The sequence below is a fragment of the Nocardioides sp. Soil805 genome, assembly GCF_001429625.1.
In the GTDB taxonomy this organism is placed as follows: domain Bacteria; phylum Actinomycetota; class Actinomycetes; order Propionibacteriales; family Nocardioidaceae; genus Nocardioides.
Genome location: NZ_LMSU01000005.1, coordinates 55,918 through 111,586 on the forward strand (window position 1 = coordinate 55,918; position 55,669 = coordinate 111,586).

At 72.7% G+C, this 55,669-nt stretch carries 55 protein-coding genes, 1 tRNA gene and 1 pseudogene (2 of these 57 running past the window's edge); 22 read left to right on the plus strand and 35 right to left on the minus strand.

What is annotated here, in order from left to right; translation table 11 throughout:
* Both dnaJ and hrcA read right to left on the minus strand, forming a co-directional pair.
* Positions 1–791 carry the 5' portion of a molecular chaperone DnaJ gene (gene dnaJ, locus ASG94_RS18965; protein ID WP_056928053.1) on the minus strand. The gene continues 388 nt to the left of window position 1, outside the view, so 791 of the gene's 1,179 nt are visible here — the first part of the coding sequence; the start codon lies at positions 789–791; the stop codon falls past the left edge of the window.
* Positions 788–1,816: a heat-inducible transcriptional repressor HrcA gene (gene hrcA / locus ASG94_RS18970; protein WP_056928054.1), complete on the minus strand. Its 1,029-nt coding sequence runs from the start codon at positions 1,814–1,816 to the stop codon at positions 788–790. Before hrcA ends, dnaJ begins: the two co-directional genes overlap by 4 nt.
* 99 nt (positions 1,817–1,915) lie before the next feature.
* Between hrcA and ASG94_RS18975 the strand changes: the two genes are divergently transcribed.
* The 3 genes from ASG94_RS18975 (at position 1,916) to ASG94_RS18985 (ending at position 4,131) form a co-directional block, all read left to right on the plus strand.
* Complete coding sequence (locus tag ASG94_RS18975) at positions 1,916–2,797, plus strand: MBL fold metallo-hydrolase (protein ID WP_056928055.1); 882 nt, start codon at positions 1,916–1,918, stop codon at positions 2,795–2,797.
* Between the two features lie 48 nt (positions 2,798–2,845).
* Complete coding sequence (locus tag ASG94_RS18980; protein ID WP_056928056.1) at positions 2,846–3,202, plus strand: hypothetical protein; 357 nt, start codon at positions 2,846–2,848, stop codon at positions 3,200–3,202.
* Between the two features lie 68 nt (positions 3,203–3,270).
* Positions 3,271–4,131: a DUF3097 domain-containing protein gene (locus ASG94_RS18985; RefSeq protein ID WP_056928057.1), complete on the plus strand. Its 861-nt coding sequence runs from the start codon at positions 3,271–3,273 to the stop codon at positions 4,129–4,131.
* Between the two features lie 88 nt (positions 4,132–4,219).
* On the opposite strand, the gene hemW is transcribed toward ASG94_RS18985, so the two are convergent.
* The 5 genes and pseudogenes from hemW to ASG94_RS19015 form a co-directional block, all read right to left on the minus strand.
* Positions 4,220–5,437 carry a radical SAM family heme chaperone HemW gene (gene hemW, locus ASG94_RS18990; RefSeq protein ID WP_056928058.1) on the minus strand — a complete coding sequence of 406 codons (1,218 nt, stop codon included), beginning with the start codon at positions 5,435–5,437 and terminating at the stop codon, positions 4,220–4,222.
* Positions 5,438–5,555: 118 nt separating this feature from the next.
* A complete protein-coding gene (locus tag ASG94_RS18995; RefSeq protein WP_056928059.1) occupies positions 5,556–7,376 on the minus strand; it encodes an AMP-dependent synthetase/ligase in 1,821 nt (606 codons plus the stop codon).
* Between the two features lie 127 nt (positions 7,377–7,503).
* Positions 7,504–7,989: a hypothetical protein gene (locus ASG94_RS22480; protein ID WP_056928060.1), complete on the minus strand. Its 486-nt coding sequence runs from the start codon at positions 7,987–7,989 to the stop codon at positions 7,504–7,506.
* Positions 7,990–8,272: 283 nt separating this feature from the next.
* Positions 8,273–8,707 (minus strand): annotated as a pseudogene (locus ASG94_RS22685) (NAD(P)/FAD-dependent oxidoreductase); the annotation flags it as partial.
* A 108-nt stretch (positions 8,708–8,815) separates the two neighbouring features.
* Positions 8,816–9,745 carry an aminoglycoside phosphotransferase family protein gene (locus ASG94_RS19015; protein ID WP_056928063.1) on the minus strand — a complete coding sequence of 310 codons (930 nt, stop codon included), beginning with the start codon at positions 9,743–9,745 and terminating at the stop codon, positions 8,816–8,818.
* Positions 9,746–9,769: 24 nt separating this feature from the next.
* Here ASG94_RS19015 and argS point away from each other — a divergent pair, with 24 nt between their 5' ends.
* Positions 9,770–11,494, plus strand: coding sequence for an arginine--tRNA ligase (gene argS, locus ASG94_RS19020; RefSeq protein WP_056928064.1), 1,725 nt, complete (start codon positions 9,770–9,772; stop codon positions 11,492–11,494).
* A 4-nt stretch (positions 11,495–11,498) separates the two neighbouring features.
* On the opposite strand, the gene ASG94_RS19025 is transcribed toward argS, so the two are convergent.
* Positions 11,499–12,176, minus strand: coding sequence for a GntR family transcriptional regulator (locus tag ASG94_RS19025; RefSeq protein WP_056928065.1), 678 nt, complete (start codon positions 12,174–12,176; stop codon positions 11,499–11,501).
* A gap of 152 nt (positions 12,177–12,328) precedes the next feature.
* Between ASG94_RS19025 and ASG94_RS19030 the strand changes: the two genes are divergently transcribed.
* Genes ASG94_RS19030 through ASG94_RS19050 form a run of 5 tightly spaced genes read left to right on the plus strand, consistent with a single transcriptional unit; the run spans position 12,329 to position 19,099 of the window.
* A complete protein-coding gene (locus ASG94_RS19030; protein ID WP_056928066.1) occupies positions 12,329–13,534 on the plus strand; it encodes a CaiB/BaiF CoA transferase family protein in 1,206 nt (401 codons plus the stop codon).
* Between the two features lie 43 nt (positions 13,535–13,577).
* Positions 13,578–15,656: a hydantoinase/oxoprolinase family protein gene (locus ASG94_RS19035; protein WP_056928067.1), complete on the plus strand. Its 2,079-nt coding sequence runs from the start codon at positions 13,578–13,580 to the stop codon at positions 15,654–15,656.
* A 3-nt stretch (positions 15,657–15,659) separates the two neighbouring features.
* Entirely contained in the window at positions 15,660–17,531 is a 1,872-nt protein-coding gene (locus tag ASG94_RS19040) for a hydantoinase B/oxoprolinase family protein (RefSeq protein ID WP_056928068.1), read from the plus strand.
* A 6-nt stretch (positions 17,532–17,537) separates the two neighbouring features.
* Positions 17,538–18,185, plus strand: coding sequence for an isochorismatase family protein (locus tag ASG94_RS19045; protein WP_200958198.1), 648 nt, complete (start codon positions 17,538–17,540; stop codon positions 18,183–18,185).
* Positions 18,182–19,099, plus strand: coding sequence for a hydroxymethylglutaryl-CoA lyase (locus ASG94_RS19050; RefSeq protein ID WP_200958199.1), 918 nt, complete (start codon positions 18,182–18,184; stop codon positions 19,097–19,099). The genes ASG94_RS19045 and ASG94_RS19050 overlap by 4 nt, the downstream gene beginning before the upstream one ends.
* On the opposite strand, the gene ASG94_RS19055 is transcribed toward ASG94_RS19050, so the two are convergent.
* On the minus strand, positions 19,096–19,509 hold the full coding sequence (locus ASG94_RS19055; RefSeq protein ID WP_056928069.1) for a MerR family transcriptional regulator: 414 nt from the start codon (positions 19,507–19,509) through the stop codon (positions 19,096–19,098). The two genes, ASG94_RS19050 and ASG94_RS19055, sit on opposite strands and share 4 nt — an antisense overlap.
* A 54-nt stretch (positions 19,510–19,563) precedes the next feature.
* On the opposite strand from ASG94_RS19055, the gene ASG94_RS19060 reads away from it, so the two are divergent.
* Positions 19,564–20,397 (plus strand): NAD(P)/FAD-dependent oxidoreductase, encoded by an 834-nt coding sequence (locus ASG94_RS19060; protein ID WP_056928070.1) that lies wholly within the window; start codon positions 19,564–19,566, stop codon positions 20,395–20,397.
* Positions 20,398–20,430: 33 nt separating this feature from the next.
* Here the strand turns inward: ASG94_RS19060 and ASG94_RS19065 are convergent, their stop codons facing one another.
* Together ASG94_RS19065 and ASG94_RS19070 are read right to left on the minus strand one after the other, a co-directional pair.
* Positions 20,431–20,829 (minus strand): PGPGW domain-containing protein, encoded by a 399-nt coding sequence (locus ASG94_RS19065; RefSeq protein WP_056928071.1) that lies wholly within the window; start codon positions 20,827–20,829, stop codon positions 20,431–20,433.
* Between the two features lie 115 nt (positions 20,830–20,944).
* On the minus strand, positions 20,945–21,778 hold the full coding sequence (locus tag ASG94_RS19070; protein ID WP_056928072.1) for a helix-turn-helix domain-containing protein: 834 nt from the start codon (positions 21,776–21,778) through the stop codon (positions 20,945–20,947).
* Between the two features lie 51 nt (positions 21,779–21,829).
* Between ASG94_RS19070 and ASG94_RS19075 the strand changes: the two genes are divergently transcribed.
* Positions 21,830–22,402, plus strand: a complete 573-nt coding sequence (locus ASG94_RS19075; protein ID WP_056928073.1) for a TIGR03086 family metal-binding protein — start codon at positions 21,830–21,832, stop codon at positions 22,400–22,402.
* Positions 22,403–22,412: 10 nt separating this feature from the next.
* Here ASG94_RS19075 and ASG94_RS19080 read toward each other — a convergent pair whose 3' ends face one another.
* On the minus strand, positions 22,413–22,643 hold the full coding sequence (locus ASG94_RS19080) for a hypothetical protein (RefSeq protein ID WP_156411713.1): 231 nt from the start codon (positions 22,641–22,643) through the stop codon (positions 22,413–22,415).
* 42 nt (positions 22,644–22,685) lie between these two features.
* Between ASG94_RS19080 and ASG94_RS19085 the strand changes: the two genes are divergently transcribed.
* Complete coding sequence (locus tag ASG94_RS19085) at positions 22,686–23,771, plus strand: DNA glycosylase AlkZ-like family protein (RefSeq protein WP_056928075.1); 1,086 nt, start codon at positions 22,686–22,688, stop codon at positions 23,769–23,771.
* Here ASG94_RS19085 and ASG94_RS19090 read toward each other — a convergent pair whose 3' ends face one another.
* From ASG94_RS19090 to ASG94_RS19100, 3 genes are read right to left on the minus strand one after another with little or no spacing between them, the layout of a single operon-like run.
* Positions 23,772–24,299: a HutD/Ves family protein gene (locus tag ASG94_RS19090; RefSeq protein WP_056928076.1), complete on the minus strand. Its 528-nt coding sequence runs from the start codon at positions 24,297–24,299 to the stop codon at positions 23,772–23,774.
* Entirely contained in the window at positions 24,299–26,206 is a 1,908-nt protein-coding gene (gene lepA / locus ASG94_RS19095) for a translation elongation factor 4 (protein WP_056928077.1), read from the minus strand. The genes ASG94_RS19090 and lepA overlap by 1 nt, the downstream gene beginning before the upstream one ends.
* A 58-nt stretch (positions 26,207–26,264) precedes the next feature.
* Positions 26,265–26,798 carry a GNAT family N-acetyltransferase gene (locus ASG94_RS19100; protein ID WP_056928173.1) on the minus strand — a complete coding sequence of 178 codons (534 nt, stop codon included), beginning with the start codon at positions 26,796–26,798 and terminating at the stop codon, positions 26,265–26,267.
* A gap of 40 nt (positions 26,799–26,838) precedes the next feature.
* Here ASG94_RS19100 and ASG94_RS19105 point away from each other — a divergent pair, with 40 nt between their 5' ends.
* The 4 genes from ASG94_RS19105 to rpsT all read left to right on the plus strand — a co-directional run bounded on the left by ASG94_RS19105 (position 26,839) and on the right by rpsT (position 29,673).
* Positions 26,839–27,291 carry an SHOCT domain-containing protein gene (locus ASG94_RS19105; protein ID WP_156411714.1) on the plus strand — a complete coding sequence of 151 codons (453 nt, stop codon included), beginning with the start codon at positions 26,839–26,841 and terminating at the stop codon, positions 27,289–27,291.
* A gap of 18 nt (positions 27,292–27,309) precedes the next feature.
* Complete coding sequence (locus tag ASG94_RS19110) at positions 27,310–28,248, plus strand: phosphotransferase (RefSeq protein ID WP_056928079.1); 939 nt, start codon at positions 27,310–27,312, stop codon at positions 28,246–28,248.
* Positions 28,245–29,228, plus strand: coding sequence for a hypothetical protein (locus ASG94_RS19115; protein WP_056928080.1), 984 nt, complete (start codon positions 28,245–28,247; stop codon positions 29,226–29,228). Before ASG94_RS19110 ends, ASG94_RS19115 begins: the two co-directional genes overlap by 4 nt.
* A 184-nt stretch (positions 29,229–29,412) precedes the next feature.
* Entirely contained in the window at positions 29,413–29,673 is a 261-nt protein-coding gene (rpsT, locus tag ASG94_RS19120; RefSeq protein WP_056928081.1) for a 30S ribosomal protein S20, read from the plus strand.
* Between the two features lie 120 nt (positions 29,674–29,793).
* On the opposite strand, the gene holA is transcribed toward rpsT, so the two are convergent.
* The 6 genes from holA to ASG94_RS19150 all read right to left on the minus strand — a co-directional run bounded on the left by holA (position 29,794) and on the right by ASG94_RS19150 (position 38,287).
* Positions 29,794–30,780, minus strand: coding sequence for a DNA polymerase III subunit delta (holA, locus tag ASG94_RS19125; RefSeq protein WP_056928082.1), 987 nt, complete (start codon positions 30,778–30,780; stop codon positions 29,794–29,796).
* Positions 30,781–30,792: 12 nt separating this feature from the next.
* The gene (locus ASG94_RS19130) at positions 30,793–33,063 is read right to left on the minus strand and encodes a ComEC/Rec2 family competence protein (RefSeq protein ID WP_235537332.1); all 2,271 of its coding nucleotides are present in this window, start codon (positions 33,061–33,063) and stop codon (positions 30,793–30,795) included.
* A gap of 8 nt (positions 33,064–33,071) precedes the next feature.
* A complete protein-coding gene (locus ASG94_RS19135; RefSeq protein WP_056928084.1) occupies positions 33,072–33,989 on the minus strand; it encodes a ComEA family DNA-binding protein in 918 nt (305 codons plus the stop codon).
* Positions 33,990–34,092: 103 nt separating this feature from the next.
* Positions 34,093–34,944 carry a DegV family protein gene (locus ASG94_RS19140; protein ID WP_056928085.1) on the minus strand — a complete coding sequence of 284 codons (852 nt, stop codon included), beginning with the start codon at positions 34,942–34,944 and terminating at the stop codon, positions 34,093–34,095.
* Between the two features lie 202 nt (positions 34,945–35,146).
* Positions 35,147–37,639 (minus strand): leucine--tRNA ligase, encoded by a 2,493-nt coding sequence (leuS, locus tag ASG94_RS19145; protein WP_082624366.1) that lies wholly within the window; start codon positions 37,637–37,639, stop codon positions 35,147–35,149.
* A gap of 213 nt (positions 37,640–37,852) precedes the next feature.
* Positions 37,853–38,287 carry a DUF4870 domain-containing protein gene (locus tag ASG94_RS19150; RefSeq protein ID WP_056928174.1) on the minus strand — a complete coding sequence of 145 codons (435 nt, stop codon included), beginning with the start codon at positions 38,285–38,287 and terminating at the stop codon, positions 37,853–37,855.
* 182 nt (positions 38,288–38,469) lie between these two features.
* Here ASG94_RS19150 and ASG94_RS19155 point away from each other — a divergent pair, with 182 nt between their 5' ends.
* Genes ASG94_RS19155 through ASG94_RS19165 form a run of 3 tightly spaced genes read left to right on the plus strand, consistent with a single transcriptional unit; the run spans position 38,470 to position 41,013 of the window.
* On the plus strand, positions 38,470–39,000 hold the full coding sequence (locus ASG94_RS19155) for an ArsR/SmtB family transcription factor (RefSeq protein WP_200958201.1): 531 nt from the start codon (positions 38,470–38,472) through the stop codon (positions 38,998–39,000).
* Complete coding sequence (locus ASG94_RS19160) at positions 38,997–40,241, plus strand: MFS transporter (RefSeq protein WP_056928088.1); 1,245 nt, start codon at positions 38,997–38,999, stop codon at positions 40,239–40,241. The genes ASG94_RS19155 and ASG94_RS19160 overlap by 4 nt, the downstream gene beginning before the upstream one ends.
* Before the next feature lie 10 nt (positions 40,242–40,251).
* Positions 40,252–41,013 carry an SDR family NAD(P)-dependent oxidoreductase gene (locus ASG94_RS19165; RefSeq protein ID WP_056928089.1) on the plus strand — a complete coding sequence of 254 codons (762 nt, stop codon included), beginning with the start codon at positions 40,252–40,254 and terminating at the stop codon, positions 41,011–41,013.
* Positions 41,014–41,067: 54 nt separating this feature from the next.
* Here the strand turns inward: ASG94_RS19165 and ASG94_RS19170 are convergent, their stop codons facing one another.
* From ASG94_RS19170 to ASG94_RS19200, 8 genes are all read right to left on the minus strand, one after another.
* Positions 41,068–42,438 (minus strand): DUF6226 family protein, encoded by a 1,371-nt coding sequence (locus ASG94_RS19170; protein ID WP_056928090.1) that lies wholly within the window; start codon positions 42,436–42,438, stop codon positions 41,068–41,070.
* A 9-nt stretch (positions 42,439–42,447) separates the two neighbouring features.
* Complete coding sequence (locus ASG94_RS19175; RefSeq protein ID WP_200958202.1) at positions 42,448–43,299, minus strand: MIP/aquaporin family protein; 852 nt, start codon at positions 43,297–43,299, stop codon at positions 42,448–42,450.
* A 122-nt stretch (positions 43,300–43,421) separates the two neighbouring features.
* Positions 43,422–43,494: transfer RNA gene (locus tag ASG94_RS19180), tRNA-Ala, on the minus strand.
* Positions 43,495–43,542: 48 nt separating this feature from the next.
* Complete coding sequence (locus ASG94_RS19185) at positions 43,543–44,199, minus strand: histidine phosphatase family protein (RefSeq protein ID WP_056928092.1); 657 nt, start codon at positions 44,197–44,199, stop codon at positions 43,543–43,545.
* Positions 44,196–44,636 (minus strand): ribosome silencing factor, encoded by a 441-nt coding sequence (gene rsfS, locus ASG94_RS19190; RefSeq protein ID WP_056928093.1) that lies wholly within the window; start codon positions 44,634–44,636, stop codon positions 44,196–44,198. Before rsfS ends, ASG94_RS19185 begins: the two co-directional genes overlap by 4 nt.
* Positions 44,633–45,259, minus strand: coding sequence for a nicotinate-nucleotide adenylyltransferase (nadD, locus tag ASG94_RS19195; RefSeq protein ID WP_056928094.1), 627 nt, complete (start codon positions 45,257–45,259; stop codon positions 44,633–44,635). The genes rsfS and nadD overlap by 4 nt, the downstream gene beginning before the upstream one ends.
* A complete protein-coding gene (locus ASG94_RS22250) occupies positions 45,259–45,408 on the minus strand; it encodes a hypothetical protein (protein WP_200958203.1) in 150 nt (49 codons plus the stop codon). Before ASG94_RS22250 ends, nadD begins: the two co-directional genes overlap by 1 nt.
* A 64-nt stretch (positions 45,409–45,472) precedes the next feature.
* Entirely contained in the window at positions 45,473–46,753 is a 1,281-nt protein-coding gene (locus tag ASG94_RS19200; RefSeq protein ID WP_056928095.1) for a glutamate-5-semialdehyde dehydrogenase, read from the minus strand.
* A gap of 75 nt (positions 46,754–46,828) precedes the next feature.
* On the opposite strand from ASG94_RS19200, the gene ASG94_RS19205 reads away from it, so the two are divergent.
* The gene (locus ASG94_RS19205) at positions 46,829–48,391 is read left to right on the plus strand and encodes a hypothetical protein (protein WP_156411715.1); all 1,563 of its coding nucleotides are present in this window, start codon (positions 46,829–46,831) and stop codon (positions 48,389–48,391) included.
* On the opposite strand, the gene ASG94_RS19210 is transcribed toward ASG94_RS19205, so the two are convergent.
* The 5 genes from ASG94_RS19210 to ASG94_RS19230 form a co-directional block, all read right to left on the minus strand.
* Positions 48,385–49,137, minus strand: a complete 753-nt coding sequence (locus tag ASG94_RS19210; RefSeq protein WP_056928097.1) for a dienelactone hydrolase family protein — start codon at positions 49,135–49,137, stop codon at positions 48,385–48,387. The two genes, ASG94_RS19205 and ASG94_RS19210, sit on opposite strands and share 7 nt — an antisense overlap.
* A 98-nt stretch (positions 49,138–49,235) precedes the next feature.
* Positions 49,236–50,189 (minus strand): electron transfer flavoprotein subunit alpha/FixB family protein, encoded by a 954-nt coding sequence (locus ASG94_RS19215; RefSeq protein WP_056928098.1) that lies wholly within the window; start codon positions 50,187–50,189, stop codon positions 49,236–49,238.
* Positions 50,190–50,216: 27 nt separating this feature from the next.
* Positions 50,217–51,020 (minus strand): electron transfer flavoprotein subunit beta/FixA family protein, encoded by an 804-nt coding sequence (locus ASG94_RS19220; RefSeq protein ID WP_056928099.1) that lies wholly within the window; start codon positions 51,018–51,020, stop codon positions 50,217–50,219.
* Positions 51,021–51,181: 161 nt separating this feature from the next.
* On the minus strand, positions 51,182–51,538 hold the full coding sequence (locus ASG94_RS19225) for a hypothetical protein (protein WP_235537333.1): 357 nt from the start codon (positions 51,536–51,538) through the stop codon (positions 51,182–51,184).
* 44 nt (positions 51,539–51,582) lie between these two features.
* A complete protein-coding gene (locus ASG94_RS19230) occupies positions 51,583–52,374 on the minus strand; it encodes an enoyl-CoA hydratase/isomerase family protein (RefSeq protein WP_056928100.1) in 792 nt (263 codons plus the stop codon).
* A gap of 71 nt (positions 52,375–52,445) precedes the next feature.
* On the opposite strand from ASG94_RS19230, the gene glgX reads away from it, so the two are divergent.
* Positions 52,446–54,608 (plus strand): glycogen debranching protein GlgX, encoded by a 2,163-nt coding sequence (gene glgX / locus ASG94_RS19235; protein ID WP_056928176.1) that lies wholly within the window; start codon positions 52,446–52,448, stop codon positions 54,606–54,608.
* A gap of 5 nt (positions 54,609–54,613) precedes the next feature.
* The gene (locus ASG94_RS19240; RefSeq protein ID WP_056928101.1) at positions 54,614–55,312 is read left to right on the plus strand and encodes an ion channel; all 699 of its coding nucleotides are present in this window, start codon (positions 54,614–54,616) and stop codon (positions 55,310–55,312) included.
* 21 nt (positions 55,313–55,333) lie between these two features.
* Here ASG94_RS19240 and ASG94_RS19245 read toward each other — a convergent pair whose 3' ends face one another.
* Positions 55,334–55,669 carry the 3' portion of a helix-turn-helix transcriptional regulator gene (locus ASG94_RS19245; RefSeq protein WP_056928102.1) on the minus strand. 570 nt of this gene lie beyond the right edge of the window, so 336 of the gene's 906 nt are visible here — the last part of the coding sequence; its start codon lies off the right edge, out of view; it ends in the stop codon at positions 55,334–55,336.

Sequence of the window (55,669 nt, forward strand, 5' to 3'; positions counted from 1 at the left end):
CGGGTGAACGTCGGGTGCGCGTCGACGTGGATCTCGACGTAGAGGTCACCGGGCGGACCGCCACCGGGACCGACCTCGCCCTGCTCGCTGAGCTGCACGCGGGTGCCGTGGTCGACGCCGGCGGGGATCTTGACCGTCAGGTTGCGGCGCGAGCGCACGCGGCCGTCGCCGGAGCACTCGCGGCAGGGGTCGGGGATGATCTGGCCGAAGCCACGGCACGCGGCGCACGGGCGCAGCGTGCGGATCTCGCCGAGGAACGAGCGCTGCACCTGGGCCACCTCGCCGGCGCCGCGGCACGTCTCGCAGGTCACCGGCTTGGTGCCGGGCGAGGCACCGTCGCCGTGGCACGTCGTGCACACGACCGCGGTGTCGACCTTGAGGTCCTTGGTGGTGCCGAAGGCGGCCTCGGCGAGCTCGACGTCGAGCCGGATCAGGGCGTCCTGGCCACGGCGTACCCGCTGGCGCGGTCCGCGCCCCTGGCCCCCGCCGCCACCGGGGGCGTTGCCCCCGAAGAAGGCGTCCATGATGTCGGTGAACGAGAAGCCCTGGCCCTGCCCGAAGCCGGCCGCGCCGCCGCCGAACGGGTCGCCGCCGCGGTCGTACGCCGCGCGCTTCTGGGGGTCGGAGAGGACCTCGTAGGCGCGGGAGACCTCCTTGAACTTCTCCTGCGTCGCCGGGTCCGGGTTGACGTCCGGGTGGAGCTGGCGGGCGAGGCCTCGGTAGGCCTTCTTGATGGTGGCATCGTCCGCGTCGCGGGAGACGCCGAGCAGCTCGTAGAGATCCTGGGTCACTGGTGTCCTTCGTCGAGGATCCGGGAGACGTACCGCGCGACGGCGCGCACGGCAGCCATGGATCCGGGGTAGTCCATGCGGGTGGGGCCCACCACGCCGAGCGTGGCGAAGGCCTGGTCTGCGGGGCCGTAGCCGGTGGCCACGACGCTGGTCGAGGAGAGCTCCGAGTAGGGCCCCTCGTGGCCGATGCGCACCGTCACGGCATCGCCGGAGGTGGCCTCACCGAGGAGCTTGAGCAGCACGACGTGCTCCTCCAGCGCCTCGAGCAGCGGGCGGACCGCGGTGTCGAAGTTGTCGCCGAAGCGGGCCAGGTTGGCCGCTCCGCCGACGGCGACGCGCGCGTCGTTGCGGTGGTCGGACATCGCCTCGGCCAAGGCGGTGACGACCTCGCGGGTGATCACGGCCGTCTCGGGGACGACCTCGTCGGGCAGACGTCCGAGCGCAACCGTGGCGTCGGCGATCCGCTCCCCAGCCGCCGCCTGGTTGACCCGGGTGCGCAGGTCGGCGAGCTGCTCGTCGGCGATCTCCGCACCGAGGTCGACGAGGCGCTGCTCGACCCGCCCGGTGCTGAGGATGAGGATCACCATCACACGGGTGGGCGTCAGCGAGACGAGCTCGACGTGACGCACCGTGCTGCGCGACAGGGTGGGGTACTGCACGATCGCGACCTGGCGGGTGAGCTGGCTCAGCAGCCGCACCGAGCGGCGTACGACGTCGTCGAGGTCGACCGCCCCGTCGAGCAGGGTGGTGATCGCCCTCCGCTCGGCCGCGCTCATCGGCTTGACGCCCGTCAGCCGGTCGACGAAGAGCCGGTAGCCCTTGTCGGTCGGCACCCGCCCGGCGCTGGTGTGCGGCTGGTGGATGAAGCCCTCGTCCTCGAGGGCCGCCATGTCGTTGCGCACCGTCGCCGGCGAGACGCCGAGGCTGTGTCGCTCGACCAGCGCCTTGGAGCCCACCGGCTCCTCGGTGGCGACGTAGTCCTCGACGATCGCGCGGAGGACGGCGAGCCTGCGGTCCTCGACCATCACGTCCTCCTCTCCTCGTCGGGTCAGTGCGCCACGCGGCATCAGCGACGTGTCTGGCACTCGCTGAGCGTGAGTGCCAAGCCTACTAGGGTCGATCCCATGACTGACACCAGCGAGCCGTCCCTCGTCGAGGTCGCCCCCCGCGTCTGGGTGGTGCACCACCCGTGGATGCACGTCAACATCACCCTCGTGGGTGGCTCCGACGGCCTCGTGATGGTCGACACGCACGGCTCGGCGCAGGCTGCCCGCGAGGTCGCCGACGTCGTACGACGCCTCGGTGCCGGGCCGCTGACGGCCCTGGTCAACACCCACGACCACTGGGACCACTGGTTCGGCAACGACGTGATGGTCACCACGCTCGGCGACTCGGTCACCGCAATCGGCGACGTCCCGATCCACGCGACGGAGTTCGCCGTGGAGCAGATGGCGCGCGCCGGCGACCGGCCCGACCCCAAGCGCGTCGGGGCCAACCCGCGGGCCGAGGAGATCCTCGACACCACCCTCCGCCCGGCCACCCGTGGCTTCTCCTCCGCGATCGCCCTCGACCTCGGTGACCGGGCCGTCGAGCTGATCCACCCCGGACGCGGCCACACCGCGGGCGACCTGGTGGTGCGGGTGCCCGACGCGGACGTGATGGTCGCGGGCGACCTCGTCGAGGAGTCCGACAAGCCGTTCATTGGCGACGACTCGTTCCCGCTGGAGTGGCCGCTGACCCTCGACCTGGTGCTCGGCCTGACCACGGCGGACACCGTCGTGGTCCCCGGGCACGGGCAGCTCGTCGACCGGGACTTCGTCCAGGAGCAGCGCAGCGAGCTCGGGATCATCGCCGAGACGATCCGCGACCTGGCCGGGCGCGGCGTACCCGTCGGCCAGGCCCTCGAGCAGGGCGAGTGGCCCTGGGACGAGAAGCTCCTCACCTCGGCCGTGCGGCTCGGCTACGAGCACCTGCCGCGCAGCCAGAAGCGACTGCCGCTCATCTGAGTCCCTAGGGGGGTGTACGCAGCGGCGTCGCTCGCGTAGGAACGTCGCATGACCGAATCCAGCGATCTCCCCCAGGCCAGCGCGACCACCAGCGAGGCCGACGCCGACCACGAGGGCGGCACCACGGGCCCCGACGACCAGCAGCTCGCAGGCGTGTCCGACGACCAGCTCCCCGAGGACCTCCAGCCCGGCGAGGACAACCCGCTCGCCGAGCCCCTCGACCCCGACGACGAGTCGACCAAGGACGCCGACGAGCTCGGCATGGACGACACGCAGGACGACACCACCGGCACCTACGAGTCCTCGGGCGAGACCCCCAGCACCGAGGACGACAAGGCCACCGAGGACACCGACCCGGAGTCCGTCAGCGGCGACGGAGCCCAGGGCGCGGGCATCAGCGGCTAGACCCGGTCCAGAGGTCGCCGGCGGCGTGGCACCCCCACGCCGCCGCGCGATCGACCTAGCGTTGTCCGGTGCCTTCCCCCGCAGACCGCTACGGCTCCGACGTCCTCGCCACCGACTGGCGTGCCCCCAAGAACGGCCGCGCCACCGAGACCCCGGCCGACCTCGGCCAGGTCGTCGAGGAGGTCACCACCGACTGGTGCGGCGAGATCGTCGCCGTCGACCGGGACCTCGGCACCCTGACGCTGGAGGACCGCCGCGGCAAGCGGCGTACCTTCCCCCTCGGCCCCGGCTTCCTGCTCGAGGGCCGCCCCGTCGTGCTGGTCCCACCCGCCCGGGCCGGCGGTCCGGCGAAGCCGACCCGTACGGCGAGCGGGTCGGTCGCGGTCCACGGCGCCAAGGCGCGGGTCGCCCGCGCGAGCCGGATCTTCGTCGAGGGCCGCCACGACGCGGAGCTCGTCGAGAAGGTCTGGGGTGACGACCTGCGCATCGAGGGCGTTGTCGTGGAGTTCCTCGGCGGCGTCGACGACCTCGCCGACCACCTGCGCGACTTCAAGCCGGGGCCGCAGCGCCGCGTCGGGGTGCTCGTCGACCACCTGGTCCGCGGGTCCAAGGAGAGCCGCATCGCCGCCAACATCGCCAAGTCCGAGGTCGGCAAGCACGTGCTGATCGTCGGCCACCCCTTCATCGACGTGTGGCAGGCGGTCAAGCCGCAACGCCTCGGCTTCGAGCGCTGGCCCGACGTGCCCCGCTCCATCGACTGGAAGACCGGCACCTGCCAGCAGCTCGGCTGGCCGCACCGCAACCAGACCGACATCGCGATGGCCTGGAAGCACATCCTCGGCGGGGTCCGCGGCTTCGAGGACCTCGACCCCGCACTGCTCGGCCGGGTCGAGGAGCTCATCGACTTCGTGACCGCGCCGGGCTCCTGACCGGCCCCGTCTTCGGGTAGTCCGTGACGAAGGGCCCCCGGAACGGCCGGACCGAGGGTCCGATCGTCACGGACTACGCCGGAGAGGGTCAGGCGGTCAGGGCGCGGACCACGGCGTCGGCGAGCAGCCGCCCGCGGCGGGTGAGCACGAGCCGCTCGGTGTGCAGCTCGACCAGGCCCTCCTCCACCAGCCGGGCGACCTCGGCCCGTCCGGCCCGGCCCAGGGCGAGCACCGGCAGCCCCTCGCGGAGCCGGATCTCGAGCAGGATCCGCTCGAAGCGGCGGTCGGCCTCGGTGAGCACCTCCCGGCCGTGGGCCGGGCTGTGGCCGGCGGCCAGCCGGTCGGCGTACGCTGCGGGGTGCTTGACGTTCCACCACCGAACGCCGCCGACGTGGGAGTGGGCGCCGGGACCGGCTCCCCACCAGTGGCCGCCGGTCCAGTAGAGCATGTTGTGGCGGCACCGGCTCTGCGGCCGGCGGGCCCAGTTGGAGACCTCGTACCACTCGAGCCCGGCGGCGGTGAGCCGCTCGTCGGCGAGGAGGTACTTGTCGGCGGCGTCGTCCTCGTCGGGCATCGGGAGCTCGCCGCGCCGGACGCGGCGGGCCAGCGCGGTGCCCTCCTCCACGATGAGCGAGTAGGCCGACACGTGGTCGGGCTCGCAGGCCAGCGCGGCGTCCAGGCTGGTCTCCCAGTCGGCCAGGGACTCCCCCGGCGTGCCGTAGATCAGGTCGAGGCTGACCTCGTCGAAGCCCGCGGTCCGGGCCCACTGCACGGCGGCGGGCACCCGCATCGGGTCGTGGGTGCGGTCCAGGACCGCGAGCACGTGGTCGACGGCGGACTGCATGCCGAAGCTGATCCGGTTGAAGCCGGCCGAGCGCAGCTCCTCCAGGTCCCACGCCGCGACGCTGTCGGGGTTGGCCTCGGTGGTGATCTCCACGTCGTCGGCGAGGCCGAACTCCGCGGCCGCGCTGGCGATGACGGCGCCGAGGTCGGCGGGCCGCAGCAGCGTCGGCGTACCCCCGCCGAAGAAGATCGTCTCGATCTTGACGTCGCGGTGGCCGAGCACCCGGCGGGCGAGGCGGATCTCGTCGATCACGGCTCCGGCGTACGTCGAGCGGGAGGCGCCGGGGGCGTCGCCCAGCTCCTCGGCGGTGTAGGTGTTGAAGTCGCAGTAGCCGCAGCGCACGGTGCAGAAGGGCACGTGGACGTAGAGCCCGAAGGGCCGCTGGCCGAACTCGGCCCAGGCATCGTCGGGGATCGAGCCGTCCAGCGGCGCGGGGGCACCGACGGGCTGCGCAGGGGACACGCCGTCATCTTGTCACCACCGCGGCCGCGGCGTCCGGCGGGACCTCGTGGGGCGCCGGACGCAGGACGGGTGCCGGTGGTCTCCCACCGGCACCCGTCCGTCTCGCGCTCGTCGCCCGTCAGGCGTACATGCGCTCGATCGTGTCCTTGTAGTTGCCCTCCACGACGTTGCGCTTGACCTTCATCGAGGGGGTGAGCTCACCGGACTCGACGGTGAGGTCGTGGTCGAGGAGCTCCCACTTCTTGATCGTCTCCCAGCGGTTGAGGCGGGTGTTGAGCTCGTCGACGTAGCCGCCGACCATCTGCTTGACCTTCTCGCTGCGGACGATGTCGGTGTAGGAGGCACCCTCCATGTCGTTCTCGGCCGCCCAGCCCGCCATGGCGTCGGGGTCGAGCGTGACCAGGGCGACGACGTAGTTGCGCTCGTCACCGAAGACCATGAACTGGCTGGCGTAGGGGCAGATGGCCTTGAACTTCGACTCGATCGCCGGCGGGGCGATGTACTTGCCACCGGAGGTCTTGAAGAGCTCCTTGATGCGCCCGGTGATGGTGAGGTAGCCGTCGGCGTCCAGCGAGCCCTTGTCGCCGGTGTGCAGCCACCCGTCGGCGTCGAGCGCCTTCGCCGTCTCCTCGGGCAGGTTGTGGTAGCCCTCCATGACGTGCGGGCCGCGCAGCAGCACCTCGTCGCCGTCGCCGATCCGGACCTCGGCGCCGGGCAGCGCCCGACCCACGGTGCCGATGCGGTTGTCGTCCGGGTGGTTGACCGTGGCTCCTGCGGAGTTCTCCGTCATCCCGTAGCCCTCGAGGATCACGATGCCCGCGGCGTTGAACCACTCGGCGATCTCCCGGTTGAGCGCGGCCGCGCCCGAGATGAAGAAGCGCACCCGTCCACCGAAGCGCTCGCGGACCTTGCTGAAGACCAGCTTGTCGAACAGGCCGTGCTGGAGCTTGAGGGGCAGCGGGACCGACTTGCCCTCGCGCTTGAGCTGCTCGACCTTGAGGCCGACCTCGAAGGCCTTGTGGAAGATCTTCTCCTTGGCGCCACCCTCGGCCGCCTGCATGGTCTGGATGCGGCCGTAGGCCTTCTCGAAGATGCGCGGCGCGGCGCCCATGAAGGTCGGCTTCACCGTCGCGCAGTTGTCGACGATCTTGTCGACGCGACCGTCGACCGCGGACGCGAAGCCGCAGGCAAGCTGGGCCGACAGCAGCACCTTGCCGAACGAGTGGGCCATCGGCAGCCACAGGAACTGCAGGTCGCTCTCGTCGAGGATGTTCTGCACCTGGATCGCCGCGCCCTCGAAGACCCACGCCCGGTGGCGCAGCCGCACGCCCTTGGGACGCCCGGTCGTGCCGGAGGTGTAGATCAGGGTCGCGAGCTGGTCGGGCCCGATCGCCGCGGCCTTCTCGGCGATGACGCCGGGGTGCTCGGCGAGGTAGCTGGCGCCCAGGGCGGCCAGGTCGTCGAGGGAGATGACCCAGTCGCCGTCGGTCGCGCCGTCGAAGGTGATCACCTTGGCCAGGTGCGGCAGCTCGTTCTTGCGCTCGCGCAGCTTGGCGACCTGCTCGTCGTCCTCGGCGAACACGAAGCGGGACTCGGAGTCGCTGAGGATGTACGCCGTGTCCTCGGCGTTGGTGCTCGGGTAGACCGTGGTCGTGGCGCCCGCGGCGCACATCACGGCCAGGTCGGCGAGGATCCACTCGTACCGCGTGCTCGAGGCGATGCCCACCCGCTGCTCGGACTCGAGCCCGAGCGAGAGCAGGCCGGCAGCGAGTGCCTCGACCCGGTCCCCGGCCTGCTTCCAGGTGATGGACTCCCACGCGTCGCCCTTCGGGTAGCGGAAGGCCTCGCTGGAGGGTGACTTCTCGACACGGTCGAGGAACAGGACCGCCACGTTGGGCTTGAGGTTGTCGACGAACGTCTCGTCGTACTGGATGGGCATGGGACTCCCTGGCTCATTCGGGTGCGGGCTGACGCTGCTTGGGGAGTAACCTAGATCACGTGGTTACGCGGCGGTAGCAAACTCGCGGACTGGTCGCTCCCACCCCTACGGGTCGGGCCGGAGCGGCTCACGGCAGCTGGGTGTAGCCGTTGCGCATCTTCCACAGGAAGTACTTCTCGAAGCCCAGCTTCATCAGGTGGGCCTGCGGTCCCGGGATGAGCATCCCGTGCTTGCGCGGCGGCAGCATCTTGTCCGCGAGGATGACGACGCCGTTGTTGCCCGCGTCCATCACGCACACCGCCGGGATGTCGCCGAACTCCTTGTGCTCCTTGGGCTCCTCCCCCCGGACCTGCGCGGCGATGTTCTTCGCCGCCACGTGGGCCTGCGTCTCGGTCGGGTAGCCGGTCTTGGGGATCCCCACCGGGGTGGGCGTCTGCCACGGCACCTCGACGGCCGCGGCGACGCCGACGGCGTACACGTCGTCGTACTCCTCGGACTGGTAGGTGTCGCGGACCCGGACGTAGCCCTTGGCGTCGACGAGGTCCGGGCTGCCGGTGAGGAACTCCTGGCCGAGGAACGGCGGCACCACCATGCCGAACGAGAAGGGGAGCACCTCGCCGTCGCCGAGGACCAGCGCCCCGTCGTCGATGTGGTCGATCGGCGTCGCCAGCCGGGTCTGGATGCCCTCCTTTCTTCAAGAACATGCCGAGCAGCGCCTCCCCGTGCGGGAGCCCGCCGATCCCGAAGTGGCCCAGGAACGGCTCGGCACTGACGTAGGTGAGCGTGACGTCCTTGTGCGGCCCGGCCTTGCGCAGCTGGTGCGAGGTGTTGAAGAGGAACTCGTACGCCGCGCCGAAGCAGCCGGCGCCCTGGGTGGCGGCGACGACCACGTCGCCCGGGTTGTCGAGGAACTTCTGCCACGCCAGCGCGGTCCGCTCGGCCTCGGCGAGGGTGGTGATCGTGTGTGCGTTCTCGGTGAACCCCGGTACGACGTCGTCCTGGTTGCGGTAGCCGGTGGCGATGACGAGGTGGTCGTAGCCGAGGACCTGGCCGTCGTCGAGGGTGACGAGGCGGGTCAGCGCGTCGATGCCGGTCGCGGCGGCCTGCACGAACTCGACGCCGTGCTCCTCCAGGGTCGGCACCACGTCGAAGGTGATGTCCTCGCGGTGCCGCTTGCCGAACGGCAGCCAGATGAGGCTCGGCGTGAACAGGAACGACCGGTCGGGGCTGACCACGGTGACGTCGACGTCGCCGTGCAGCTCGTGCCGGACCGCCAACGCGGCCGTGAGACCGGCGAAGTTGGTGCCGAGGACGAGGACCTTTGCGCGCATGCTGTACCTCCGGGTGGGACGACCTGCTTCCTTGCTACCCGCCCGGCGGGGCCGGGAGCAGGGCAGATGTGCCCCGCAGCGCGCGCCGAGGGTCCCGGCTGCCGACCGCTAGCCCTGGACGGCCTTCGCGACGGCGATGCACCGGGTGATCCACTCCCGCTCCTCGGGGTCGAGGTCGCGGCCGGCGCGCTCGGCGTCCTGCACGGACCAGTGGGCGTTGAGCACCATCCGCAGCACGACCCAGTCTCGGGCCCGGTCCTCGTCGAGCCCGGCCGCGTCCACCACGGCGTGGAAACGACGGCGCACGCCGTCGCGCACCGACTGCCCGCCGAGCGACAGCTCGTCCCAGCGGTTCCACAGCAGCGGCGCCGGCTCGTAGTGGGGGTCGCCGTCCATCGGCTTGGGGTCGATCGCCAGCCACGGCTCGCGGTCCGCGGCGAGCACGTTGGCGTAGTGGAGGTCGCCGTGGACCAGGGTGCCGGTGCTCGCCTCGTCGCCCACCAGGTCACGGGCGAGGGACAGCGCCTGCTCGACGAGGCGGCGCGGGACGGGTGCGTTGCGTGGCATCGTGGCGAGTGCGGCGGCCCACCGCTCGACGTACGACGTGAGCGGGCGCAGCTGCGGGAGGGCGGGGACGTGGAGCCGCGGGTAGAGGCCGGCCACCACCTCGCACGCCTCGACGTCCCACAGCGCGCCGAGGTCCTCGGTGTGCAGGCGCTCGAGGAGCAGCGCACGCCGGTGCGGGTCGGCGCGCAGCAGCTCGACCGCGCCGTCGCCGTGCCAGCGTTGCAGCGCGACGCCCTCGTGCAGGGACTCGTCGTCGCCGTCGAAGGCCACCTTGAGCACCGCGGGTCGTCCCCCGGCCGTGCGGACCGGCTGGGCGAGCGAGGCGTAGCCGTGCATCGGCGGCCCGTCGAGCGCGAGCTGCCACTCCTCGACGACGTCGGCGGCGAGCCGGGGCAGGCGGTCCAGCCAGGTCGTCCAGTCGGGCCCGAGCCGCCGCTGCGCGTCCAGACCGGGAGGAATGTGGAGCGGCATGCCCGCAACCCTAGGGTTGGGCGCATGGCCGACCCCCGTGACGTCCTCTCCCCCGCCCTCTCCGCCGCGATCGCGCGCGCCCTGGGGCCGGACTTCGAGGGGACCGACCCGGTGCTGCGTCCCAGCCAGTACGCCGACGTGCAGGCCAACGCCGCGCTCGCGCTGGCCAAGCGGGTCGGCGCCAACCCGCGCGAGGTCGCCACCCGCGTGGTCGCGGAGCTGGGCGACCTGCCGGCCGCCGTGGAGATCAGCGGCCCGGGGTTCCTCAACCTCACCTACGACGACGCGTGGGTCACCTCCCTGCTCGGTGACCTCGCCGCGGACCCGCGGCTCGGGGTGCCGGTCCAGGAGACGCAGGTCGTGCCGATCGACTACAGCGCCCCCAACGTCGCCAAGGAGATGCACGTCGGCCACCTGCGCACCACGGTGGTCGGCGACGCGCTGGCCCGCACGCTGGAGCACCTCGGCCACCGGGTCGTGCGGCAGAACCACATCGGCGACTGGGGCACCCCGTTCGGCATGCTCATCGAGCACCTGCTGGCCGTCGGCGAGAACTCCGAGGAGGCGCTGCTCCTGGAGAGCGACCCCAACGCGTTCTACCAGGCGGCGCGGGCGCAGTTCGACGGCGACGAGGCGTTCGCGACGCGCGCCCGGGCCCGGGTGGTGGCCCTGCAGGCCGGCGACGAGGAGACCCTGCGGCTGTGGACCGAGCTGGTCGGGCTGTCGCGCCACTACTTCAACCGGATCTACAGCACCCTCGGCGTGACCCTCACCGACGACGACCTGGCGGGCGAGTCGACGTACAACGACGACCTGGCCGGGATCTGCGACGAGCTCGAGGCCAAGGGCCTGGCGACGATCAGCGACGGCGCACTGTGCGTCTTCCTCGACGGCTACACCGGGCGCGAGGGCAAGCCGCAGCCGCTCATCATCCGCAAGTCCGACGGCGGCTACGGCTACGCGACGACCGACCTCGCGACCATCCGGCACCGGGTCGAGCGACTCGGTGCGGACCGCTGCCTCTACGTCATCGGGGCGCCGCAGGCGCTGCACCTGGAGATGGTGTGGAAGACCGCCCGCCTGGCCGGCTGGCTGCCCGACCACGTCGAGGTCGTGCACGTGAAGATCGGCAACGTGCTGGGCGAGGACCGCAAGATCCTCCGGACGCGCTCCGGGGCGCCGCTGCGGCTGATGGCGCTGCTCGAGGAGGCGCAGGCCAACGCCCGCCGCGAGGTGGACGCGAGCCGCCCCGAGCTGCCCGAGGAGACGCGCGCGGCCATCGCGCCCGTGGTCGGGATCGGTGCCGTGAAGTACGCCGACCTGTCGGTCGCCCACGACTCGGAGTACGTCTTCGACCTCGACCGGATGCTCGCCTTCGTCGGCAACACCGGCCCCTACCTCCAGTACGCCACCGCACGGATCCACTCGATCTTCCGCTCCGCGGGCGAGCCGCCGTCGTACGACGCCCCGATCACCCTCGGCGAGCCGGCGGAGCGCGCGCTCGCCCTGCGGCTGCTGTCCTTCGGCACCGTGGTCGCCGAGGTGGGCGACAGCCTGGAGCCGCACCGGCTCTGCACCTACCTCTTCGACCTGGCGCAGGACTTCTCGGGGTTCTACGAGCACTGCCCGGTGCTCAAGGCGGCCACCCCCGAGCTGCGCGCGTCGCGCCTCTCGCTGGCCGCACTGACGCTGGCCGTGCTGTCGCGGGGACTCGACCTGCTCGGGATCGAGACGCCTCCCCAGATGTGACGCGTCAGGAGCCCGGCGGGCTGTCGCCGTGCTCCTCCCGCAGGCTGACCCACGCCGCACGCACGTGCGAGCGCATCACCGACTCGGCCCACTGGGCATCGCCCGCACGGAGCGCGTCCACGATCTCGTGGTGGTGGGCCAGGCTGCGCTGCATCGCCTCGCGTGAGTAGTGGGAGAAGGTCCGCCACACCAGCGGCACCTCGACCACGGACGACACCAGGCCGACGAGGCGGCCGTTGCCCGACGCCTCGAGGACCGCGCGGTGGAAGCGGTTGTTGAGCTCGGTGATGGCGTCGAGGTCGGGAGGATCGCGCCGTGCCTCGGCGTCCATCCGGTCCGCGAGCTCGTCGAGCAGGACGAGGTCGGCGAGGCCGGTGGCCGCGGCGAGACCGCACCCCCAGGGCTCGAGCTGCGAGCGCAGGCTGAAGATCTCGTCGAGGTCGTCGACCCCCCAGTCCTCGACCTGGACGCCGCGGTTGGGCTCGTGCCGGACGAGGCCCTCCGCCGCCAGCCGGCGCAGGGCCTCGCGCACCGGCGTACGGCTGACCCCGATGACCGCCGCGAGGTCGCCCTCGCGCAGCCACTCACCGCCCGCCCGCTCGCCACTCAGGATCTGTCGGCGGATGGTCAGGTAGGTGACCTCGGCGGCCTTGCCGACGTCGGAGCCCGCGTCCTGGGTCATGGTCGCGAAGATAGCAGCGCCGGCATCCCCAGATTGTATGCAATTGATGGGACACCCATTGACGATCGTCCGCTCGTCTGGCTAGCGTCCGTGGAACACCCGGTGACCTGGCTCACATCAGAGGGCCGGTCTGCATACGAAAGGGCGTTCCGTTGTCGACGACCCCTCCCCTGCCCCTGGACGACCTGCGCGTCGTCGAGCTGGGCCAGCTCCTGGCCGGACCGTTCTGCGGCCAGCTCCTCGGGGACTTCGGGGCCCAGGTCATCAAGGTCGAGGACCCCGTCCACGGCGACCCGATGCGCCAGTGGGGCCGCGAGAAGCCCTACGGCCAGTCGCTGTGGTGGCCGGTGGTCGCCCGCAACAAGCAGTCGGTCACCGCCGACCTGCGCACCGAGCGCGGCCAGGACCTCGTCCGCCGCCTGGTCGCCGACGCCGACGTCCTCATCGAGAACTTCCGTCCCGGCACCCTCGAGCGGTGGGGCCTGGCCCCCGAGACGCTGTGGGAGACCAACCCCGGCCTCGTCGTCACCCGGGTCACCGGCTTCGGCCAGACCGGGCCGTACGCCGCCCGCGCCGGCTACGGCTCGATCGGCGAGGCGATGGGTGGCATCCGCTACGTGACCGGCGACCCGGACCGGCCCCCGGCCCGCGCCGGGGTCTCCCTCGGCGACTCGCTCGCGGCGACCTTCGCGTGCCTCGGCACGCTGGTGGCCCTCCACCAGCGCGGGCGCACCGGTCGCGGGCAGGTCGTCGACTCCGCGATCTACGAGGCCGTCCTGTCCCTCATGGAGTCGCTGGTGCCCGAGTGGCAGGTGGCGGGCTACCAGCGCGAGCGCACCGGCACCACCCTGCCCAACGTCTCGCCGAGCAACGTCTACCCCACCGCCGACGGCGAGATGGTCCTGATCGCGGCCAACCAGGACACCGTGTTCCGACGGCTGGCCGAAGTCATGGGGCAACCCGGGCTCGCCACCCACGAGCACTACGCGACCCACGGCGCCCGCGGGAAGTACATGGAGGAGCTCGACGGGCTCATCGCCGGGTGGAGCACGACGGTGGGGGCCGACGAGCTCCTGGAGCGCCTGCACGCCGGCGGCGTCCCCGCGGGTCGCATCTTCCGCGCCAAGGACATGCTGGCCGACGAGCACTTCGCCGCCCGCGAGGCCATCGTCCGCCTCGCCCACCCGGACCTGGGCGAGTTCGCGATGCACAACGTCGCCCCCAAGCTCTCGGAGAGCCCCGGATCGGTCCGGCACGTCGGACCGGCGCTGGGCGAGCACAACGACGCCGTCTACCGCGGCCTGCTGGGGCTGGGTGACGACGAGCTGTCGTCCCTGCGCGCCGACGGCGTCATCTGACCACAGCACCGCGACCACAGCACCGACCACGAGGAGAGCACCCATGACCTACCGGCTCGGAGTCGACGTGGGCGGCACGTTCACCGACATCCTGCTCATCGACGAGGACACCGGCGCGACGTACCGCGCCAAGACCTCCTCCACGCCCGAGGACCAGTCCGTGGGGGTGCTCCGCGGCATCGACCAGGCCTGCACGGCCGCCGGCATCGAGCGGACCGCGGTCGGCGACGTCTTCCACGGGACCACCGTGGCGACCAACGCGATCCTCGAGGGCAAGGGCGCCCGGGTCGGGCTGGTCACGACCCACGGCTTCCGCCAGGTGCTGCAGATCGCCCGGTCGTTCGTCCCCGGCGGCCTGGCGGGCTGGATCATCTGGCCCAAGCCGGAGCCGCTCGCAGCACTCGAGGACACCGTCGAGGTCCGCGGCCGGATCGGCAGCGACGGCGCCGTGGTCGCCGAGCTGGACGAGGACGACGTCCGCGCGCAGCTGCGCGCGCTGGCCGGACGCGGCATCGAGGCCCTGAGCATCAGCCTCATCAACTCCTACGCCAACCCCGCGCACGAGCAGCGGGTCGGCGAGATCGCCGCGGAGGAGCTGCCCGGGCTCGCGGTGTCGCTGTCCTCCTCGGTGCTGCCCGAGCTGCGGGAGTACGAGCGGACCATCACCACCGTCGCCAACGCCGCGGTGCAGCCGCAGGTGAAGCGCTACGTCGCGAACCTCGAGGGCCAGCTGCGCGACTCCGGGGTCACCGGCTCCCTTTCCATCCTGCGCAGCGACGGCGGCCTGGTCTCCGCCGCCGTGGCCTCCGACAACCCCGTCAACCTGCTGCTGTCCGGTCCGGCCGGCGGGGTCACCGGGGCGGCCTGGGTGGCCGCGCAGACCGGCCACCGGGACTTCCTCACCTTCGACATGGGCGGCACGTCGACCGACGTGGCGCTCGTCGAGGACCTCACCCCCCGCATCGGTCGCGAGACCACCGTCGGCGACCTCAAGGTCCGCGCGACCTCGGTCGACGTCCGCACGGTGGGCGCCGGCGGGGGGTCGATCGCGCACGTCCCGCCGCTCACGCAGGCGCTGCGGGTCGGACCGCAGTCGGCGGGCGCCGCCCCCGGCCCCGCGGCGTACGCCGCCGGCGGGACGGAGCCGACGGTGACCGACGCCAACGTGGTGCTCGGCCACCTGCCGAGCGCGCTGGCCGGCGGCGAGGTCACCCTGGACCCCGACGCGGCCCGCGCCGCGGTGAAGTCCATCGCCGACGCCACCGGGCTGGACTCGGTCGAGGCGGCCGCTGCCGGGATCATCGACATCGTCAACGAGAACATGTTCGGCGCCCTGCGGCTGGTCTCGGTGCAGCAGGGCTTCGACCCCCGCGACTTCGCCCTCGTGGCCTTCGGCGGCGCCGGTCCGCTGCACGCCAACGCGCTGGGGAGGCTGACCGGCTCCTGGCCGGTGATCATCCCGCCGTCGCCCGGCGTGCTCTGCGCGTACGGCGACGCGACGACCAGCCTGCGCGACGAGGCGGTGCGCACGCTCGTACGACGCTTCTCCGAGCTGACCGACGACGGGCTGCGCGCCATCCTGGACGACCTGGCGGCGTCGGCGCGCGGGACGCTCACCGCGGAGGGGGTGCCCGAGGACGACCTCGTGGTGACCTACTCGGCCGACCTGCGCTACCACGGCCAGGGCTTCGAGATCCCCGTGACGCTCGACATCGACGCCTTCGACGGCCAGGGCGGTGGGCTCGCCGCGCTCGGCAAGGCCTTCGACACCGACCACGACCGGTTGTTCTCCTTCGTCCTCGATGCCGAGCACGAGCTGGTGACGCTGCGCGCCACCGCCGACGCCCCCCGCCCGGAGGTGGGAGCCGTCGAGCTCGAGCAGGGCGGCCCCGACCCGGCGGCCGCCCGCCTCCAGACGCACCAGATCTGGTCCGACGGCGGTCTCGTCGACGCGGACGTCTACGACCGGTCCCTGCTGCGGGCGGGCAACGTGGTCGTCGGGCCGGCCGTGATCACCGAGATGGACTCGACGACCCTCGTGCTGCGCGACCACGCCGCCACCGTCCATCCCAGCGGCAGCCTCCTCATCCGACCCGTCGACCAGCAGAGCCAGGAGGGCTGAGCCATGGCACGCCTGATCGAGACCAACACCACCCCCCTGCAGCGCGTGGAGGTCGACCTCGTCACCCTCGACCTCGTCGAAAACGCGCTGCGCAACGCCCGGTTCGAGATGGACGAGGTGCTCTTCCGCACCGCGCTCTCGCCGGGCATCCGCGAGCAGCACGACGAGTTCCCGCTCATCGCCAACCGCGACGGGAAGATGATGGTGGGGCAGTTCGGGCTGTCCATCCCCGACTTCCTCGACAACTTCGACGGCACCATCGAGGAGGGCGACGTCCTGCTGACGTCCGACCCCTACTCGTGCGGAGCGGCGATCAGCCACGCCAACGACTGGCTGGTCGTGATGCCGATCTTCTTCGAGGGCCGCATCGTCGGCTGGTCCTCGATGTTCGGCCACATGTCGGACGTCGGCGGCAAGTCGCCGGCGTCGATGCCGACCGACGCGCGCACCATCTTCGAGGAGGGCGTCGTCATCCCGCCCTTCCGGCTCTACAAGGCGGGGGTCCTCGACGACGACGCACTGCGGATCATCCTCAACCAGGTCCGCAAGCCCGACTGGAACCGTGCGGACCTCAACGGGATCGTGGCGGCGTGCCGCACCGCGGCCCGCCGGGTGCAGGAGCTGTGCGCCCGCTTCGGCGTCGACACCTACGACTCCGCCCTCGAGGCGCTGCTCGACCGCAACTACCGGGCCATGAAGACCCTGCTCGCGATGGTGTTCGAGGAGGGGAAGACCCTGTCGTTCACCGACTACATCTGCGACGACGGCCTCGGCTACGGCCCCTACGAGCTCAAGCTGAGCCTCACCCGCACCGGCGACAAGGTGCTGCTCGACTTCACCGGGAGCAGCCCACAGGCGCAGGGGCCGATCAACTACTACATCAACGAGAACCTGGTCCGGATGTTCTTCGGGATCTACATGATCACCGTGGCGGACCCGCAGATCCTGTGGAACGACGGCTTCTACCCGCTCGTCGACGTGGAGATCCCCGACGACTCGTTCTGGAAGCCGCAGTACCCCGCCGCGCTGAACGCCCGCAACCACGGCATCGGCCGGGTCTTCGACCTCTTCGGCGGCCTGCTCGGCCAGACCAACCCCGACCTGCTCAACGCCGCCGGCTTCTCCTCCTCGCCGCACTTCATGTTCTCCGGCACCTACGGAGAGGGCGACCGCAAGGGCGAGTGGTTCCAGCTGTACTCGATCGGCTTCGGCGGCATCCCGGGCCGGCCCATCGGGGACGGTCCGGACGGCCACTCGCTGTGGCCCTCCTTCGTCAACATCCCCTGCGAGTACCTCGAGTCCTACTACCCGTTGCGCATCGAGCGCTGGGAGACGGTGGCCGACACCGGTGGCGCGGGGGTGCACCGCGGCGGCAACGGCGTCGACGTGGCCTACCGCTTCCTGGAGGCCGGCACGATCGCCATCCACGACGACCGCTGGCTCACCTACCCGTGGGGGGTCAACGGCGGCGAGCCCGGCGCTCGCGGACGCAAGTGGCTCGAGCGGGCCGACGGCACGACGGAGGTCCTGGGCAGCAAGGTGCACGACGTACCGGTGGCGCGGGGCGACCTGCTGCACTTCGTGACGTGGGGTGGCGGCGGCTGGGGCGACCCGCTCGCCCGGGACCCCGAGCTGGTCGGCCTCGAGGTCCGGCGCGGGCTGGTGAGCGCCGAGGGCGCCCGACGGTACGGCGTGGTCTGCGACGACACGGGCACCGTCGACACCGGCGCCACCGAGTCGCTCCGCACCGAGCTGGGTGAGGGGCGCCCGCAGCCGCTGCCGACCTTCGACATGGGACCGCCGCTCGAGACGATCCTCGAGCGCTGCCTCGAGGAGACCGGCCTGCCCGCCCCGCAACCACCGATCCCCCGGTGACCCGTCGTGGCTGACGACCTCTCCCTGTCCCGGCCGGACGAGCCCTTCGGGGGCTCGCTCCGCCCGGGGACCACGCCCGTGGTCCTGGCCGTCGACATGATGCGCGCCTACTTCGACCCCTCCAGCGCGCTGTGCCTGCCCGACGACGCCTGCCTGCGGTCCGCCTCCCGGGTGCTCGCACGGGCCCGTGAGCACGGTGTCCCCGTGGTGCACACCCGCGTCCGCTACGGGGCCGAGGGGGTGGACGGAGGCGTGTTCTTCCGCAAGGTGCCCGCCCTGCAGGAGCTCGTCGGGGACGGGCCGATGGGCGAGCTGATGTCCCCGGTGGCCCCGGTCGGCGACGAGCTGGTGGTCGTCAAGCAGTACGCCAGCGCGTTCTTCGGCACCTCGCTCGCCTCCACCCTGCACGCCCGCGGCGTGGACACGGTCGTCGTGGTGGGGGTGAGCACCAGCGGCTGCATCCGGGCCAGCGCCGTCGACGCGATCCAGCACGGCTTCGTGCCCCTGGTGGTGGCGGACGCCGTCGGGGACCGGGAGCCCGGCCCCCACGAGTCGAACCTCCATGACCTGCGCACCAAGTACGCCGAGGTGGTCGACGAGGCGACGGCGCTCGACTACCTCGCCGACCCGCGCGGACCGTGGGGCCCCCGGTGACGGCGCCGATGACGGCACCGGCCGCGGTGTCCATCCTCGAGGTCGCGCCGCGGGACGGCCTGCAGAACGAGCAGACGATCCTCTCCACCGACGACAAGGTCGAGCTGGTCGCGCGCGCGGTGCGGGCCGGGGCCCGTCGCATCGAGGTGACCAGCTTCGTCAACCCGGCGCGCGTCCCCCAGATGGCCGACGCCGACGAGGTGATGGCCGCCCTCCCCCGCCCGGAGGGGGTCAGCTACGCCGGCCTCGTGATGAACGACCGCGGCCTCGACCGGGCCCTGGCCGCCGGGGTCGACGAGGTCGACGTCGTCGTCGTGGCGACCGACACCTTCTGCCTGCGCAACCAGGGCGTGCCCACCGCCGAGGCGTGCCTGCGGGCCGCCGCGCTGGTCGGTCGGGCCCGCGAGGCCGGGGTCCTCACCACCGTGACGATCGGGGCCGCCTTCGGCTGCCCCTTCGAGGGCGAGGTGGCCGAGGAGCGGCTCCGCGAGGTGCTGCTCCGCGTCGTGGACGCCGGCCCCGACGAGCTGGCGCTGGCCGACACGATCGGGGTCGCCGTGCCGAGCGAGGTCACGACCCGGCTCGGCCACGCCGCCGCGGTGGCAGGTCCCGACGTACCCCTGCGCCTGCACCTGCACGACACCCGGCACACCGGCGTCGCGAACGCCGTGGCGGCGCACGCGGCCGGGGTCCGGACCCTCGACGCGAGCATCGGCGGCACGGGTGGGTGCCCCTTCGCCCCCAACGCGACCGGCAACGTGGCCACCGAGGACCTCGTCTACCTCTTCGACCGGATGGGCGTCAGCACCGGGGTCGACCTGGCCACCACGACCGCGACCACGCGCTGGCTGGAGGAGCGGCTGGGCAAGCGCCTGCCCGGCGCCCTCCTGCGGGCCGGCGGCTTCCCGGGCTAGCCCTCGTCGAAGGCCGCCATCAGGTCGGCGAGGTGCGACTGGAAGCGCGGGCAGGCACTGATGTCGTGCGCCTGGCAGCGGTAGGCGTGCTCGGTCATCGCCCGCGAGATCCGCATCTGCTCCATCCGGCGGTCGAGGTCGTCGAGGTGGGCCTGGAGCACGGCGTGCCGCTCGGGTGCCCCCGCGTCGAGCAGCACCGCGATCTGGTCGAGGGTCATCCCGGCGTCCTTGTTGCGCTGGATCGTGGCGACCCGGGCGATGTCGTCGCGGACGTAGCGACGCCGACCCGCGGTGTCGCGTGCGGGCTCCAGCAGCCCCACCGACTCCCAGTGCCGCAGCACGTTGGTGGGGAGTCCGAAGCGCTCGGCGACCTCCCCGACGGACCAGGTGCGACCACGGCTTGACTTCATGCCGACATGAAGTCACAGGCTGGTCCCACCTGACAAGCCCACGTGGAGGAAGACATGTACGACGCGCTCGTGATCGGCGGTGGCCCGGCGGGCCTCCAGGCCGCCCTGACCCTCGGCCGGATGCACCGGCCCACCCTGCTGCTCGACTCCGGGGCCTACCGCAACGGCCCGGTCGACGCCATGCACAACATCGTCACCAACGACGGCCGGGACCCCGCGGAGTTCCGCTCGATCGTCCGCGGCGAGCTCGCGGCGTACGACGACGTCGAGGTCCGCGACCTCGCCGCGACCGCCGTCGGTCGCCTCGGTGACGGCACGTTCGAGGCCACCCTGGCCGACGGGTCGGTCGTCGCGTCGCGCACCGTGGTGCTGGCCACCGGGCTGCGCGACGTGGTGCCGGACGTGCCCGGCTTCGCCGAGCAGTGGGGCCGGACGATCCACTCGTGCCCGTTCTGCCACGGCCACGAGCTCAGCGGACGGCGGGTCGCCATCCAGGACTCCCCCGCCGCAGGGCACCACGTCGTGATGCTCACCCCGATCGCCGGCTCGGTCGAGGTGGTCGCGCCGGTCACCGGCGTCGAGACGACCGCGGAGGGACTGCGCGTGACGTCCGGCTCGGACTCGGTCGTCGTGGACGGGCTCTTCGCGCACCTGGCTTGGGAGCAGGCGGCGCCCTTCGCCGCCCAGCTCGGGCTGGAGATGCGCGAGAGCGGCTGCATCGCCGTCAACCTGTTCGGCCAGACCAGCGTGCCCGGCGTGTACGCCGCCGGCGACCTCGCGCACGTCGCGGACCTGCCGATGCCGATGCCCTCGGTGCTGGCCGCGGCGTACGCCGGGCAGCTGGCCGGGTCGTCGGTGCTGCGCGACCTGGTGATGCCGGTCGGCTGAGCCGCGCAGACGGCTCGTCGGGGTCTGCGGGCGTCAGACGAGCGCCGTGCCGACGTACGTCGTGAACGCCGCGGTGATCCCGGTCGTCGCGACGAGGAGGCCGACCGCCATCGCCGCTCCGAGGGCGCGACGAGCCGTCGAGGAGTCCTTCGGGACCACTGCTCGCCGTCCCCTGTCGAGCACGCGACCGCAGGAGCCCAGGACGCGCCGGGCCCAGTCGTACTCCAGGGCCAGGAGGCCCCCACCGAGCGCCATCACCACCAGGCCCGGCCCCGGGAGCACCAGCATGGCCACCCCCGCCACGACCAGGAGCGGGCCGAGGACGCTCACCCCGATCTTGACCACGACGGCACGGACGGGCCCCCGGTGCGCCCAGGCCTCGACGCGGGTGAGGACCTCGAGGGCTCGAGGGGTGAGCGGTGTGCTGTGCATGGGTTCTCCCTGCTGGTGCCGGCCTCCAGTGTGGGTGCTCCGGCTGAGGGCACCCTGAGGACGGATCCGGCCCCGGCCCCGTGCCGGGCGGTGTCGTCACCGCGCCGCCGACGCCTCAGGGCCTCGGCTGGTCGCCCAGGTACTCCCCCGGCGTCATGCCGGTGACGGTCCGGAAGTCGTGGGTGAAGTGCGCCTGGTCGGCGTACCCGAGCCGCGCCGCCATGTCGGCGAGGGACACCTCGCCCCGCTTGAGGCCCTCGACGGCGTCGTGCAGGCGCCGTCGTTGGATGAGCCACTTGGGACTCATCCCGACCCGCTGCTCGACCAGGCGCTGCAGGCTCCGTTCGGAGAGACCGACGTGCTCGGCGAGCTCGGCCACGCGGGTGACCTCGGGGTGGTCGCGCAGCCAGGCCACGACCTCGTTGATGAGCAGGCCCGGCTCGTCGACCGGGACGTACGCCGCCAGCTGCCGCTCCACCGCGGCGATCGCGGCCGCGTGGGCGGCCGGGTCGCGGGGGTCGGCGGCCATCGCCGTCCTGATCTCCTCGACCAGGACGTCCGCGTCGAGCGACGCGACCTCCGCCAGGTCCAGGTGGGTGTCGGTGACCGTGGCGACCGACCGGCCCAGCAGGAGGCGACCCGCGGCCGGGGTGAACATGGTGCCGACCGCCCAGCCGTCGCCCTCCAGGGTGACGCTCGACCGACCGCGCACCACGCCGTACAGGCGGGCGTAGGTGTTGCTGACGACCACGAGGCACACCGGGTGCTGGAGGGTGCTCTGCGTGGACGGCTCGAGCAGCGACCAGACGGGGATCCAGTAGCGCTCGACGAGGTCGGCGAGGTGGGCCGACGGCGCGTAGCGGTGGATGGGCGGCGAGGGCCGGGTGACGCCGGTGAGGTGGGCGCGGTCGACCGGGTCGACGGGTCGCGGACTCCCGGGCTTGCGCATGTGTCGGATTATCACAAGAGCCTCCGACACCGGCGGTGCGAACGTGGGGCCATGACCCAGACACAGCACCCCACCGCACAGCTCTTCCTCGATCGTGCCGAGCGCTTCGGCGCCATCCTCGACGCCGCCGACGGACGGTGGGACGCGCCCACCCCCTGCGCCGGATGGACGGTGCGCGACGTGGCCGAGCACGCCATCACCACCGAGCGGGACTTCGCCGCCACACACGACCTCGACGTCGGGCCCTCGCCCGACCTCGCCGACCTGCCCGGCGCCTGGCGCTCCCACGTCGCGGCGGTCGCCGCCGTCCTGGACCGCGACGGAGTCGCGGAGCGTGAGTACGACGGCTACTTCGGGCGCACGACGATCGCAGACACCATGGCCGACTTCTACGGCTGGGACCTCGTCCTCCACGGGTCCGACATCGCCCGCGCCACCGGGCAGGAGTGGTCGGTCACCGAGGAGGAGGCCGCCGCCCTGCACGCCACCGCCGACGGCTGGGGCGACGCGCTCTACTCCGAGGGCGTGTGCGCGCCGGCCGTGCCCGTGCCCGACGACGCGTCCGCCACCGACCGCCTGCTCGCCCGGCTCGGCCGGGACCCGCAGTGGCGTCCGGCCACCTGACCGGGCACGGTCACGCGTCGCGGTCGAGCGCCCGCCAGCGCTTCTCGAGCGCCCACAGGAGGGCGACGGCGCCGACCGCGAGGGCCCCCACGATGACCGCGAGGCCGCCGAACCGGCCCCGCTCCCCCGGCTCGGACGTCGCCGCGAGGAGGACGAGCACCACGGTCGCCAGCACGAGGACCAGGCCCAGCCCCAGGCTGTAGGCACGCATCCAGGGCCGGGGACGGGCTTCGCGGGTCATGGGTCCATTCATATCCGTTCCGGACGTCACTAGCGTGGCGCCGTGACCTACACGTGGGAGGACCTGGCCGGACGGGCGCTGGGCCGCCAGCTCCCGGAGCGACCGGCGGACGTCGCCGGGATGATCGAGGCCGTCGGTCCGGTCCAGTCCCAGACGGCGCGGTCGCCCTTCCTCGGCCTCGCCGCCCGCTTCCCCGGCGTGACCCGCGAGGCCGTCAGCGCGGCGTACGAGACCGGCGCGGTCGTGCGCGGCAGCACGATCCGCGGCACCGTCCACACCGCCACGCCCGAGCAGTACGCCGCGCTGGGTGCGGCGACGCGGATCGGCCAGCGCACCGCCTGGCAGCGCCTGCTCCGGCTCGAGCGGAGCACCCTGGAGGACCTGTGGGCCGACGTCGAGGGGTTCGCCACCGCGTGGCGCACCGTAGACGAGCTGCAGGCGCACCTCCGCCAGTGGCTGCTCGACCACGAGGGGCGCGACGAGACCACCGGGAGCCAGGGAGGCCGCTACCTGGCCTTCGGCCACGGCGGCCTGGTCCGTCGCCCGGCCAACGGGGACTGGGCCGGTCAGGGCGCACCGGTCTACCGCACCCTGCGACCGACCGTCCCCGCGACCCCGGCCGACGCCGTGCGGATGCACCTGCGCTGCCACGGGCCGGCGTCGCGCCACGACCTGGCCTGGTGGTCCGGGCTGGGCCTGCGGGTCGTCGACGAGGTCCTGGACGGCCTCGGTCTCGTCGGTGAGGCGGGACCCGACGGGCGGACGTACCTCGACCTGCCGGACCCGCCGGCGCCCCGGACCCTCGCCGACGTACGCCTGCTGCCGGAGTTCGACGCGCTGATGTGCGGCTACGACCCGCCCGCCCGTGATCGCTTCGCCGAGCCGGCGCACCTGCGTCGCCTCTGGGGCGGCGCCAACGGCCTGGTGCTGCCGCCGCTGCTCGTCGACGGCCGCATCACCGGCTACTGGCGCGCCACCGGTTCCGCCAAGCGCCGACCGCTGGAGGTCGTCTGGTTCGCCGGCACCCGCCGGCCGCGGAAGGCCGAGCTCGACGCGCCGGTCGGGGCGCTCGAGGCGGGCCTGGGCATCACGGTCACCGGGGTGGGCGTGACCCGCGAGCGGGCCTAGTCAGGTCCGGCGACGCTGGAGCGTGAGGACGGCGAGCGTGCAGCGACCGGACACCTCACCGGGTCCCACGACCAGGTCGCACACCGCCGCCCCGACCTCGCCGGCCAGCGCCCGGCCCTGGAGCACCAGCGCGGCCTGGTCGTCGGCGATCGGGAGGGCCGAGCTGCGCCCGAGCTCGAGGACGGTCACGAAGGCGTCGACGGCCGGGTCGGCGATGACGTTGAGCACGCGCACCGGCCCCTCGGGCACCGAGGCGCCGACCTCGGCGGCACCGTCGAACGCGAACGGGCGACGCGGCTCGACCACCTGCTCGACGCCGTCGACCACGAGGGCGAGAACCGGCCCGTCGACGACGGTGAGCAGCCGGTGCCGGCCCGGGAAGGGCGAGAACGGTCCGTCGCCGACGACGTCGGCCAGGCTCACCCGCCATGCGCCGTCGTCGGCGCGCAGCAGCTCGCGCGTCGTACCCCCGCCGTTGGCCCACGGCTGCGGTGCGACGTCGGCGGAGCGGACGATGCGAGCGACCACTACTTCTTCGTCTTCTCCGTCGGCTGCGTGGTGGAGAGCGCCGCCACGAAGGCCTCCGGCGGGACCTCGACGGTGCCGATGTTCTTCATCCGCTTCTTGCCCGCCTTCTGCTTCTCCAGCAGCTTGCGCTTGCGGGTGATGTCGCCGCCGTAGCACTTGGCGAGCACGTCCTTGCGGATCGCGCGGATGTTCTCCCGGGCGATGACGCGCGCGCCGATGGCCGCCTGGATCGGCACCTCGAACTGCTGGCGCGGGATCAGGTCCTTGAGCTTGCCGGCCATCATCACGCCATAGGCGTACGCCGCGTCACGGTGCACGATCGCGGAGAACGCGTCGACGGGCTCGCCCTGGAGGAGGACGTCGACCTTGACCAGGTCGGCGGCCTGCTCGCCGGAGCGCTCGTAGTCGAGCGAGGCGTAGCCCTTGGTGCGCGACTTGAGCTGGTCGAAGAAGTCGAAGACGATCTCGCCCATCGGCAGCGTGTAGCGCATCTCGACGCGGTCCTCGGAGAGGTAGTCCATCCCCTGCAGGCTTCCCCGCTTGGTCTGGCACAGCTCCATGATCGTGCCGATGTAGTCGCTGGGGCTGAGGATCGTGGCCTTGACGACCGGCTCGCGGACCTCGGCGATCTTGCCCTCGGGGTACTCGCTGGGGTTGGTCACCACCTGCTCGGTGCCGTCCTCCATGAGCACCTCGTAGACCACGTTGGGGGCGGTCGAGATGAGGTCGAGGTTGAACTCGCGCTCGAGGCGGTCGCGGGTGATCTCCATGTGCAGCAGGCCCAGGAAGCCGATGCGGAAGCCGAAGCCGAGCGCGCCCGAGGTCTCCGGCTCGAAGGTGAGGGCCGCGTCGTTGAGCTGGAGGCGCTCGAGCGCGTCGCGCAGCGTCGGGTAGTCGTCGCCGTCGATCGGGTAGAGGCCCGAGTAGACCATCGGGTTGGGGTGCTTGTAGCCGCCCAGCGCGTCGGTCGCCCCGTGGTGCTGGCTGGTGACCGTGTCGCCGACCCGTGACTGGCGCACGTCCTTCACGCCGGTGATGAGGTAGCCCACCTCGCCGACGCCGAGGTCGCCGGCCTTGACCGGCTCGGGGCTGATGACGCCCACCTCGAGCATCTCGTGCACGGCGCCGGTCGACATCATCTTGATCCGGTCGCGGTGGGTGAGCTTGCCGTCGACTACCCGGACGTAGGTGACCACGCCGCGGTAGGTGTCGTAGACGGAGTCGAAGATGAGCGCCCGGGCGGGGGCGTCGGCGTCGCCGACGGGGGCCGGGGTCTGGAGGACGATCTCGTTGAGCAGGCCGGCCACACCGACGCCGGTCTTGGCGCTGACGCGCAGCACGTCCTCGGGCTCGCAGCCGACCAGGCCGGCCAGCTCCGCGGCGTACTTGTCGACCATCGCGCCGGGCAGGTCGATCTTGTTGAGCACCGGGATGATGTGCAGGTCCGCGCCCATGGCGAGGTAGAGGTTGGCCAGCGTCTGCGCCTCGATGCCCTGGGCGGCGTCCACGAGCAGGATCGCGGCCTCGCACGCCTCGAGGGAGCGCGACACCTCGTAGGTGAAGTCGACGTGGCCGGGGGTGTCGATCATGTTGAGCACGTAGGTGCCCGGCTCGGCGCCCTCGTCGTTGTCGACCGGCACGGTCCAGGGCATCCGGACGGCCTGGCTCTTGATGGTGATGCCGCGCTCGCGCTCGATGTCCATGCGGTCGAGGTACTGCGCCCGGGCGGCCCGCTCGTCGACGACGCCGGTCAGCTGCAGCATCCGGTCGGCCAGCGTGGACTTGCCGTGGTCGATGTGGGCGATGATGCAGAAGTTGCGGATGATCGCCGGATCGGTCTGGCCCGGCTGGGGCGCGTTCTTGAGGGACACGGGCGACTTTCTGCAGCGGTACGTCGGGACGGTCATTGTTCCACGCTGGGCGGCGTCGTCACGAACCGCGAGCACAGCCCTGCACCCGCCCTCCTCAGGTCGTGGGCACCCAGTAGCGCAGCTTGATCCCCCGACGGTCCTCCAGCACCCCGCCGGCCGCCTGGATCACCTTGGCCGACGCGACGTTGTCCTCGTCGCACGTCAGGAGCGCGGACTCGATGCCGAGGGCCCGGGCGTGCGGGAGCACCTCGCGCAGCATCGTCGTCGCGTGCCCGCGGCGCCGGGCGGACGGGCGCACCTCGTAGCCGATGTGGCCGCCGAACTCGCGCAGCCACTCGGTGAGCTCGTGGCGCACCGAGATGCGGCCGAGGTACTCCTCGCCCTCCACCAGCCACCACGTGCTCTGCGGGACGTGGCCCGTCGGCCGGTCGGAGCCGGGGAGCGCGTCGGCGTCGAGGTAGGCCACGAAGGCGGCGAACCCCTCCTCGGTGTGCCAGCGCTCGGAGAACAGGTCCATCCACCGCTTGAGCATCGATCCCTCGCCGGTGCGCCCCTCGGCGACCAGCTCCTCGACGGCCTCGAGGAAGGACCGGCGTACGACGGGGGTGGGGGTGACGAGGTCGGGCATGTCGCCCATCCAACCCCGCCCCGCGGGCTACTGTCCCGCCATGACACGCACCGAGGAGGGTGGGATGCCCCCGGACGAGTGCTTCCAGCTGGATGACGGCGGCCAGCCGGTGACGTGCACCCAGCAGCCCGACGGCACCTGGACGCCGGACTCGTCCCCGTTCGCACCGCACCCTCTGGAGCTCGCCACCCTCGGGTTCCTCGTCGTCCTGCTGCTCGGGGTGGCCGGCACGGTGTGGCGGGTGCGCGCCGCCCGGTCGATGGCCCGCCGTGCTGGTCTCGACCAGGGAGAGGCGGTGCGGATGGCGCTCGCCTCCGAGGACGGCCTGACCGCGACGTACCTCGCCTCGTCCCTGCGCGGGACGCCCGGAGCGGCACCGGTCGTGCGCGACACGGCCACCCGGCTGCGCGAGCTGGACCGCCTCCGGTCCGAGGGCCTGGTCACCGAGGACGAGCACGCCACCCGGCGGGCGGCGATCCTCGACGACGTCTAGGCAGGGAGGATGGCGCCCATGAACCGCAGTCCCGGCGCCTACCCCGCACCTCCCGGAGCGACCTCCCGACGCCTCGAGTGGGCCTTCCTGCCCCCGCACCTGCGCGCGTACGTCGAGCGCCGGTGCGGGTCCCCCGTCGTCGAGGCGATCTCGCAGACGTCGGGATTCACGCCGGGCTTCGCCTCGGTGCTGGTGTGCGAGGACGGGTCGCGGCACTTCGTGAAGGCGGCCTCGGTGAAGGCCCAGCGCCTGTTCGCCGAGTCCTACCGCGAGGAGGGCCGCAAGCTGGCCGCGCTCCCCGCCTCCGTGCCGGCCCCCCGGCTGCTGTGGATGCTGGACGACGACTGGGTCGTCCTCGGCATCGAGCACGTCGAGGCCCGCCCGCCCCGCCGGCCGTGGCGACCGAAGGACCTCGACGCCACCCTCGACGCGCTGGAGGTGGTCGCCGACGAGCTGACGCCGGCGCCGCTGCGGCTGGACACCTTCGTGGGCGAGTTCGCGTCGTTCCTCGACGGCTGGGAGCACGTCCGCGCCACCCGCGACCTGCCGCACCTCGACGACGCCGAGGCCCTCGCGCGTCGCTACGCGGAGGTCTGCCATGGCGACACCCTCGTGCACACCGACATCCGGGCCGACAACGTGCTGGTCGACGGGAGCGGGAAGGCGTGGCTGGTCGACTGGAACTGGCCGGTCGCAGGCGCACCGTGGCTCGACTCGCTCGTCACCCTGATCGGTCCACGCGGCGACGGGCTCGACGTCGACGCGGTCCTGGCGTCGCGGCGGCTGCTGAAGGACGTCCCGGCGGAGGCGGTCGACATCGTCCTGGCCCTGGTCACCGGCTACTTCCTCTCCGCCTGCGACCAGCCGGTGCCCCCCACCTCGCCGTACCTCCGCGACCACCAGCGCTGGCAGGGTGAGGTCTGCTGGGACTGGCTGGCCGAGCGGCGAGGCTGGTGAGCGCGCCCCGCGCCGTCGGCAGGAGGGCGACCTACGCCTCCACACCGGACCAGGTCAGGTACTGGGTCGAGGAGACGCTCGGCTCCCCGGTCGTCGAGACGCACGAGCAGGTCGGCGGCATGTCCCCCGGCTGCGCGACCCGGCTCGTGTGCGCCGACGGCGCCCGCGCCTTCGTCAAGGCGGTCAGCGCGGAGCTCAACCCGCACACCCCGGTGCTGTTCCGCCGTGAGGTGCTGGCGCTCGAGCTCCTGGGCAGGCACCCGCTGTGGGCCGGGCTGGTGGCGTCGTACGACGACGGCGACTGGGTGGCTCTGCTCCTCGACGACGTGGAGGGGACGCACCCGGACCTGTCGCTCGACGCGGAGATGGAGCGGCTGCTGCGCCAGACCGACGAGCTGTCGGCGACCATGAACCTGCGGGTCGACACCCTGCCCCAGCCGGTCGCCGGGGACGACCCGCAGGCGTTGTACCGCCCCGGCCCCACGGACTTCGCCGCGGTGGTCCGCGGCTGGGAGGGCGCCTTCGAGCACCTGCACGAGGTGCCGCCCGACCTGCTTCCGACGTGGGTGCTCCCGCGCATCGACGACCTGCGCGCGGGCGTGGTCCGCCTCGGCGACGTGGCGATGGACACCGTGGTGCACGTCGACATCCGCAACGACAACCTGGTGCAACGCCCCACGGGGGACCTGGTCTTCGTGGACTGGGGCGCGTTCGGGCGCGGCCCCGCCTGGCTGGACCCCCTGATCGCACGCCTGGAGCGCGTCGAGAGCCCGTGGTTCGACGAGTCCCTGGGCTCGTCGCCCGCGCTGCGGGACGCCGGCGACGAGGTGGTCACCTCGTGGCTCGTCGGGATGGGGACGTTCCTGGCGTGGCGTGCCCACACCGCCGTGGACGTCAACCTGCCCACGCTGGCCGCGTTCCGTCGTACCGAGTCGCGCCGTTTCCTGGGCGCTGCCGGGCGTAGGCTGGGACTGTCGTGAGGGGCCCCGTCCCCGTCCCACCGGGCGATTTGGGTGCTCCCGCGCGCGAGCGGTAGTGTCTCCCCTTGCATGTCCGGCGCCGCCCCGATCCTCGGATTCCTCCGAGGGAGGGCAGTCGGCAGCCGACACCAGTCTTCTGACACCCGGCTTTCCCTGACCAGCACGAGCGAGCAAAGGTTCACCTGTGGCCAACATCAAGTCCCAGATCAAGCGCAACAAGCAGAACGAGAAGGCTCACGAGCGCAACAAGGCCGTCAAGACCGGCCTGAAGTCCGCCGTGCGCAAGTTCCGCGAGGCCGCCGAGGCCGGCGACAAGGACGCTGCCCTCACCGCGGGCCGCGTCGCCAGCCGCAAGCTCGACAAGGCCGCGTCCAAGGGCGTCATCCACAAGAACCAGGCGGCCAACCGCAAGTCGGCCATCGCCAAGAAGACCGCCTCGCTCTGAGCTGACCCGCTCAGCTCGACCCGTCAGGTGACACCTGGCGGGTCGAACTCATTTGCCGACCTCCCCCCTTCCTGGCCGCTCACCGTTCCGCCGCACGCCAACGCGGGACCGGATGCGGCGTCAGCGCTGGGTGCGCAGGGCGGTCACGGTGAGGACCAGCCGCTCCAGCGTGTACGACGCGTCGTGGGCCTGGCCCTTGATGTCGGCGTCGGCGGTGGCCACGGCCCGCAGCGCCGTGCCGATCGCCTCCGGGGTCCACGAGCGGGACTGGTCGCGCACCTGCTTGACCTTCCACGGCGGGACGCCGAGGTCGCGGGCCAGGTCGTTGTCCCTGGCCCCCCGGGCGGCACCGAGGTAGCGCGCGAGGCTGCGGGCCGAGCTGGCCATGGCCGAGGTGATGAGGACGGTGGCGGTGCCGCCGTCGAGGGCCCAACGCAGCTCCTCCAGCGCCGCCTCGCGGCGTCCGGAGAAGGCGGCGTCGGCCACCGCGAACGACGTGGCCTCGGCCCGGCCGCCGAAGTAGCGCTTGACCTTGTCGATGCTGATCGGCTCGCCCGGGAAGTCGTTGGTGAGCTGGTGGGCCGCCGCTGCCAGGGAGCGCAGGTCCTGGCCCACCGCGGTGACGAGGAACGCGGCCGCGTCGTGGGCGATCGTGGCGCCGTGGCCGGCGAACTCGGAGGTCACGAAGCCGGTCAGCTCGCTCCTCTTGATCTCCTCGGACTTCACCTCGGTGACCGCGGAGAGCTTGCGCAGCTTGGTGAGCACCCCGGAGCCCTTGGGACCGCCCCCGTGGACCAGCACCAGGGCGATGTCGTCGGCCGGGGCGCCGGCGTAGTCGAGCAGCCCGTCGACCGACTCGTCGGGCAGGTTCTCCAGGCCGCGGACGACGACGCACCGCGTGGTCGAGAACAGCGACGGGGCCGCCATCTCGCCCAGGGTCGCGAGCGTCAGGTCGGAGGCGGCGGCCTCGCCGACCTCCGCCTCGGGGTCGTGGGCCCGCACCGCGTCGCGCACCGAGCCGACCGTGCGCTCGCTGAGGAGCTCCTCCTTGCCCGTCACGAGGACGACGCGACCGAGGACCTGCGCGGCGGTGGGGGTGCGACTCATGGTGGGCCAACCCTAGCCGCGGGTACGGACACCCAGTGCACCGTCGTCGACGCTCACCACGACGTCGCCGTCGAGGTCGGTGCGACGCACCTGGGCGCCCGTCGCCGTCAGGGCCGTGAGCAGATCAGGGGCGGGATGGCCGTAGTCGTTGTCGGCGCCCACCGACACCAGGGCCAGCCGCGCCCGCACGCCGAGCAGGAGGTCCAGGTCCTGGTGGCGTGACCCGTGGTGCGGCACCTTGAGGACGTCGACCTCGACGCCGGCGAGCAGCCGCTCGAGCGACGCCTGCGCCGGCGGCTCCACGTCCCCGGTCAGCAGGATCCGCACCCCGCGCACCACGGCGAGCAGCACCACGCTGGCGTCGTTGGCAGCGCTCCCCTCCCCGCCCTCCGGGGCGAGCGGCGCGCCTGCCGGCAGCGGCCACAGCGTCTGGAGGGTCACCTCGCCGACGCGCCGGGTGGCGCCGTACGGCGCGACGACCGGTGCGGCGCCGACGCCAGCGGTCTCCCGCTCCACCAGCGCCACGCCGGAGGCCGGGTCCGGAAGGGAGGTCACCTGCACCTCGCCCACCTCCCGACCGTCGAGGACCCCGGCCAGGCCGGCCACGTGGTCGTCGTGGAAGTGCGTCAGCACCACGAGCGGCACGGAGGTGATCTCGAGGCGACGCAGGCACTCGTCCATCAGCACCGGGTCCGGACCGGCATCGACCACGATGCCCGCCCCCGGTCCGGCGTGGAGCACCAGGCCGTCGCCCTGGCCGACGTCGCACATGGCCAGGACCCAGTCGTCGGGCGGCCACCCGGGTGTCGGCGGCCGGGTCAGCACGGTCACGACCAGCAGCACCGAGCAGCCGATGCCGGCGCCCCGGTGGCGCAGCACCCGGGGCGCCACCACGACCACCAGGCCGCACAGTGCCGTGACGACGACCAGGGCGAGCGGTCCGGTCCCCCACGTGATCGAGGCCGTCGGCAGGGCGGCGCCGTGCTGGGCCACCACGACGATCCAGCCGACCGACCAGGCGGCCGGGGCGGCGACGACCTGCCCGAGCGGGGTCCACACCAGCCCGACCAGGCCGCCCGCCAGCCCGAGCACCGTGGCGGGAGCGATGGCCGGGGCGGCCAGGAGGTTGGCAAGGACCGCCACCAGGCTGATCTGGCCGGACAGGGCCGTCACCACCGGGGTGCAGGCGACCTGGGCGGCCAGCGGCACCGAGACCGCCTCAGCCGCCCAGCGGGGCAGCCACGCCATCAGCGCGTCGCGCCATCCCGGCGCCAGGAAGAGGATGCCGCCCGTCGCCAGCGCGGACAGCGCGAAGCCCGCGGAGACCGCGAGGTCGGGCACCACGAGCAGCAGGGCGAGGACCGCGACACCGAGGCACCTCGCGCCGCGCTCGCGACCGTTGGTGCCCATCCCCACCAGGGCCACCGTGCCCATCGCCGCCGCACGCACCACGCTGGGCTCGGTCCGCGCGATGAGCACGAAGCCGACGACGCCCGCCGCGGCCACGGCGTACGTCCAGCGTCCACGCACGCCCAGCCACCGGGCCACGACGAGCAGGAAGCCGACCAGCAACGTGAGGTTGGTGCCGCTCACCGCCAGCAGGTGCGTGAGGCCCGTGGTGCGGAAGTCGTCGGCGAGCGCGGGATCCAGGCCGCTGTCGTCGCCCACCACCAGCGCCGGCACCAGCTCGCGCGGGTGCTCGGCGCGGGGCGCGACGGCCTCGCGGATCGAGCGCCGCACGGCAGCGGCCCCCCGCCACCACGGGTCCGGTCCCTCGACGACCTGCGGACGACCGCGGGCGCTCAGGAGCGCCGCCGCCCCGTCGTCGGCGGGACCGAGGCGTCCTGAGACCCGCACCCGCTCCCCCAGCGCGACGTCGAGCCACCCCTCGTCGGCCAGCACGACCACCGGACTGCGCACGTCGTACGCCGCGCCACGGCCCGCGACGGTGCGCACGTCGCCCCGCACCACCACGACGTCGCCGAAGCGCCCGTGGCTCACCCGCGGATCGCTGGTGACCACCACGTCCGCGGTGACCACCGCCCGCTCGGTCGCGAGGTCGTGCACCGGACCCGAGGCGATCCCGCCGAGGTGCAGCAGCGCGACCCCGGCCACGGCCGCGCCGGCCAGCGCGGCGCCGATGGCGGCCCCCTGCCTGCTGACGACGGCCGTGAGCAGGACGAGCCCCACCACGGCGAGGGTGGCCCACGGTGGCAGCACGGCGGCCGCGATCCCGCCCAGCCACGCTCCCGCCCCGAGCATCGGGGTCCGGAGGTCTCGCACCGCCCGGCTCAGATCGTCACGTGCGGAGCGATCTGCGCCAGCGTCGCATCACCGATCCCGTCCACCTCGAGGAGCTCCTCGACGGCCGAGAACCCGCCGTGCTGGTCGCGCCAGGTGATGATCGCTCCCGCGGTCACCGGCCCGACGCCCGGCAGGGTCTCCAGCGTCGTCGGGTCCGCGGTGTTGAGGTTGACCAGGGCGCCCCCCGTCGTCGCCCCGGGCTCCCCCACCGACGCGGGCACGCCCGCGGGGACAGCCACCCCGACCAGGATCTGCTCGCCGTCGACGAGCGGGCGGGCGAGGTTGAGCGCGGTCAGGTCGACACCACGGCGCGCGCCTCCGGCCGCCTCGAGGGCGTCGACGACGCGCGACCCAGCGGGCAGCACGGCTATCCCCGGGCGGCGCACCTTGCCCGCCACGTCGACGGTCAGGTCCGCGGACGGCGGGGTTGTGGCGCCCCCCGACGCCACACCTCCCGCTGCACCGTCGGCCGGTGCCCCGGTCACGCCCGGCGCTCCCTGCCCGTTGAACGCCATCGCCCCGTCGGGACCGGGCGTCGGCACGTCGGCCAGCGGCTCGGCGACCGGGGAGAGCGGGGCGACGGGCACCGGCTCGGCCTGGCCGCGGACCACCAACCACGCCGCGACCCCGACACCGGCGGCCACCAGGAGCGCGACCACCGCGAGGTGGCCCGACGTCAGGCGCACCCGGTCGACCAGGCGCCGCGAGGCGTGTCGTCCCGGGACCGGGACCACCGTCACCTCCGCCGGCTCGTCCCACGGCGCCGGCTGCGGGTCCTGCCGGATGCGGGTGTGCTGGTGACCGGCCACGGGGTCACCGCGCACCGAGGCCAGCTCGGCGCTCAGCGTCGCCAGGCGACGCGAGACCGCCTCGGCGTGCTCGGGAGAGGGAGGGCGACGTCGCATGCGTCGAACCTAGGAAGACCCGCCGACGTCCGCCACCGGCGTACGCCTGCCTGTGGAGAACCCTCGGCCACCTGGCCGCGTGGGACGGTTGGTGGCCCGTGGGTCAGCGCGGGGCGACGCAGACCGCGACCATGCCGGGACCGACGTGGGCGCCGAGCACGGCACCCAGCTCGCCGCACCAGACCTCCCGCCCCTCGAGCTGGTCGGCGAGGCGCAGCGCCAGCTTGTCCGCCAGGGCAGCGGCCCGGTCCGGACTCGCGAGGTGCGCGACGCACACGTCGACGGGCGACTCCCCTGCCGCCTCGACCGCGAGGTCCTCCAGCCGGCTGAGGGCCCGCGCGGCGGTCCGTACCCGCTCGAGGTTGGCGACCTTGCCGTCCTCGATGCACAGCAACGGCTTGACCGACAGGGCGCCACCCAGGATCGCGGCCGCGGCTCCGATCCGCCCACCGCGGCGCAGGTACTCCAGGGTGTCGACGTAGAACAGGGAGGCGGAGCCGGCAGCCCGGGCACGGGCGACCTCCGCCGCCTCGGCACCCGTCGCGCCCGCCCGCACCGCCTCGACCGCCGACAGCGCGGCGAAGCCCGTGGCCACCCCCACCTGGCGGGAGTCGACGCAGTGCACGGTGACGTCGACCTGCTGGGCGGCCAGCTGGGCCGACTCGTACGTGCCGCTCATCTCCCCCGACAGGTGGATCGACACGATCTCGTCGGCTCCCTCACGTGCCAGCCGCTCGTAGACCTCGGCCAGCGACGCGGGCGAGGGACGCGACGTACTGACCGGCACGAAGTCGCGCAGGGCCTGCGCCACCAGCTCCGGCGTCGCGCCCTCCGAGCCCTCGTCGTGCACCTGGGCACCGATGACCACCTGCAGCGGGACCACCACGATCCCCTGCTCCTCGGCGAGGTCGGCAGGAAGCGTGGCGGTCGAGTCGGTGACCACGACGACGGGCATGCACGAAGGCTAGTGGGTGGGACCAGCCGCGCGGGCCCGGAGGTTGACGCGCACTCCAGTGGGTTCGCGTACGTTGCAACACGCGCCGACCCACCGGATCACCGGGCAGCCGGTGATCCCGCGAGGGCCGAGCGCCCAGGCGTCAGACGACGCCCGACGGTCGCTTCGCAGCTCGCCCGCTCGTCCCTCGCGCGCTCACGCGTCAGACGACGATGTTGACCAGCTTGGGCGCACGCACGACCACCTTGCGGACCGGACGTCCGTCGATGGCGCGTACGACGCCCGCGTCGGCCATCGCGGCCGCCTCCAGGTCGGCGTCGGTGATCTCGGGCGAGACCTCCAGGCGGGCCTTCACCTTGCCCTGGACCTGCACCACGGCCGTGACCGAGTCCTCGACCAGGAGGGCCTCGTCGACGACCGGCCACCCGACACGGGCGACGGTGGGCGCATGTCCCAGCCGCTCCCACATCTCCTCCGCGGTGTACGGCGCGACCAGCGACAGCAGGATCGCCACCGCCTCGACGGCCTCGCGCACGGCCGGGTCGGCCCCGCCCGGACCGGAGTCGATCGCCTTGCGGGTGGCGTTGACCAGCTCCATGGTGCGCGCGACCATCACGTTGAAGCGGTGGGCCTCGACCAGGGTCTCGGCGTCACGCAGCGTCTTGTGGGTCACCCGGCGCAGCGCCTGGTCGCCACCGGCCGGGTCGGTCCCGGGCGCGCTGGTCACGTCGCCGCTCAGCCGCCAGGCCCGCTGCAGGAAGCGCGCGGAGCCTCCGGGCGACACGTCCGCCCAGTCGATGTTGTCCTCCGGCGGGCTCGCGAAGACCAGCGTCAGGCGCACCGCGTCGACGCCGAACTCCTCCAGCTGGTCCCCCAGGCTGACGCCGTTGCCCAGCGACTTGCTCATCTTGCGGCCGTTGTTGATGACCTTGCCCTGGGACAGGTACGCCGAGAACGGCTCGTCCCAGCCCACCAGGCCCATGTCGCGCAGCGCCTTGGTGAAGAAGCGGGCGTAGAGCAGGTGCAGGACCGCGTGCTCGTCGCCGCCGACGTACAGGTCGATCGGACCCCACGTGTCGGCCAGGCCCTTGTCGAAGGCCTGGGTGTCGTCGTGCGGGGAGACGTAGCGGAAGAAGTACCAGGACGAGTCCACGAAGGTGTCCATGGTGTCGGTGTCGCGCTTGGCCGGTCCGCCGCAGGTGGGGCAGGAGACGTCGACCCACTCGGCCGCGCCGCCCAGCGGCGAGGTGCCCTTGGGCTTCAGGTCGGCACCGCGCAGCTCCGGCAGCTCGACGGGCAGCTGGTCCTCGGGGACCGGCACCTCGCCGTCGACCGGGCAGTGGATGATCGGGATCGGCGCGCCCCAGTAGCGCTGCCGCGACAGCAGCCAGTCGCGCAGCCGGAAGTTGACGGTGCCGCGGCCCAGGCCCTCGCGCTCCAGGAAGGAGATGGTCGTGGACTTGGCCTCCGCGACCGGCAGGCCGTTGATGTCCAGCGGCGCCGGCTGGCCCTCGGCCGGGGAGTTGATCGCCGGCCCCTCGCCCGAGAAGGCCTCGCCCTCGAAGCCCGCGGGGGGCTGGGTGGTGCGGATGATCGGCAGGCCCATCACGGTGGCGAACTCCCAGTCACGCTGGTCCCCGCCGGGCACGCCCATGACGGCACCGGTGCCGTAGTCGGCCAGCACGTAGTCCGTCGCCCACACCGGCATCTGCTGGCCGGTGACGGGGTTGGTGGCGGTCACGCCCAGGTCGACGCCGGTCTTGGGGCGATCGGTCGACAGCCGCTCGATCTCGGTCTCCCTGCGGACCTCCTCGCGGTAGGCCTCGAAGTCCGTGCGGCGCTCGTCGGTCACCAGGTCGTCGGCCAGCGCGGAGTCGACCGCCACGACCATGAACGTCGTACCGAAGATCGTGTCCGGGCGCGTCGTGTAGACGGTGATCGTCCGATCCCGCGCTTGTCCTGAGCCTGTCGAAGGGACCACGAAGTCGACGTGGGCGCCCTCGGAGCGACCGATCCAGTTGCGCTGGGCGTTGACGACCTTGTCCGACCAGGTCGGCTGCAGGTCGTCCAGGCCGTCCAGCAGCTCCTGGGCGTACGCCGTCGTGCGGAAGTACCACTGGGTCAGCTCACGCTTGGTGACCTCGGCCCCGCAGCGCTCGCAGGTGCCGTCGACGACCTGCTCGTTGGCCAGCACCGTCTGGTCGTTGGGACACCAGTTGACGGGGCTGTTCTTGCGGTAGGCCAGCCCCTTCTCGTGGAACTTCAGGAACAGCCACTGGGTCCACCGGTAGTACGACGGGTCCGAGGTGTTGAACCGGCGCGACCAGTCGAAGCTCACGCCGTAGCGCTGGAAGGACTCCAGCTGGGTGGCGATGTTGCCGTAGGTGTAGTCGGCCGGGTGCGCGTCGTTGCGGATCGCGGCGTTCTCGGCGGGCAGGCCGAAGGAGTCCCAGCCCATCGGGTTCAGGACCTCGTAGCCCTTCTGCCACCAGTAGCGCGCGACGACGTCGTGCAGCGCCGTCACCTCGGCGTGGCCCATGTGCAGGTCGCCGCTGGGGTAGGGGAACATCGTGAGCGCGTACTTCTTCTCGCGCGGGCTCTCGTCGTCGGCCCGGAAGGGCTGCAGGTCGTCCCAGACCGCACGCCACTTGGTCTCGGTGGCCTCGGTGTCGTAGGTCTCGCGCTCGTCGCTCATCGTGTGTTCCTTCGTGTCGTCCGTGCGGTGGTGCTGTCCCCGCCCGGCTCCGGGCATGAAAAAACCCCTCGCAGGGAGGGGTGGCCGCGTGACTCGTCGAGTCAGCGCGGCTGGCGAAGAAGCAGGGACTGCGTGCACATGCGGCCCATGCTAGCGCCGTACGACGACCGGCGGCGACCCGGTTGTCGGGTCGCCGCCGGTCGCGGGTCGGGCTCAGCGCACGAAGCGCGGCGTGAAGGGCGGGTCCCACCACTCGCCGTTGTTGGCCTTGACCGCCCCGATCGCGTGCAGCACGAAGGCGAAGACCAGCGCGAGCGGGTAGGTGACGAAGCCGATGAGCAGCAGCATCAGCGGGAACGAGAGCAGCAGGACGATGCCGGTGATGATCTGGACGTTCAGCGAGTTGGCCGCGTGCTGGCGCACGAAGGGCCCGCGGTCCTTGTACATCAGGTAGATCACCAGCGACCCCACGAAGCCGAGCGTGCCGGCCGAGAGCACCATCGCGACGAGGGGGACCCAGTGCGCGGCGGACCCGAGGGTCCGCTCCTGGGACGGCGAGATCGACGACTGCGCCCGGTAGTCGGGCTGGTGGGACGGCGGCTCGTACGCCGGGCGGTCGCCGTACGGGTCCTGCGGTGTCTGGCTCATGGCGACCTCCTGGTCGGTGTCTGTGTCCTCCACTCAACCACGCCGCGGGGCGGAATCCATCCCGCTTCGGGGGTGCTTCAGGGTCGACTCAGGGACGAACGCAGGTCAACCCTCCAAGAACCGTTTGACAGTCCGACGCGTCCCGGGCGACGATCACCCCCCAACGACTGATGGAGCGTCTCGTGGACTCCCCGGACAAGCACGCCATCTCCGCCCTGCGCTCGGTGGCGCACCCGGTGCGGCTGCGGATCCTCTCGATGCTCACCGCCCAGCCGATGAGCGCCGCCGAGGTGGCCCGCGAGCTGGAGCTGACCCACGCCAACGCGTCGTACCACCTGCGCGTCCTGCACGACGCCGGCGAGCTCGTGGTCGAGAGCGAGGAGAAGATCCGCGGGGGGACGGCCAAGCGCTACCGGTACGTCGTCGGCGGCGACCCGACCCGCCCCTCCGGCCCCCCGAGCGTCGAGGACGAGATCGCCTGGCAGCAGGCCACGCACTCCGAGGTCGTCCGTCGCCTGGCCCAGCGCGTGAGGGGGCCGGGAAGCTCCTCGGACATCGAGACGTGGGTGACCCCGGAGACGTGGCGCACGGCGATCGACCAGATCTCCGCGGCGATGACGCTGCTCCACGAGCAGGCCCGTCCCGCCCGCACCGAGGGCACCGTCCACGTCAGCGCCTCGTCGCAGGCCTTCCTGATGGGAGACGCGTCATGACGTGGAAGGACGCCGCCGCTCCCCTGCGCGAGCGCAGCTTCGCGTGGTACTTCGCCTCCCGCTTCACCAACACGCTCGGCTCGATGATGGCCAACATCGCGCTCGCCTTCGCGGTGCTCGACATCGAGGGGGCGTCCGCGTCGGCGCTGGGCCAGGTGCTGGCCGCGCACACGATCCCGATGATCGTCCTGCTGCTGTGGGGCGGCGTCATCTCCGACCGACTCCCCCGCACCCTGGTCCTCCAGGTCTCCAACGTGGCCTCGGCGCTCACCCAGGGAGCGATCGCGTTCCTCGTGATCACCGGCACCGCCGACCTGTGGATGCTGATCGCCCTGTCGGCCGTGCACGGCGCTGTCTCGGCGATCTCGTTCCCCGCGATGGCGAGCATGGTCCCCCAGCTCGTCCCGCGCAGCCAGCTCCAGCCGGCCAACGCGCTGCTGTCGCTGACCCGCAACGGGCTCACCGTCCTCGGCCCCACGATCGGCGCCCTGCTCGTGGTCACGGTCGGGTCGGGCTGGGCGCTGGCGATCGACGCGGCGACCTGGCTGCTCTCGGCGGCGCTCCTGCTGCCCGTCCGGGTGGCGCCCAGGGAGCGCAAGGCCTCGTCCAGCACCGTGGCGGAGCTGCGCGAGGGCTGGCGGTTCTTCTGGTCCACCACCTGGCTGTGGGCGGTGGTCATCGGGTTCGGCGCCCTCAACATGATCCACAACGGCGCGCTCTTCACCCTCGGCCCGGTGGTCGCCCAGGAGACGATCGGCCGCCAGGGCTGGGGCTACGTGCTCTCGGCCGAGGCGCTCGGGCTGCTGGCGATGGCGGTGGTGCTGCTGCGGGTGCCGCTGCGCCGTCCGCTCTTCTGGGGGATGCTCGCCATCGCCCTCGCCGGGCTGCCGATGGTGGTGCTGGGAGCCGACCCGACCCTGGTCGCCCTGGTCGCCAGCGCGTTCGTGGCCGGCGCCGGGATCGAGGTCTTCTCGATGGGCTGGAACCTCGCCATGCAGGAGAACATCGACGACGACATGCTGTCGCGCGCCTACTCCTACGACGCCCTCGGCTCGTTCATCGCGATGCCCGTCGGCCAGCTCGCCTGGGGACCGCTGGGCCTCGCCTTCGGCAACTCCCGCGTGCTGGTCGTCTCCGGGATCGCGTACGCCGCCATCTGCCTGCTCGTGCTCTGCTCACGGTCGGTGCGCGACCTGCCGCGACGCACGAGTGACGTCGAGGTCACCGCGCCGGCTGGATAGGGTCGCGTCCATGACGACTCCCGAGATGTTCCGACTCGACGACAAGGTCGCCATCGTCACCGGCGCCTCCAGCGGCCTGGGCGTGGCCTTCGCGCAGGGGCTGGCCGAGGCCGGTGCCGACCTGGTGCTCGGCGCCCGCCGCGCCGACCGCCTGGAGGAGACCGCCCAGCTGGTGCGCGACGCCGGCCGGCGCGTCCTCACGGTGCAGACCGACGTCGCCGACCCCGCGCAGTGCCAGGCGCTCGTCGACGCCGCGATGGCGGAGTTCGGCCACGTCGACGTGCTGGTCAACAACGCCGGCGCGGGCACCGCCGTGCCCGCCACCCGCGAGACGCCCGAGCAGTTCCGCTCGGTCATCGACGTCAACCTCAACGGCTGCTACTGGATGGCCCAGGCGTGCGGCCGGGTCATGGCGCCGGGCTCCTCGATCATCAACATCTCCTCGGTCCTCGGCATCACGACCGGCGGGCTCCCGCAGGCGGCGTACTCCGCCTCCAAGGCCGGCCTCAACGGCCTCACCCGCGACCTCGCCCAGCAGTGGACCGAGCGCAAGGGCATCCGGGTCAACTCGGTCGCGCCGGGGTTCTTCACCTCCGAGATGACCGACACCTACCCCGACGGCTACCTCGACCTGGCCATGCAGCGGGTGCCGGCCCGCCGCAAGGGCGACCCGGCCGAGCTCGCCGCGACGGTGGTCTTCCTCGCCTCCCCCGCCGCCGGCTACATCACCGGCCAGACGCTCCCCGTCGACGGCGGGATGACGATCGCCTGACCGGACCGTGGGCGGGAGCAGTCGTCCATGGACTGCGACCGCCCACGCCTGCCGTCACACCCAGGGCTCGCCGCGGACGACGCCGTCGGTACGCCGCCCGGCGGCCGCGTCCGCCAGCCACCGGTCCTCGTCGCCCCGTGCGAACACGCCGGTCGCGCTCCACCCGTTCAGCGTCCGGGTGACGACGCGGTCACCCTCGCGCACGACGTGCACGCCACCGCTGAGGCCCAGCAGGAAGGCGTCGTCGACGGTCGAGAGCAGGTCCGCCGAGCCGGTGTCGCAGGCGTCGCAGCCGCAGTCGGGTTGCCGCTCCAGGACGTGGGCCGGCTCGCCCACCCCGACGAGCACGAACGCGCCGTCGGCCTCGTCCATGGGCGCCCAGGCGACCGCCACCGGCAGGGTGCCGTCCCGGCCGCGGAGCACGGTCGCCCGGGTCGGACGCAGGTGCGTCTCGCCCACCCACGTGATCGCGTCGGGCGGCACCGGGGTCGCAGAGCCCAGCCCCGCGGACACGATCGCCTCCACCCAGGCGTCGGCCCGCACCCCGAGCAGCCGGTAGCGGCCCGGGTCGAGGCAGCGCGAGTACTCCTCCTCGAGCGCCGGTTCGCCGCCGGGGTGCGGGTTCGGCCAGTCCGCCAGGCCGCCACGCAGGCGCGCGAAGGCCGCCTCGACGGCAGGGAGCAGGGCCGCCGCCCCGAACCGGCGCCGGTCCGGCACCGCCATCACCGCGACGTCGTCCAGGTGGTGATGGACGAGCTGCGGCGCCGGCAGCTCCAGCGCGAGCGAGGTCGCCGGACCCTCCCACGACGACGCGCCGTCCCGGCCCGGCTCCTCCACCGGGAGCAGGGTGATGCCCACCCCGTCCGGATCACGGAACACCCGTCGCGGCCAGTGCGACACGGCGGCGAACCCCAGCGCCAGGAGCACGTCGGCGACCCGGTCCGGGTCGGGCGGCGTGAGCGTCACGTAGGAGACCACGGGACCGTCGGCCGGCCCGGGGGGCATCGGCGTCGTCCACTCGATGAGGAACGGCAGGGACTCGTCGTACGGGCCCGCGCCGACGTCGCACAGCCGCCACGCGACCGTCTCGCCGTCCGGGGTGAGCCGTGAGCCCTCGGTGACCGGGCGCGGGCCGAGGCCCGCCTCGACCAGCGCCTCGCGCGCGGCGTCGACGTCGTCGACCGCGATGGCCCAGGAGATCGGCCCGGAGCCGGACCGCACCCGGTCCAGCCACGGGTTCGACCCGGGAGCGCCGGCGGCGATCAGCTCGACGTACGCCGCTCGCGGACCGCGCACCAGCGCGTTGACGGTGCCGACGGGATGGGCCCCGCCGCGGACCGCGGGGATGCCCGCGGCGGTCCAGCGCGCGGCGGCCTCGTCGAGGTCGGCGACGGCGATCACGAGGTGGTCGAAGCGGGCGGGCATGCGCTGAGCCTAGGGATCGACCAATCCGACCCGCACGCTCAGATCCCGCGCGGGTCGTCGTCGAGGATGCCCTGCGCGGCCTCGCTCCCGCCGGGGGTGGGCCCGCCGCGGAGGATGTACTCGAAGGCGACCGCGACCATCGCGCCGGCGAGCGGTCCGACCAGGTAAATCCACCAGTTCGTCAGGTCGCCCCCCCACGAGCTCCGGAGCGAACGAGCGGGCCGGGTTCATCGAGGCGCCGGTCACCGGCGCCGCCCAGACCGACACCAGCCCGATGTAGCCACCCACGGCCAGCGCTCCGTTGGACCCGATGTTGCGGGCACCGGTCGCGGTCCCGAGGATGACGCTCACCAGACCCAGGGTCAGCACGGCCTCGGTCAGCACGGCGACCGTCCGGCTCACGCCCGGGGCCGGCACGGTGGCGCCGTTGAGGATCCCGCCGTACATCGCGTCGAGGAACAGGGCCGCGAGGACCGCGCCCCCGGCCTGCGCCACCAGGTAGCCGGGCACCCGTCGCCAGGGGAAGTTCCGTCGCACGGCGAAGGCCAGGGTCACGGCCGGGTTCAGGTGCGCCCCGGAGATCGTGCCCATGAAGAAGATGATCGCCATCACCATGACCCCGGGCGCCAGGGCCTTCATCGCGAGCGTGAGGTCGCCGCCGTACGACGTCGCGCCCACCACGCCGCCGCCCGCGGCGACCAGGACCAGCAGGAAGGTCCCCCAGAGCTCGCTGAACAGGCGCCGGTACTCCAGCCCCGGGTTGGAGAACTCGATCTCCTGCCGTCGCACCCGTGCGGTGTGGCGGCCGAGCCAGGTGAGGACCGGCTCGGCCTCCCCCTCGTGCGGCAGCGGGTGCGCCACGGTCTCCGCCTCTCCCCGGGACACGTCCGTTCTACGCGGGCGGTCGAGGCCGGGGGTAGGGCCGTTCGGCCCCGGAAGCAGATCAGGCCGGGCCCTGGTGGGCCCGGCCTGATCTGTGTCGGTGGAGGTGAGGGGACTCGAACCCCTGACCCTCTGCATGCCATGCAGATGCGCTACCAGCTGCGCCACACCCCCAACGGGTGCGCCCTCCGGAGCGGACTCCCTCGGACAACTCGCAGAATATTAGCCAACCGGTGTGCAGGGTGCGAAATCGGGGGTCCGGTTCCACGCCACGAGGCGCAGCGGGGCCCCCCGGCCGGCGTCGGCGAGGACCGAGTGGCCGCAGTTGTCGAGCCCGCGCAACGACGTGGCCGTGGCCCGGTCCCAGCCGAGGAGCGCGACCGTGGCGGCCTTGAGCGCGGCGCCGTGGCTGACGACGCACGCGGTCCCGCCTGGCGCCACCGAGCCCAGCGCCTCGGTCAGGGCGGGCAGGATCCGGCGCAGCACGTCGTCGGTCGACTCGGCGCCCGGCACCGCGTCCGCGTTCTCGAACGAGCCGCCCGCGGCCGTCCACGCGGCGTGCTCGGCGGGATGGGCGGCCGCGAACTCGGGGATCGTCAGGCCGGCCCGCGCCCCCACGTCGTACTCCCGCAGGCGCGCGTCGTGCCGGACCTCGAGCCCGGTGGCCTCGGCGACCGCCGCCGCGGTGGTCGCGGCGCGGGTGAGGTCGGAGCTCCACAGCACGTCCGGTCGCAGCGCGGCGATCGCCGGCGCCACGGCCGCCGCCTGCGCGTGGCCGACCTCGTCGAGGCCGACGTCGAGCTGGCCCTGCGCGCGGCCTTCGGCGTTCCAGGCGGTCCGGCCGTGCCGCAGCAGGACCAGGGTGCGGGGAGCGGTCACTCCTCGTCGGCGGTGCCGGCGTCGTCGGCGTCGGTGGTGCCCGCGTGGGCCGCGCCGGGCACCTCGGTGACGGCCGGCGTGGTGACGTCGACGGAGATCACCGGGCAGTCGCGCCAGAGCCGCTCGAGGGCGTAGAACTGGCGCTCCTCCTCGTGCTGCACGTGGACGACGATCTCGCCGTAGTCGAGCAGCACCCAGCGTCCCTCGCGGTGGCCCTCGCGGCGGATCGGCTTGGCGCCGTGCTCGCGCAGCTTGTCCTCGACCTCGTCGACGATGGCCTTGACCTGCCGCTCGTTGGTCGCCGAGGCGAGCACGAAGGCGTCGGTGATGGCCAGCTGCTCGCTGACGTCGAAGGCGATGACCTGCTGGGCCAGCTTGTCGGCGGCCGCGGCAGCGGCGACCTGGACGAGCTCGATGGCGTGGTCGGTGGCAGTCATACGGGCTCCTTGTCGGGAGTGTCTCCCGCAGTGGTGGTGTAGAGGTCGTGCTTGGCGATGTACTGCACGACGCCGTCGGGCACGAGGTACCAGACGGGTTCGCCGCGACGCCTGCGCGCGCGGCAGTCGGTCGAGGAGATCGCCAGGGCCGGGATCTCGACCATGGTGACCTTGTCGGAGGGGATCTTGTCGAGCGTGGCCGGGTCCATGTCGTAGCCCGGCCGGGTGCAGCCGACGAACTGCGCCAGCGCGAAGAGCTCGTCGACGTCGCGCCATGTGAAGATGTCGGCCAGTGCGTCGGCACCGGTGATGAAGTAGAGCTCCGCGTCGGGCATCTCGGCACGCAGGTCGCGCAGCGTGTCGATGGTGTACGTCGGGCCGGTGCGGTCGACGTCGACGCGCGAGACGTTGAACCGAGGGTTGGACGCCGTGGCGATGACCGTCATCAGGTAGCGGTCCTCGGCCGGCGAGACATCCCGGTCGGCCTTCTGCCACGGCGCACCGGTCGGGACGAACACGACCTCGTCGAGGTCGAACCAGGCCTGGACCTCGGACGCCGCGACGAGGTGGCCGTGGTGGATGGGGTCGAAGGTGCCGCCCATCACGCCCACGCGACGGGGCATCAGCTGTGCTCGCGCCCGCCGCCGAACGCGACCAGGGCCAGCAGCAGGCCCAGGAGGATCACCAGCGCGATGCCACCCACGAGGTAGGGGTGGATGGTGGGCGCGTCGTGGGACTCGGCGGCCAGGATCGTCAGGGCGTTCAGCGACATGGCGCGATCCTATCGTCCGGAGCGCGCGGGACGTTCCTCGGCGCCCGCTCGCCAGGAGGCTCGCTCAGCGCACGTGCCCGTCGCCCACGACGACGTACTTGGTGGACGTCATCTCGGGCAGCCCCATCGGTCCCCGGGCGTGCAGCTTCTGGGTGCTGATGCCGATCTCCGCACCGAAGCCGAACTCGCCGCCGTCGGTGAACCGGGTCGAGGCGTTGACGAGCACCGCGGCGGAGTCGACGGCCGCCACGAAGCGCCGGATCGTCCCCTGGTCGCGGGCCACGATCGCCTCGGAGTGGCCCGAGGAGAAGCGACGGATGTGGGCGATCGCCGCCTCCACGTCGGCCACCACGGCGGCCGAGATGTCGGACGAGAGGTACTCCGTGGCGTGGTCCTCGTCGGTCGCGACGACCACGTCGTCGTACTCGCAGAACGCCTCGTCGCCGTGGATGGTCACGTCGTGGGCCCGCAGCGCGTCGATGACGGCGGGCAGGAAGTCGTCGGCGACGTCCTCGTGCACCAGCAGGGACTCGGCGGCGTTGCAGACGCTGGTGCGCTGGGTCTTGGCGTTGACCACGATGGCGAGCGCCTGGTCGAGGTCGGCCGAGGCGTCGACGTACACGTGGCAGTTGCCGACGCCGGTCTCGATGACCGGCACCGTGGACTCCTCGACGACGCTGCGGATCAGGCCCGCTCCCCCGCGCGGGATCAGCACGTCGACCAGCCCCCGGGCCCGCATCAGGGCCTTGACCGAGTCGTGGCTGTCGCCGGGCACGAGCTGGACGACGTCGGCCGGCAGGCCGGCGGCGACCACGGCGCCGCGGAGCACCTCGACGATGGCCGCGTTGCTGGACCGCGCGCTCGAGGAGCCGCGCAGCAGGACGGCATTGCCCGACTTGAGGCAGATGCCGGCGGCGTCGGCGGTCACGTTGGGCCGGGCCTCGTAGATCATCCCGACCACGCCGAAGGGCACGCGCAGCTGGCGCAGCTCGAGGCCGTTGGCCAGCGTCGAGCCCCGCACCACCTCGCCGACGGGGTCGGCCAGCCCGGCGACGTCGACGAGGCCCGCGGCCATGGCCGCGAGCCGGTCGCTGGTGAGGCGCAGCCGGTCGATGATGTGGGCGGGGGTGCCCGCCTCCTCGGCCCGCGCGACGTCCTCGGCGTTGGCGGCCAGCACCGCCGGCGCCTGCGCCAGCAGGGCGTCGGCCATCGCGTGCAGGGCCGCGTCCTTGGTGGCGCGGGTGGCCAGCGCCAGGTCGTGGCTGGAGACGCGGGCGCGGGTCGCGACCTCGCGGACCCCGGCCTCGTGGTCGGCCCGGTCGTGCGTGGGGGCGTCGGTGCTCATGGCTCGAGCGTAGGTCGGCCGGCACCCCCTCGCGAGGCCGTCTCAGCCGCGGGCCGCGGGGTTAGGGTGCCGGGCATGACGGGGACCCGGGGACGACTCATGCCCAGGCTGGTCGGGGGCGGCATCGCCGTCGCCCTGCTCGCCACCACGCTGGCCGCGGCGCGCGCCGAGGTGGCGCCGGCGCCGGCCACGGAGGCCGACCTGCCGCGGGAGACGACACGCGGGGTCGTGGTCGACCTCGCCGACGGCGACCGGTTCGCGGTCAGCGTCTCGCGCAACCTCCGCGAGGTGCGCGGCCGACGGTACGACGCCGCCACCGGCACGTGGGGCGAGCGGACGGTGGTGCTGAGGAGGAAGAACCTCTTCTGCGGGGACGTCGACGCCCGCGCTGCCGGCACGTCGGTAGCCCTGATCGCCGAGTGCGACCGGTTCGGCTACGCCGAGGACCAGGCGCCCACCCACTCCCAGGCGCTGTGGTCGGACGACCTCGTGACCTGGCGGGTGCACCGGCTCGAGGGCGAGGCCTACGAGGAGCCGGGCATCTCCCCCGACGGCCGCTCGGCGGTCTGGCCGCAGTACCAGGGCCACCTCACCCTCACCCCCGCCGAGGGCTTCGGCTCCCGCACCATCTCCCTGCCCGGGCAGGAGTACACCGAGACCGCCACCATCGCCGACGACGGTCGCGTCTCGGTCCTGTACGGCCGGAACGGTCGCCGGGAGGCGGACTGCCGGTTCACCGTGGTCACCCGCCTCGGCGACGGGGAGCCCGTCCGGCAGGAGCTGGACGTTCCCAACGCCTGCAGCGACTCCTCCCTGGTCAACGTCGACGCGCTGACCGTGCTCTTCGGGGACCGCACCTCCCCCGCCTACGTCACCACCATCAGCCGCCCCGACCAGTCCTCCGCGTGGACGGTCACCGCCGTCGCACCCTCCGCGGCTCCCGGCCTCGTCGAGCGCGGCGGTCGCGCCGGGACGACCTACGTGAGCTCCCCCGGCCTACCGCTGGTGGCCCTGTCCTCGGCCGACCGGAGTGCCGTCGACGTGCAGGAGTACGACGCCCTCGCGCAGCGGTGGGGGCCGCTGCGTCCGCTGACCACCCTGCCCGGGCCGTGCCACTGGGAGGGCGCGTTCTCCTCGCAGCCCTTCGGCGTCCTGGTCGCGCAGGTGGCGTGCGCCGGTCGTTCGAAGGCGCTGGTGTCCACCGACGGCTCGACCTGGACCACGGTCCAGGTGGCCAGCCACCCGCTCGGGGTCTCGGCCGACCGGCGGTGGGTGTCCTCCAGCACCCGACGCTCCACCACCGTCTTCTCCCGCGAGCTCGGCCGGGTCGTGCTCCCGGTCGGGGCCACCCGCCGCTGTGACGTCGTGCTCCCGTCGGGCCCGGGGTCCGCACTGAGGCTGACCACGTCCCGGGCGTCCGGCTGGCCGACGGTCCTGCAGGAGTCCACAGCGTCGGGCTGGCGTCGTACGGACACCGCCGTCCCGCGCGCCCGGGCCCGCAACGACACCTGCCGCCGCGTGCAGGTCGACCTCTACGGGACGGCTCCCTCCTACACGTTCTCCGGCCGCCTCCACAGCACCACGCTGTCGGTGGTCCCGCGCGGGGACGGCTGGAAGGTCCGGCGCACCCTCTACTGAGCCGGGGCGGACGCCCCGCCCACGGGCAGGTTCTCCGCGAGCCAGGCGGCGGTCCGCTCCCACGCCAGGCGCGATGCGTCGGCGTCGTGCAGGAAGAAGTCGGGGTTGTCGAAGGCGTGGTCCGCGGTCGCGTAGGCGTGGAACGTGACGTGCTCCAGCGGCTCGAGGGCGTCGCGGACCTGCTCGACCACGACCGGGGTGAGGAACTGGTCGGCCAGCCCGAAGTGGTGCAGGGAGGGCGCCGTCACCGCCTCCGGCTCGACGACCGTCACCGGTGCGTCGGGGTCCACGAGGCCCAGGATGTCGGGCAGGGCCGAGCCGTAGTAGCTGACCAGCACGTCGGGCGAGGACTCGGCGGCCACGCTGAACCCCAGCCCGCCGCCGAAGCAGAAGCCCACGATCCCGACGCCGCCGACGACCTCGCTGCGCGAACGGATCTGCTCGAGGGCGTCGAGGCTGTCGCGGACCGCCGCCTGCCAGTCGGCCCGCTGGAGCAGCGCGAGCGCCTGCTCCAGGGCGTCGGGTCCCTCCTCGACGGAGGAGACGCCCAGGCGCCAGAAGAGCTCGGGGGCCAGGACGACGTAACCCAGGGACGCCAGGTCGCGGGCGCGCTGCTCGATGTAGCGGCTCACCCCGAAGATCTCCTGCAGCAGCAGGATCCCCGGCCCGCTGCCGGACTCGGGCAGCCAGAGGTGGGCCGGCATGTCGCCGTCGGGGGTGGTGATCGTGACCCGCGTGCTCTCCATGACCGGCAACCTAGCGCGAGGGCCCGGTCACGACGCACGAACGCCCCCGACCGTTGCGGTCGGGGGCGTCCTGCGTCGTGCGTCGTGCGAGGGGCGGGTCAGCCCTTGCGCTGGGTGACCTTCTCGGTCGCGGCCGGCAGGACGGTGTGGAGGTCGCCCACCACGCCGAAGTCCACGAGCTCGAAGATCGGGGCCTCCTCGTCCTTGTTGACGGCCACGATGGTCTTGGAGGTCTGCATGCCCGCGCGGTGCTGGATCGCGCCCGAGATGCCGTTGGCGACGTAGAGCTGCGGCGAGACGGTCTTGCCGGTCTGGCCGACCTGGAACGCGTGCGGCATCCAGCCCGAGTCGACCGCGGCACGCGAGGCACCCACGGCCGCGCCGAGGGAGTCGGCGAAGGCCTCGATCGGCTCGAAGTTGCCGCCGGTGCCACGACCGCCGGAGACCACGATCGCGGCCTCGGTCAGCTCGGGGCGACCGGTCGACTTGCGCGGCTGCGAGGCGATGATCTGCGCGGTCTTCGCGGCGTCCGAGATGGTCGGCGCGAACGCCTCCACGGCACCCGCGCCCGCGGACTCCTCCGGGGCGGCCGAGTTGGGCTTGACCGTGATGATCGGCGTGCCCTGCGTGACCTTCGCGGTGACGGTGTAGTTGCCCGCGAACACGCTCTGCGTGGTGACGGGTCCCTCCTGGACGTCGACGGCGTCGGTGATCAGGCCGGACCCGATCTTGATCGCGAGCCGGGCGCCGATCTCCTTGCCCTCGAACGTCGAGGGGATCAGCACGGCGGCCGGCGAGGACTTCTCGACGAGCTGCTGCAGGGCCTCGGCCTTGGGGGCCACCAGGTAGCCCTTTAGCTCGGCGTCGTCGACGACGTAGACCTTCTCCGCGCCGTAGGCCTTGACCTTCTCGGCCACCGCGTCACCCTGCGCCGAGGCGCCGAAGAACACCGCGGACGGCTCGCCGAGGCGACGGGCGATGGTGAGCAGCTCGTACGTCGGCTTCTTGACCTCGCCGTCGGCGTGGTCGATGACAACCAGGACTTCACTCATGGTGTGCGTCTCCCTCTTCCCGGGCGCTCAGATGAACTTCTTGGAGGCGAGGAACTCGGTCAGCGCCGTGGCGCCCGAGCCGTCCTCGTCCTTGACGATCTCGCCGGCCGTGCGCGGCGGGCGGGCGGTCGTGTCCTCGACCTGCGTCCACGCCACCGACAGCCCGACCTGGTCGGCCTCGACGCCGATGTCGGCCAGCGACAGGGTCTCCAGCGGCTTCTTCTTGGCCGCCATGATGCCCTTGAACGACGGGTAGCGGGCCTCGCCCGACTGGTCGGTCACCGAGAGCACCAGCGGCATCGTGGCGCCGATGACCTCGGTGGAGCCCTCGTTGTCGCGCTTGATGCGGACCTGGTCGCCCTGGGACTCGATCACCGAGGCCAGCGTGACCTGCGGCAGGCCCAGGCGCTCGGCCAGCATCGCCGGGATGACGCTGCCCGACGCGTCGGTAGAGGCCATGCCGCACACGACGAGGTCGGTCGCACCGTTGTCGGCGCTGATCTTCTCGACGGCCTTGGCCAGCACCAACGAGGTGGCGGCGTAGTCGGAGCCCGCGATCGCGTCGTCGACCACGTGGACCGCCTTGTCCACGCCCATCTGCAGCGCCTTGCGGGCGGCGTCGACGGCCTTCTCCGGGCCCACGCACAGCGCGGTCACGGTGACCTCCTCGCCCTCGCGCTTCTCCTTGAGCTGCAGCGCCTGCTCGACGGCGTACTCGTCGAGCTCGGACAGCAGACCGTCCACTCCGACGCGGTCAACGGTGTAGTCCTCCTCGAAGTGCCGGTCGGCGGTCGAGTCGGGCACGTACTTCACACAGACGACAATGTTCATGGTGTGTGGCCTTTGCGGCCCCTCCTGAGCTGGTGACCCGGGGGCGGAGGCCCACCGGATCCGAGGATGGTGTGGTGGCGAGGTTACAAGTCAGTAACCCCACCGCGGAACAGGGTCCGCGGTGGGGTTACTCACAGTGACGCTGTCAGCGTCGCGTCCGATCAGGGGCGGATGATCCGGTCCAGGATCCGGCCGATGACGAGCCACACGACGGCGGCCAGCCCCCAGTTGACCAGGGCGTTCTTGGTCGCGGCGTTCTCGCCGTCGAACTTCAGGACGCCGTCGCGGCGGTCGAAGACCCCGAGGTCCACCGCGCTCGCCGCGTCCTTGACGAAGACGACGAGCGCGTTGTCGGTGTTGGCCTTGAGCGCGACCAGCAGGGCACCGAGGGCGCACGCCAGGGCGCACAGCACGCACACCAGCCAGACCAGCTGGGCGATGCGTGCGCGCAGCGCCGCGGTGGTCGCGGCCCCGCTCCTCTTCCTCGACGTCTCGGTGGTGGTGTCGTCCTTGGCCACAGTGGTGTCCTTCCGGGTCCTGGGTCGTGTGGGTGGTGCGCGGGCTACCGTGCCACGAAGGCGGCCTTGCCCGGCCCCTGCTCAACGAAGGACCGCATGCCGATGGCACGGTCCTCCGTGGCGAAGAGTGCTGCGAACTGCTGGCGCTCGATCTCCAGGCCGGTCTCGAGGTCCACCTCGATGCCCCGGTCGACGGCCTCCTTGGCCGCCCGGACGGCGTACGACGCGGCGTTGCTGAACTGGCCCGCCCACGCCACGGCGGCGTCGTACACCTCGGCGGCCGGCACCACCCGGTCGACCAGCCCGATGGCCAGCGCCTCGTCGGCCTTGACGAACCGGCCCGAGAAGATCAGGTCCTTGGCCCGGCTGGGACCCACGAGCCGGGTCAGCCGCTGGGTGCCGCCGGCGCCGGGGATGATGCCCAGGAGGATCTCGGGCTGGCCCAGGGTGGCGTCGTCGGCGGCGATGCGGATGTCGGCGCACAGGGCGAGCTCGCAGCCCCCGCCGAGCGCGTAGCCGTTGACGGCCGCCACGACCGGCTTGGGGATCCGGGCCACCGCGGAGAAGGCCGACTGCAGCCCGCCGGAGCGCTTGACCATGTCGGTGTAGGACATGTCGGCCATCTCCTTGACGTCGGCACCGGCGGCGAAGACACGCTCGCCGCCCCACACCACGACCGCCTTGACGTCGTCGCGCTCGGTGGCCTCCAGCGCGGCCGCGCGGATCTCCTCCTGCATCCGGACGTCGAGGGCGTTCATCTTGGGCCGGTCCAGGCGCATCGTGGCCACTCCGTCGGCCACCTCGAGCCGGACGAACTCACGCGTCGCGTCGGTCATGTCACTCCTTCGTGCTCACACACTGCGGTCGGTTGACGGGTCCCGGCATTCAATCAGGGACAATGCCGGGCGTGACACCGGGAATGTGGGAGCACCAGGGCGAGACGACCGAGGTGTGGCCCGGCCGCAACTGGCCGTTGGGAGCGACGTGGTCGCGCGAGTCGACCAACTTCGCGGTCTACGCGCCACTCGCGCGCACCGCGTGGTTGTGCCTGTACGACGACCGCGACGCCGAGCGCCGCATCCAGCTCACCGAGTTCTCCCTCGGCATCTGGCACTGCGCCGTGCCCGACCTCCCGGCGGGCACCCGCTACGGCTACCGGGTCGACGGGGACTGGGACCCCGACCGCGGGCTGCGCTTCAACCCGGCCAAGCTGCTCCTCGACCCCTACGCCACCGCCGTCGCCGGCGACCTCACGGTGCACCCGGCGATCTACGGCTACGACGTCGCCCACCCCGAGCTGCGCAGCGACCTCGACTCCGCGCCGTACACCGCGCGCAGCGTCGTCGTGGACCCCGCCTTCGACTGGGAGGGCGACGACGTGCCCCAGCGCCGGCGCTGGCGCGACACGGTGATCTACGAGCTGCACGTCAAGGGGATGACCGCGCTGCACGACCGGGTCCCCGAGCACCTGCGCGGGACGTACGCCGGGCTGGCGACCCCGGCGGTCACCGACTACCTGCACGACCTCGGCGTGACGGCCGTCGAGCTGCTCCCGGTGCACCAGTTCTTCAGCGAGCCGGCGCTGGCCGAGCGGGGGCTGGTCAACTACTGGGGCTACAACTCGCTCGGCTTCTTCGCCCCGCACAACGCCTACTCCTCCTCCGGCGACCGCGGCCAGCAGGTCCGCGAGTTCAAGGAGATGGTCAAGGCGTTCCACCGCGCGGGCATCGAGGTGATCCTCGACGTCGTCTACAACCACACCGCCGAGGCCGGCCCGGACGGGCCGACGCTGAGCTTCCGCGGCCTCGACGACCTCGGTTACTACCAGCGCGTCGTCGACCCCGACCCGCTCGCCGATCCGGAGCCCGACACCTACTGGGACGTCACCGGCTGCGGCAACACCGTCGACGCCAGCCGCACCCAGAGCCTGCGGATGATCCTGGACTCGCTGCGCTACTGGGTCGGCGAGATGCACGTCGACGGCTTCCGCTTCGACCTGCTGAGCGCGCTCACCCGCACCGGCCAGGAGGTGGACCTCGGCAGCCACCTGATGACGGCGATCGGCCAGGACCCGGTCCTGCGGCACGTCAAGCTCATCGCCGAGCCGTGGGACGCCTCGATGGACGGCTACCGCGTCGGGGAGTTCCCGCCGCCGTGGGTGGAGTGGAACGACCAGTACCGCGACACCGTGCGCGACTTCTGGCGCCGCCACACCTCCGGCGTCCGGACGGTGGCGACCCGGCTCGCCGGGTCCAGCGACCTGTACGCCGACGACGGGCGCTCGCCGTACGCCTCGGTCAACTTCGTCACCGCCCACGACGGCTTCACGCTGCGCGACCTCGTGTCCTACGAGCACAAGCACAACGAGGCCAACGGCGAGCACAACCGCGACGGGACCGACAACAACCGCTCGTGGAACTGCGGCGTCGAGGGCGAGACCGACGAACCGGACGTGATCGCGCTGCGCCGGAGGCAGGCGGCCAACCTGATGGTGACGCTGTGCCTGTCCAACGGGGTGCCGATGCTCACCGCCGGCGACGAGCGCGGCCGCACCCAGGGCGGCAACAACAACGCCTACGGCCAGGACAACCCGACGTCGTGGGTCGACTGGCGTCCCGACGACGCGTGGCTCGACGTCTACGAGATCACCAAGACCGCGCTGCGCCTGCGCCGCGACCACCCGGCGCTGCGCCAGCGGCACTGGTTCGAGGGCCGGCCCGCCATCAAGGGCGGCCCCAAGGACCTCGCCTGGATGCACCCCGACGGACGCGAGATGACCCCGGCGGACTGGCACGACGACGGCCTGCACACCGTGGGGATGTTCGTCTCCGGCGATCCGCTGCGCTCCCCCGGCCCGCGCGGCGAGCAGCTGCGCGACTCCTCCTTCGTCATCTGGCTCAACGCCTCCTCCGACGACGTCGAGGTCCGGTTGCCCGAGAACGCGTGGGTCCACAAGGGCGAGGTGGTGCTGTCGACCTGCCCCGACAACCCGATCGGCACGCCGGTGTCCACGGGCGGCACGCTGGTGCAGCAGTCCCGCTCGGTCGTCGTGCTCCGGGAGGTCAGGTGAGGGGCTTGCGCCGGGTCCGGGGGCTGCGCCAGGTCCCGGTGCTGCGCCACCCCTGCGCCGACCTGCTGATCGTCCAGCTCCTCGGGATCGTCATCTACCCGTTCCTGGGCGACCAGCCGCTGGGGCGCGCGCTCTTCTCGATCTTCGCCCTGCTGGTGCTGGCGATCGCGGTCTTCGCCGTGCGGATGACACCGGCCCTGAGCTGGATCTCGGCCGGGCTCGGCCTGCCGGTCGTGGTGCTCACCGTCTGGGAGGCGGTGTCGCCCGGGGTCGAGTCGGTCGTGCTCTGGTCGTCGGTCTTCCACGCGGCGTTCTACTTCTACACCGCCTACGCGCTGCTGCGGTACATGTTCGACGACCACGTCGTGACCACCGACGAGCTCTACGCCACCGGCGCGACGTTCACCGTGGTGGCCTGGGGCTTCGCCTACGTCTACCTCGCCATCGAGGTGGTCCTGCCCGAGTCGTTCACCGTCATCGACGACCCGCTGGAGGCCTCGGCGTGGTTCGAGATGCTGTACCTGTCGGTGACGACGATGACGAGCCTGGGGCTCTCCGACATCATCCCGGTCCGTCCGCACGCCCGCGCGTTCGTGATGCTCGAGCAGATCGCCGGGATGCTCTACCTGGCGCTGGCCGTGGCCCGGATCATGGCGCTCACCGTCGCCCGGACCGCCTCGCGCGACGAGCGCCGCACGAAGTGAGCCCGGTCGTCCCCCGGGAGCTCAGGCCGGGGAGGCCACCCATTCCATCGGGTCACCGGCGTCGAGGTCGGTGATGCCGGCCGTCTCGAGGGCACCGAGGACGACCACGCGTCGTACGGCGGCGAAGGTGAGCACGTGGGCCACCATCCCGCCAAACGTGAAGACCCGCGGCGGCTCGCACGTCACATCCACGAACGTGTCATCGAGCCGGCCCTCCTCGATCGTCCGGCGCACCTGGGCGAGGAACGCGGGGCCCTCCTCGGCCAGCTCCCGGCGCAGCGTGGAGATCGTCTTGCCGCGCTCGTCCCAGTCGTAGCGCCGCTGCGAGGAGGCGGCGTTCCACTGGGCGAGCTGGCC

Excerpts from the sequence above, each read along its gene's own strand:
- hrcA (WP_056928054.1), bottom strand. The coding sequence starts at position 1,816 with ATGGTCGAGGACCGCAGGCTCGCCGTCCTCCGCGCGATCGTCGAGGAC.
- ASG94_RS18975 (WP_056928055.1), top strand. The coding sequence starts at position 1,916 with ATGACTGACACCAGCGAGCCGTCCCTCGTCGAGGTCGCCCCCCGCGTC.
- ASG94_RS18980 (WP_056928056.1), top strand. The coding sequence starts at position 2,846 with ATGACCGAATCCAGCGATCTCCCCCAGGCCAGCGCGACCACCAGCGAG.
- ASG94_RS18995 (WP_056928059.1), bottom strand. The coding sequence starts at position 7,376 with ATGCCCATCCAGTACGACGAGACGTTCGTCGACAACCTCAAGCCCAAC.
- ASG94_RS19015 (WP_056928063.1), bottom strand. The coding sequence starts at position 9,745 with ATGCCGCTCCACATTCCTCCCGGTCTGGACGCGCAGCGGCGGCTCGGG.
- argS (WP_056928064.1), top strand. The coding sequence starts at position 9,770 with ATGGCCGACCCCCGTGACGTCCTCTCCCCCGCCCTCTCCGCCGCGATC.
- ASG94_RS19025 (WP_056928065.1), bottom strand. The coding sequence starts at position 12,176 with ATGACCCAGGACGCGGGCTCCGACGTCGGCAAGGCCGCCGAGGTCACC.
- ASG94_RS19035 (WP_056928067.1), top strand. The coding sequence starts at position 13,578 with ATGACCTACCGGCTCGGAGTCGACGTGGGCGGCACGTTCACCGACATC.
- ASG94_RS19040 (WP_056928068.1), top strand. The coding sequence starts at position 15,660 with ATGGCACGCCTGATCGAGACCAACACCACCCCCCTGCAGCGCGTGGAG.
- ASG94_RS19055 (WP_056928069.1), bottom strand. The coding sequence starts at position 19,509 with ATGAAGTCAAGCCGTGGTCGCACCTGGTCCGTCGGGGAGGTCGCCGAG.
- ASG94_RS19060 (WP_056928070.1), top strand. The coding sequence starts at position 19,564 with ATGTACGACGCGCTCGTGATCGGCGGTGGCCCGGCGGGCCTCCAGGCC.
- ASG94_RS19065 (WP_056928071.1), bottom strand. The coding sequence starts at position 20,829 with ATGCACAGCACACCGCTCACCCCTCGAGCCCTCGAGGTCCTCACCCGC.
- ASG94_RS19070 (WP_056928072.1), bottom strand. The coding sequence starts at position 21,778 with ATGCGCAAGCCCGGGAGTCCGCGACCCGTCGACCCGGTCGACCGCGCC.
- ASG94_RS19075 (WP_056928073.1), top strand. The coding sequence starts at position 21,830 with ATGACCCAGACACAGCACCCCACCGCACAGCTCTTCCTCGATCGTGCC.
- ASG94_RS19080 (WP_156411713.1), bottom strand. The coding sequence starts at position 22,643 with ATGACCCGCGAAGCCCGTCCCCGGCCCTGGATGCGTGCCTACAGCCTG.
- lepA (WP_056928077.1), bottom strand. The coding sequence starts at position 26,206 with ATGACCGTCCCGACGTACCGCTGCAGAAAGTCGCCCGTGTCCCTCAAG.
- ASG94_RS19100 (WP_056928173.1), bottom strand. The coding sequence starts at position 26,798 with ATGCCCGACCTCGTCACCCCCACCCCCGTCGTACGCCGGTCCTTCCTC.
- ASG94_RS19105 (WP_156411714.1), top strand. The coding sequence starts at position 26,839 with ATGACACGCACCGAGGAGGGTGGGATGCCCCCGGACGAGTGCTTCCAG.
- ASG94_RS19110 (WP_056928079.1), top strand. The coding sequence starts at position 27,310 with ATGAACCGCAGTCCCGGCGCCTACCCCGCACCTCCCGGAGCGACCTCC.
- holA (WP_056928082.1), bottom strand. The coding sequence starts at position 30,780 with ATGAGTCGCACCCCCACCGCCGCGCAGGTCCTCGGTCGCGTCGTCCTC.
- ASG94_RS19135 (WP_056928084.1), bottom strand. The coding sequence starts at position 33,989 with ATGCGACGTCGCCCTCCCTCTCCCGAGCACGCCGAGGCGGTCTCGCGT.
- ASG94_RS19140 (WP_056928085.1), bottom strand. The coding sequence starts at position 34,944 with ATGCCCGTCGTCGTGGTCACCGACTCGACCGCCACGCTTCCTGCCGAC.
- leuS (WP_082624366.1), bottom strand. The coding sequence starts at position 37,639 with ATGAGCGACGAGCGCGAGACCTACGACACCGAGGCCACCGAGACCAAG.
- ASG94_RS19150 (WP_056928174.1), bottom strand. The coding sequence starts at position 38,287 with ATGAGCCAGACACCGCAGGACCCGTACGGCGACCGCCCGGCGTACGAG.
- ASG94_RS19160 (WP_056928088.1), top strand. The coding sequence starts at position 38,997 with ATGACGTGGAAGGACGCCGCCGCTCCCCTGCGCGAGCGCAGCTTCGCG.
- ASG94_RS19165 (WP_056928089.1), top strand. The coding sequence starts at position 40,252 with ATGACGACTCCCGAGATGTTCCGACTCGACGACAAGGTCGCCATCGTC.
- ASG94_RS19170 (WP_056928090.1), bottom strand. The coding sequence starts at position 42,438 with ATGCCCGCCCGCTTCGACCACCTCGTGATCGCCGTCGCCGACCTCGAC.
- rsfS (WP_056928093.1), bottom strand. The coding sequence starts at position 44,636 with ATGACTGCCACCGACCACGCCATCGAGCTCGTCCAGGTCGCCGCTGCC.
- nadD (WP_056928094.1), bottom strand. The coding sequence starts at position 45,259 with ATGCCCCGTCGCGTGGGCGTGATGGGCGGCACCTTCGACCCCATCCAC.
- ASG94_RS22250 (WP_200958203.1), bottom strand. The coding sequence starts at position 45,408 with ATGTCGCTGAACGCCCTGACGATCCTGGCCGCCGAGTCCCACGACGCG.
- ASG94_RS19200 (WP_056928095.1), bottom strand. The coding sequence starts at position 46,753 with ATGAGCACCGACGCCCCCACGCACGACCGGGCCGACCACGAGGCCGGG.
- ASG94_RS19205 (WP_156411715.1), top strand. The coding sequence starts at position 46,829 with ATGACGGGGACCCGGGGACGACTCATGCCCAGGCTGGTCGGGGGCGGC.
- ASG94_RS19210 (WP_056928097.1), bottom strand. The coding sequence starts at position 49,137 with ATGGAGAGCACGCGGGTCACGATCACCACCCCCGACGGCGACATGCCG.
- ASG94_RS19215 (WP_056928098.1), bottom strand. The coding sequence starts at position 50,189 with ATGAGTGAAGTCCTGGTTGTCATCGACCACGCCGACGGCGAGGTCAAG.
- ASG94_RS19220 (WP_056928099.1), bottom strand. The coding sequence starts at position 51,020 with ATGAACATTGTCGTCTGTGTGAAGTACGTGCCCGACTCGACCGCCGAC.
- ASG94_RS19230 (WP_056928100.1), bottom strand. The coding sequence starts at position 52,374 with ATGACCGACGCGACGCGTGAGTTCGTCCGGCTCGAGGTGGCCGACGGA.